This is a genomic window from Raskinella chloraquaticus (SeqCode) (assembly GCF_021731865.1).
Lineage (GTDB): Bacteria > Pseudomonadota > Alphaproteobacteria > Rhizobiales > UBA4765 > Raskinella > Raskinella chloraquaticus.
In genome coordinates, this window is sequence record NZ_JAKFWN010000016.1 from 57,672 (window position 1) to 111,993 (window position 54,322).

The window sequence follows — 54,322 nt, forward strand, 5'->3', positions numbered from 1 at the left end:
TCGTCTGATCGGGCGCCGTGACGGGCCGCGCCGCGCGGAGGCGCCGGCATGAATTTTTCCGCGCGCTCAAAACTCGGTGAAACAGATAGCGGCTCGGTCGTCGGGCAGGCGATTGCCCATGACAGCGCGCGCGGTCATGTCAGCGGCAAGGCGCTTTACATTGATGACCTGCCCGAGCCGGCAGTGACGTTTCATGTGGCGCCGATCATGGCGACGAGCGCGCGCGGGCGGCTGCTATCACTTGACGTGGAAGAGGTGCGGGCCAGTGAGGGCGTTGTCGCCGTATTGATGGCTGGCGATGTTCCTGGGTGCAATGATTGCTCGCCGGTTGATTTTGATGTCGATCCGATTTTTGCGAGCGAGACAATTTCGTTCCACGGGCAGGTGGTGGGCGCAGTGATCGCCACCAGCCATCTTCTGGCGCGGCAGGCGGCGCGACGCGCGCTGATCGACATCGCGTCTGAGGTGCCTCTTGTTGAGGCTGCGGCTGCTTTGGCTGCTGATGCGCGGCTGATGCCCGATTACGCCTTCCAGCGCGGCGATGTGACGGCCGGCTTTGCTGCGGCGGCGCATCGTCTCAACGGGCGCATCGCCATTGGCGGTCAGGAGCATTTCTATCTCGAAGGCCAGGCAGCTCTCGCCATTCCAGGCGAAGGCGGCGACATGCTGGTTCATTCCTCCACCCAGCACCCCAGCGAAGTGCAGCATATCGTCGCGCGTGCGCTTGGCGTTGCCTCGCATGCTGTGCAGTGTGAAGTCAGGCGCATGGGTGGCGGCTTTGGCGGCAAGGAAAGTCAGGCGAGCCAGTGGGCGGCGATTGCAGCCATCGCGGCGCGCCATATGGGCGCTGCCTGCAAGCTCAGGCTTGATCGCGACGATGACATGATGCTGACCGGCAAGCGCCATGACTGCCTCGTCGACTATGAGGTGGGTTTTGACGGCGAGGGACGGATCGGCGTGCTTGCCTCGCACTTTGCCATGCGTTGCGGCTATTCAGCCGACTTGTCGCTTGGCGTTTGCGATCGCACGCTTTTTCATGCCGACAACGCCTATTACCTGCCGGCTTGCGATCTTGTCTCGGCCAGGCTGCGTACCAATACGGTGTCCAATACGGCGTTCCGCGGTTTTGGTGGCCCGCAGGGCATGGTGGCAGTCGAACGTGTCATTGACGCGATTGCCTGGCATCTAGGCTGTGATCCGCTCGACATCCGCAAGCGCAATCTCTACGGCGTGATGGGGCTCACGACGCCCTATGGTATGGACATTGACGACAATATCCTGCCAGAGCTCGTGGAGGCACTCGAGCGCTCCAGCGATTACCGCCAGCGTCGTAGCGCGATCAGCGCCTACAATACGGCCTCGCCGGTGCTGAAGCGCGGGCTGGCGTTGACGCCGGTCAAATTCGGTATCTCGTTCACCCTCATTCACCTCAATCAGGCGGGCGCGCTGGTCCACATCTATGCCGACGGATCGGTGGCGCTTAATCATGGTGGCACCGAGATGGGGCAGGGCCTCTACATCAAGGTGGCGCAGGTGGTGGCAGATGAATTCGCGCTGCCGCTTGAGGCGATCAGGATAACGGCGACAACGACTGCGAAGGTGCCCAATACCGGGCCAACGGCTGCGTCTGCCGGCAGTGATCTCAACGCTATGGCTGCCCGTGAGGCGGCGCGCACCATCAAGGCGCGGCTGGTGGATTTTTGTAGCGAGCGCTACCAGGTGCCGGCCCCTGACATTCGCTTCGTTGACGGGCAGGTGGTGATCGGCACTGAGCGCCTGTCCTTTGGCGACGTGGTGAGGGAAGCGGTCCGGGCGCGTATTTCCCTGTCATCGACCGGCTTTTACCGGACGCCGGACATTCATTGGGATCGTGCCGCCAAAAGCGGCCGGCCGTTCTATTACTTCGCCTATGGGGCTGCCTGCAGCGAGGTTGAAATAGATACCACCACGGGCGAGATGCAAGTGAGGCGCATCGATATTCTGCATGATGTTGGCGCTTCGCTTAACCCCGCCATCGATATCGGCCAGATCGAGGGCGGCTTCGTGCAGGGCATGGGCTGGCTGACGACCGAGGAGCTGGTGTTCGACGAGGCGGGGCGCCTGCGCACCCATGCACCATCGACCTACAAGATACCGGTGGCATCCGATGTGCCGGAGGATTTTCGTGTCGCCCTGTGGCAAAGCCCCAACCGGCGGGAGACGATCTATCGCTCCAAGGCAGTTGGCGAACCGCCGCTCATGCTGGCGATTTCCGTGTGGTCGGCAATTGCCGATGCCATTCACGCGGTAGCGCCGGGCGAGCAGGTGGGGCTGCACGCCCCGGCAACCCCCGAGGCTATTCTGGCGGCCATCAAGGCGATCAGGCATCCGGGCGGTGAGCGGCCATGACACCCTGGGCAGCCTGCGGCGCGTTCATCGACAGTCATGGCCGGGCGGCGATGGTGGAAATCGTCCGGGTCGAAGGATCGGCTCCGCGCGAGGTTGGCACAGTGATGGCGGTCCGCGAAGACGGTGTGTTCAGCGGCACGATCGGCGGCGGTGCGCTCGAGTGGCAGGTGCTGGCTGACGCGCATCGACTTCTGGCCAGTGAGCAAAGGCTGGGCGAGAGCGACTATGTACTGGGGCCTGATCTCGGGCAGTGTTGCGGCGGGCGCGTGAGGGTGCGGATCGCCATCTTCGACCAACATGATCAGGCGACGATACAACAGCGTGCGGCCGCAGCGAGCGCAAGGCATGGTCAGGTGGCGGTGTTCGGGGCTGGCCATATCGGGCGAGCATTGGTTCTGGCGCTGGCGCCGCTGCCGTTTCACGTGCGCTGGGTGGACGGGCGCGACGGAGCGTTTCCAAGTCATGTTCCGGAACATACGGTTTGCAGCCGGTTGGGCGATATCGACACGGCTGTTGCGGCGATTGCGCCGGGCGGCCTCGTTGTCGTCATGACGCATGACCACGCGCTTGATCTGCGTATCGTGCACCGGGCGCTGTCGCGGCATGATCTTGCATTTGTCGGTCTCATCGGCTCGGCGAGCAAGCGGGCGCGCTTTTGCCACAGGCTGACAGCCGCCGGGCTTTCGCCATCGCAGATCGGTGCGCTCACCTGTCCGATCGGTGTTGGCGGCCTGCGCAGCAAGTCCCCGGCGGTTATCGCAGCCGGCATCGCCTTGCAGCTTCTGCAGCAGCACGAGGCCCGGCAAGCCGCCGTTGGTGATGACGGTGCTGCCTCCCGGACGCTGCCCGATTTTACCCTCCAAGTGGAACATCAGTCATGAGCCTCGATGACCGGACTTTCCTGCTGCGTGCGGTGGATCTCAGCCGCACGCGGATGCTTGCCAATGCCGGCGGACCGTTTGGCGCGCTGGTGGTGCGCGAGGGAAAAGTTCTGGCGGAAGGCTGGAACGAGGTGACCTCAAGCAATGATCCGACCGCGCATGCCGAGGTGCGGGCCATTCGCAAGGCGTGCGAAGCGGTGTCATCGTTCCAGCTCCAGGGCGCAACCCTTTATTCAAGCTGTGAGCCCTGCCCGATGTGTCTGGCGGCAGCTTATTGGGCGCGGGTGGGGCGGATTGTTTTTGCCGCCGACCGGGTCGATGCGGCGAAGGTTGGATTTGACGATGCCTATCTCTATGATGAAATCCCCAAGCCTGTTGCGGCACGCGCGCTACCGACCCTCCACCTGCCGTTGCAGGAAGCGGTCGATGTGTTTGCTGCCTGGCACGCCAAACCGGACCGGGTCGACTATTGATGACGGGCGTGGGCACACAAGACTCGGGTGATCAGCCGCTTCTGGCGGCAAGCGCCATCTCCAAGCGCTACGGCAGCCTGCTTGCCAATGATGCCATCGATCTGGCGATCAGGCCGGGTGAAATTCATGCGCTGCTGGGCGAGAACGGAGCCGGCAAATCAACGCTGGTCAAGATTCTCTACGGGTTGATCGCGCCTGACAGCGGCCAGATCATCTGGCAGGGCGCACCGCTTGTTCTTTCCGGCCCGGCCGAGGCACGCCACCATGGCATTGCCATGGTGTTTCAGCATTTCTCGCTGTTTGACACGTTGTCGGTTGTCGAGAACGTGGCGCTGGCGTTGCCACCTGAACCAGTGGCGGCGCTGAGCGAGCGGGTCTATCGTGTATCACGTGAATATGGGCTTGATCTTGAGCCGGGGCGCGAGGTGTGGCGTCTATCGGTTGGCGAGCGCCAGCGCATCGAGATCGTGCGCTGCCTGATGCAAAATCCGAAACTGCTGATCCTTGATGAGCCGACATCGGTGTTGAGCCCCACCGAAACAAGCGGACTCTTCCGCACACTTGAAGCCATCCGTGGCGAAGGACGCTCTGTCCTTTATATTTCCCACAAGCTTGAGGAAGTCCGCGTGTTGTGCCGCAGCGCCACCGTCCTTCGCCATGGGCGCAAGGTGGCGAGCTGTGATCCATCGCGGGAAAGCGCGGCTTCGCTGGCGCGGATGATGGTGGGGGAAGACATCCACGATGTGCAGGTAAAGCCGCATCGCGGGGATGGCGCGGAGCGTCTGGGTGTGAGGCAGTTGAACCTTGCGTCGCCTGACCCTCATGGCACGAGCCTTGTCGATGTCAGTTTCAGCGTGCGCGCGGGTGAGATCGTGGGCATAGCCGGTGTTGCCGGCAATGGGCAGGACGAACTTTTTTCAGCCCTCAGTGGCGAGGTATCAAGCCTGCCCGAGACCGTCTGCATCGATGGGCAGGCAGTGGGCGCGAAAGGTATTGTCGCGAGGCGAGAACTTGGGGCGGCCTTTATCCCCGAGGAGCGCTTGGGGCATGGCGCAGCCCCTGGCTTCACCTTGTCCGAAAATGTCCTTGTCTCGCAACATGGCAAACAAGGATTTGTCCGCAGGGGTGTTCTCGACCGCGCTGCGCTGCGCGATTGCCTCGCGGCGATCCGCCAACGCTTCGATGTCCGTGCTGGTGAAATCGATCCGCCGGCGCGCGCCTTGTCGGGAGGAAATCTGCAGAAATTCATCGTCGGCCGCGATATCATGGGAGCACCCCGGCTGGTGATCGTTGCACAACCCACCTGGGGTGTGGATGCGGGTGCAGCGGCGTTTCTGCGGCAATCCCTGGTTGATCTTGCCGAGCAAAGCGGCGCAGTCCTCGTCATCAGTCAGGACCTTGATGAACTCTTCGAACTCAGTGACCGGATCGCCGTGTTGTCACGCGGGCGTCTGAGCCCTGCCCTGCCGCGTGGCCAGCAGACACGCGAAAGCATTGGCCTGATGATGGGTGAAGCGATGCGGGAGGTAGCCCATGCGCCTCACGCTTGAGCGCCGGACGCAGGCCGGGATGTGGGCGAGCCTGGCTTCGCCGATCCTTGCGGTGGTGCTGACGCTCGTCTTTGGCGCCCTCCTTTTCTCGCTGATCGGCATACCCCCGCTTGCCGCACTCACTGTCTATTTCCTGTCGCCGCTTGCCGATCTGTGGGCACTCGAGGAACTGACCGTCAAAGCAGCCCCGCTCATCCTCATCGCCCTTGGGCTTGCGCCCTGCTATCTCTCCAACAATTGGAATATCGGCGCCGAAGGCCAGCTTGTCATGGGTGCAGTGGCGGGGAGTGCGGTGGCTATTGCCACCCACGGACAAGGACATGGCAGTTATATCGTCTGGCTGATGCTTGCGGCGGGTGTGCTTGGGGGCGCTGCCTACGGGCTTATACCGGCGGTCTTGAAGGCGCGCTTCGGAGTGTCGGAAATCTTGACCAGTCTGATGCTGGTCTATGTGGCCGATCTGCTGCTCGACTATCTGGTCCGCGGGCCGTGGCGCGATCCCAAGGGTTTCAATTTTCCGACCTCCGTCAGTTTCGGTCTTGAAGCGCGATTGCCGGGCCTCAGTGAGACAGGGCGGCTCCATCCCGGTTTTTTTCTTATGCTGCTTGCCGTTGCGCTGCTTGCCTTCATGCTGGCACGCACGCTCAAGGGCTTTGAAATCCGCCTCGTCGGTGAAGCGCCGCGCGCTGCCCGCTTCGGCGGCTTTGACGACAAGCGCCTGACGCTTTTTGTCTTTGCGCTGTCGGGTGCTCTTGCCGGGCTCGCCGGCATCATCGAAGTGGCGGGACCGATCGGAAATCTCCAGCCTACCATCTCGCCCGGCTATGGCTTCACTGCCATCATCGTCGCCTTCCTCGGGAGGCTTAATCCGTTCGGCATTCTCATCGCCGGCTTCTTTCTGGCGCTCACCTTCATTGGTGGCGAGAACGCACAGATTGCGCTGCGCCTGCCGCTTGATGTGACGCGCGTGTTTCAGGGCTTGCTGCTGTTTTTCGTGCTTGCCTGCGATACGCTCATTCTCTACCGGCTCAGGGTCACGCGTGAAGGGGCTCCCGCATGATGATCTTTGAAGCGATCCTGCTCACCATCATCACCGCCGCCACGCCGCTATTGCTGGCTGCCATCGGCGAAGTGGTGGTCGAGCGCTCCGGCGTCCTCAATCTCGGGGTCGAGGGGATGATGATCATGGGGGCGGCGACCGGTTTTGCCGTGGCGATCCTCACCGGTTCATCCCTCCTTGGCGTCATGGCCGGGCTCTTCGCCGGCATGGCGATGTCGCTGCTGTTTGCCGCGCTCGTGCTGGGGCTTGCTGCCAATCAGGTGGCATCCGGGCTGGCATTGACGATTTTCGGGCTGGGATTATCCGGCCTCGTCGGCTTTCCGTTTGTCGGCGCCAAGCGCGAGGCGATGGCGCATCTTTATCTTCCCTATCTCAGCGATCTGCCGTTTTTCGGCCGCGTGATCTTTGGCCAGGACCCTCTGGTTTACATCGCCTTCGCGCTGGCCTTGGCGGTTGCGCTCATCATTGGCCGAACGCGCGCCGGCCTTGTCCTGCGGGCGGTTGGCGAGAACCATCATTCGGCCCATGCGCTTGGCCACAATGTGCGCCAGGTGAGGCTGCTGGCCATTCTTTTCGGCGGCGCCTGTGCCGGGCTTGCCGGCGCCTACCTGTCGCTCGTCTACACCCCGTTCTGGACGCCCGGAATGACGGCGGGGCGAGGGTGGATTGCGCTGGCCATTGTCGTCTTTGCGTCCTGGCGTGCCGGGCGTGCGGTGATCGGCGCCTATCTTTTCGGCGGCGTCAGCATCCTGCAACTTCACGCGCAGGGCTTCGGCCTCGGCGTGCCGGCGCAGGCGCTGGCGGCGCTGCCTTATCTGACGACGATCATCGTCCTGTTCGCCCTGTCCCGACTGCCGCGCGGATCGTCGCGGGCGCCGGCCTGTCTCGGTCAGCCCTTTCTGCCGGCGCGCTGAGGGATCAGCCTTTCGGCAGGCGGGGCGGGGCGATACCCGCCTGCTGGCACAGATGGTCGAGCACGGCTGAAAAATCCTTCGTGCCAAAACCCGCCGCGCGCGCCAGATTGAACGTTTCGCGTGCGGCAACACCGACCGACAGTGGCAGTTTCAGCTCGTGAGCCGACTGGACTGCAAGACCCAGATCCTTATGAGCCAGATCAATCGAGAAGCCCGGCACGGTATCATCGCGCAATACTTTGCGCGCAAGATTGAGATTAAGCTGGCCGTTATTGGCAGTCGTGCCGTTCAGCACATCCATGGTGGTGGTAAGATCGAGACCAAAACGCTGCATGAGCATCAGCGCCTCGCTGTTGAGCAGGCACAGGCTGATCGTCACGTAATTGTTGACGATCTTGGTGCGGATGCCGGTGCCGACATCGCCGCAGTGGATGACAGTCGTGCCCATCGCGTCCAGCATGGGCTTGACGCGGGCGAAATCGGTCGGTCTGGCGCCGACCATGAACAGGCATTCGCCGCGGTCGGCATGTTCAGCAAGGCGACCGACCGGCGCATCAACGAAACCGATGCCTTTCTCCGCCAGAAGGGCCGCCACCTGATCAGACGCCGCCGGGTCGATGGTCGACATGTCGATGACCAGGCTGCCGGGCTTCATCGTGCCGGCCAAGGCCTCGGCCACGTCGTGAACCTGGGGCGAATTGGGCAGCATGGTGAAGACGAGCGAAGATATCTCGCCGATATCCGCAACCGAGGTGGCTGCTTTGGCGCCCAGCTGCGTCACCGGCACGAGAGCATGAGGCATGACGTCATAGACTGTCAGCGCGAAGCCCTTGCGGTGCATGTTGGTTGCCATGCCGCGGCCCATGCGGCCCAATCCGATAAATCCGTATGTGTCGCGCATCACGCTCCCCCTTGTTTCCAGGAGGCAGAGTTTCGTGTGGCGCACGGTTTGGCAAGGGGTGATGCGCTTGTCAGCCCGATGAGCCCTGCGCGATCAGAAGGCAGAGGCGAATTTGACGCGCAGCTGATGGCGCTCGAAGTTTATCAGATCAAGCCTGCCGCCGACGCCATTGGCATCACCGGAAATTTGTGGCGTCCAGGCAATATTGAGCGCAGTTTTTTCGCTGAATTTCACCGTCAGATTAGGCCCGACAAAAAGGGCGGTGCCCAAGGTACGGTTGAGGTAGGCGCCGTCAAAAACTCCGAGATAGCGCACTTCAGCGCCCACGAAGAGCGAAGGCGTGATCTGCCACGTCAGACCCGCCGAGACGTTGGTGGCGCTGCCCGATACCCATGGGCTGCCGGCGGCAAAGGCCTGCTGGGCGCCAGGCTGATAGTTGAGGTTCAAGGCGGCGAACAGCTGATCGGGGATGATCACCTGATCGATATAGAACTTGAATTCCGCTGACAGGGCGTTGACGCCAAGTCCGCTCACGCCATCAAGCTGCGCCCAGCGCGGTTCAACCGAAAAACTGGCGGCAAGCCCATAAGGTGTGCGTGGCAGAAAGCGCCAGATCAGCTCGCTTGACAGGCCATCGAAGCGGGTGCGGCTCAGATTGTCGATACCGGCGACGTCGCGGATGCGGTAATTTGTGACGAAGGGCGACAGGGCGACCCAGACATTTTCGGCAATCGCATAACCAAATTCGATCTTGACCGACGGCGTCACGTAAAGACCGTTGCCCTTGCCAAAGCGCGTGGTGCTTTCAAGCGAAAAGCTTTTTTCGCCGACATTGCCGGTATCTGACGGGCTGGTGAACCCGAAGATGTCATCTCCTGGCGCTTGCGGTTGTTCGGCCAGCGTCGCCTCGCCGGGGGCCGGCGTGGCGATGTCGGCAGCAAAGGCAGGGGACAGCGACAGGGCGCCGAACGCCAGCGCATAACGGAGACGGAGTTTCATTCAGGCACCGGGTTTATTGCCAAGAAGCGATGAATTCGTTTGGTTAATTTTTGGATAAGATGCAATGCCTCCTGTGTCTACATATCTGGCAGTCATGACAGGTGGTTTAACGTCGGCCTGGAGCGATGGTTGCTGGCAAAAAACGCGCTGGTGCTGCATTATTCCCCCTGTTCCAGGCGTGCCGTCTGAGATATCCAGTCATTTCATGAAGCGTTCGCAACTGCTCGACAGTCGAAGAAATTTACTGCCAACACGCCGCGCGCTGATCGGGTGCCTGGCGGGTGGCGGCTTTCTGTTCTCGCAGCGTGCCTCGCCGGCGGCTGATGGCGTACCGCAGGTGCTCAATTTTTTTGTGCCCGGCCCGCCCGGTGGCGGGCTTGATCGTGCCGCCCAGGGGTTGGCGCGTGCCTGCAAGACGGTCAGCGATGCGCCAACGCCCCGGCTCGAATTCTCGCCGGGGGAAAGCGGGTTGACCGGGCTCGCGCGCTTTCTCGCGCGGCGTGGCCAGGCGGGTCAGATTCTGATCGCCAGCTTGTCGATCATGGGGACGGGTCTGGCGTCAAAGCCGCTTTTGCGATTGGGCGAAGCGCTGCCGCTTGCCCACATTGCCAATGAATCATTGCTGCTGGTTGTTCCCGCGTCCTCGCCCTTCAAAACCTATCGGGAACTGATCGGCGCGATAGCGAATGACATTACCAAGATTGTTTTTGCCGGCGGCGCCATCGGCTCAGCAGACCATCTGATGGCGGCCGCGATCACCGCCCGCCACGGTATTGACCTGCGCAAGCTGCCGTTCATGCCGGTTGTGCCGGCGGGGCTCACGCGGGTGAGCGCACTTGAAGCACGTGCTTCCTGTGCAATTGGCACGTTGCGTGACTTCGAAACCGCGATGGGCACGGGCGAGATCAGGGTTCTGGCTGCCAGCGATATCAAAAGTCCCGGGATCAACGCGGTTGACCTGTCGCAGGGCGAATTTGCCATCGACTTCGCACCTTGGCGCGGTATCTTCGCGCCGCCCGGTCTCGCCGATGAACAGCTTGCAGGTTTGACGGCGCTCATTGATCGTTTTGTCGCCTCGGCGGAATGGGAAGCTGAGATCAGCAAGAACAAATGGGCGCCGGCGCGGGAGACAAGAGACAATTTCCGCACGTTTGTGATGACCGAAGAAGACAAGGCCATTCGTCGGCTGAACGCCATGGGCGTGATTTGAAGGATTTGAGGGATACGACATGAGACAGGCAAACGAAGCCGCCAATCTGCGCATATCAGGTCCGCGTCTGTTGTCCAGACTGGAGGTGCTCGGCCGGATCGGTGATACGGGTGATGGCGGGGTATGCCGGCTGGCATTGAGCGATGAAGACCGGCTTGGCCGTGACCAGCTTGTCGCCTGGATGCGCGAGCTTGATCTTGAGGTGCATATTGATCCGATCGGCAACATCGTCGGCGTGATGGCGGGCGAGACTGACGGGCCTGCGGTAATGCTGGGCTCACATATCGACACGGTCGGCACGGGTGGGCGTTATGATGGCGCGCTTGGCGTGATGGCGGGGCTTGAGGTGATCGCCACGTTGCGGGAAGCGGGCTTTCGGCCACGCCGGCCGATTGCCATCATGGCCTTTACCGGCGAAGAGGGAGCGCGTTTTGCGCCCGATCTTCTCGGCTCCTGCGTGTGGACCGGCGATATGAGCGTCGAGGAGGCTTACGCCATCAAGGATCAGGCGGGCCTCATGGTCGGCGACGAGGTGCGGCGCATCGGTTACGCCGGATCGGCGGCGCCGGGTTGCGTCAAGACCCATGCCTATGTCGAGCTTCATATCGAGCAGGGGCCGGTTCTCGATCATTCGGGTGGCGGCGTTGCGGCCGTGACCGGCGTGCAGGCGATCACCTGGCTGGAGGCGACCGTCAGTGGTGAGCCCAACCACGCCGGTACCACCCCGATGGACGTCAGACGTGACGCGAATTATGCAGCTGCGCGGCTCATGGTGGCCGCTCGCGACCTGACAAAAACGATCTCCGGCCTGCGGGTTAACAGCGGGCGGTTCCGAACCGAACCCGGCAACGTCAACGTCGTGGCGCGTCAGGCGGTTTTCAGTCTCGATATGCGCCATCCCGATGATGCGCCACTGACGCACGCCGAAGCGCAGATGCGCGAAGCTGCCGCGCAGATTGCCGCCAGTGAGAATGTGACGATCACGTTCAGTGATCTTGCGCGTTTTCCTGCCACGCCTTTTGATGAGCGGATTGTGTCCAAGGTCGAGGCAGCCGCCAAGCGGCTGGGCTATCCGGTGCGTCGCATGCCCTCTGGCGCCGGACATGATGCGCAGATGATGGCGGGCTTTGTACCAACCGCCATGATTTTTGTCCCCAGCATCAACGGGCGCTCGCATACGCCGGATGAAGAAACCCGTTCCGAGGATGTGATTGCCGGCGCGAATGTGCTCCTGTCGGTCGCGCTCGATCTCGCGCAAGGCGATATGCCGGGTAGATAGATGCGCTTATTGGCAAGTGCCGGCGAAGCAGCCAAGATAGGGTATCGCTCGTAGCAGGGGAATGGGCATCATGTTGTCTGAACAGCGCCTGGTCAACATGGGCCTCGTCCTTCCAGCCATTCCCACACCCATCGCCAATTATGTGCCTTTCAAGCGTGATGGTTCGACGGTCTACCTCTCAGGCCAGGGCGCGCGACGCCCCGATGGCAGCGTGTTTTCCGGCAAGGTCGGCGACACGGTGACGCCGGAGGCTGCCTATGAGTTTGCCAGACTCATCGGCCTGCAGCTTCTGGCGGTGGCGAAGATGGTGGCGGGTGATCTTGATCGCGTCGAAATCCTGAAAGTTCTTGGCATGGTCAACGCCATTCCGCTTTTCTCCGATCAGCCGAAAGTGATCAATGGCTGCTCGGACCTGTTTGTCGAGGTGCTGGGCGAGCGTGGCCGCCATGCCCGCTCAGCGGTCGGCATGGCATCTCTTCCGCATAACATGCCCGTCGAAATCGAAGCGATCGTCAAAATCCATGAGCACTGATACAGCGATTGTCCCCGGAATTTCGTGGCGAGCGGCGCAGACGATTGCGCGCGAGATCGGCACGCCGGCGGTCGCTGTCGACCTTGACCGGGTTGAGCGCAATATCGCCCGGGTACAGGCTGCCTGCGACGCGGCGGGGCTTGCCAACCGGCCGCATATCAAGACCCACAAGAGCCCCTTCTTCGCCAAGATGCAGTTGGCGGCGGGGGCGCATGGCATCACTTGCCAGAAGCTTGGTGAAGCCGAGATCATGGTGGCGGCCGGCATTGACGATATTCTCATCACCTACAATGTGATGGGCGAGGCGACGCTTGAGCGGCTGCGCGCCCTGTTGCGCCGGGGACCAAAGCTGACGTTGGCGGTCGACAGCGTGCATACCATCGATGGTCTGGCGATGGCGGCGCGCCAGGCCGGGCGGGTTCTTGATGTGGTGATCGAATGCGATACGGGACGTGAGCGGGCTGGCGTCGCGACGGCCGCCGAGGCGGTGGCGCTGGCGGATCATATATCCCGCGCGTCGGCGCTGCGCTTTGCCGGCTTCATGCTCTATCCACCGGAAACGAAATGGGCTGAGACGCAGCTCTTCTATGACGAGGCCCTTGCAGGCGTGCGGGCGCTCGGTCTTGATGCGGGGATGGTGTCGACTGGCGGCACGCCCAATCTGACCAATCTGGGCAAATTGCGGGGTGCGAGCGAGCATCGCGCCGGTACCTATATTTTCAACGATCGCATGATGATGGGCTGTGGAGCGGCGGTGGCGGGCGATGTGGCGCTGACGGTCGTGTCCCGCGTGGTCAGTCGTGGCGGCGCTGATCGTGGCATTCTTGATGCGGGCTCGAAGACATTGACGGCTGATCCTGGCGGTGGGCTGGAGGGCTATGGTCACATCATCGAGCATCCGCAGGCGCGGATCGCCCGCTTTGCCGAAGAGCATGGCTTTCTTGATCTGTCGCGCTGCAATGATCGCCCCGATGTTGGCGGTGTGGTGCGTGTCGTCCCCAATCATGTGTGTGTCGTGGTGAATATGGTCGACGAACTGATTGCCGTTCGCGGCGACGAGATTGTTGCAACCATTCCGGTGGCGGCGCGCGGACGCTTGCGCTGAACAGAGAAAGTCATGGCGATGAAGCATATCGGGGTCATCGGGCTGGGGGCCATGGGGCTGGGTATGGCAAAGATCCTGGTTGAGCGCGGCTTTACGGTTCGTGGCTGCGATCTGTCCTCGGAACGCCAGAGGCTGGCGCAGCAGGCGGGCGTGACGATCGCCGCCGAGCCTTCGAGCCTTTATGCCGTGTGCGAACTGGTGGTGGCGTCGCTTCCGAAGGCAGCGGACGTTGCCGGTGTCGTCGAAGGCCCGGCAGGTTTTGTTGCGCGAGGCCGGCCTGACGCTATTTTTGTCGACACGTCGACATCCGAGCCCCGGGTCTCGCGCAAGCTTGCGGCTGCCTGCGGGACCAGACTTGGCTTTCTCGATGCGCCGGTGTCCGGCGGGCCGCAAGGTGCGAAAACAGGCACGCTCACCTTCATGGTGGGTGGCGACAAAGAGGTGATGGAGCGGGCGCGCCCGGTGCTGACGGCGCTTGGCAACAAGATCATCCATGTAGGAGCGAGCGGGGCAGGCAATGTCGCCAAACTGGTCAATAATCTCCTCGTTGCCGCCAATCTGGCGAGCGTTCGCGAGGCGGTGGCGCTTGCCGCCGCAGCAGGCGTTCCCGCAGAGGATGTGCTGACCGCCATCAACGCGGCATCTGGCCGCTCAGCCGTCACAGAGGTGAACTACACGCGCTGGATTTTGTCCGAGCGTTTTGATTCAGGCTTCACCATGGGTTTGATGCGCAAGGATGTGCAGCTTGCAGCAAAGCTCGGGCAGGATGTCGGTTCATTTGGTGCTGTCAGTGCGCTCGTCAGTGACTTATGGGACGCCTCGGCGCAAGGTCTTGGCGACGGCGAGGACTTCAATAAATTCGTGATTGCCCCGGGAAGTAGCGAATGATGATCGCCGCCAGCGAGCGTTCGCTGCGGTTGGCGGCATTGCTGACAACCATCCTCAAAACGGCCGAGATCGGCAGTTTTGTCGGCGATGGATTGATCGGTGGCGCGGGGGCATCAATCCCCTTGATCGATCCTGCGACGGGTATGGTGCTGCTTGGCTATCGTGATGGCGGGGCGGGGGCAGCCGATGCGGCGATGGCGTCGGCAGGTGATGGGCTGGCTGCCTGGCGGCGACTGAGCGCGTCGGCGCGCGGGCGCATCGTCTGGGCCATCGGCCAGGAAGTGCGTGCGCATGCAGCGCTGATTGCCGAGATCGAGGCGATCAACGTCGGCAAACCGATCCGCGATGCGCGCGCCGAAGTCGGCCGCGTCGCCGAGATGTTTGAGTATTACGCCGGCTGGGCTGACAAACTCAGCGGTGATGTCATTCCAGTCCCGACCTCCCACCTGAACTATACGCGCCGCGAGCCTCTGGGCATCGTCGTGCAGATCACGCCGTGGAATGCGCCGTTTTTTACCGCCGGCTGGCAGGTGGCGCCGGCGATTGCGGCTGGTAATGCCGTGGTGCTCAAGCCTTCGGAGCTGACGCCGCTCACCTCGCTCATCCTCGCGCATCTGGCGCTCAAGGCGGGCGCGCCGGCCGGGCTTGTCAATGTCGTGGCGGGGCTTGGGCCAACTTGCGGCGCGGCAGCAGTAGCGCATGTGAAAACCAGCCTTGTGGTCTTTGTCGGCTCGCGCCGGACCGGTGCGGAAATTGCCCGGCTTGCGGCCGAGAATGTGGTGCCGACGATCCTCGAACTTGGTGGCAAATCGGCCAATATCGTCTTCGCCGATGCCGATATGGATCAAGCCATCATGGGTGCGCAGGCGGCTATTTTCTCCGGCGCCGGGCAATCCTGTGTCGCGGGATCGCGGCTGATCGTCGAGCGGAACATTCACGGGGCGTTTGTGCAGCGCCTCGTTGGCGCCGCCCAGCGCATCGCCATCGGTGACCCGCTCGATGAGGCAACCCATCTTGGCCCGATCCAGAATGCGCGCCAGTTCGAACGCGTCTCATCCATGGTCCGCGATGGCGTCAGCGAGGGGGCACGATTGGTGAGCGGGGGGAGTGCGCCGGCGGCGCTCGCGCAGGCCGGTTATTTCTTTGCTCCCACCATTCTTGATCAGGTGTCGCCGGGAATGGAGATTGCGCGCGAGGAGGTATTTGGTCCCGTCCTCTCTGTTCTTCCGTTCGACCATGAAGAGGAAGCGGTGCAGCTTGCCAATGACCAGCCCTACGGGCTTGCCGGCGCGGTATGGACCCGCGATGTGGCGCGCGCCCACCGCATGGCGGCAGAGGTGCGCGCCGGCACGTTCTGGATCAATGGCTACAAGACAATTTCGGTGATGTCGCCTTTCGGCGGTTTTGGCCAGTCAGGTTATGGCCGCTCGTCCGGCATCGAGGCGCTGCACGCCTATACGACGACAAAGTCAGTCTGGGTGGAAACCTCGGCTGCGCCAGTATCGGCTTTTGGCTATTCCGGCGAGCGCTGAGGCTCACGCCCATGGCTCGCCGGCAATAAGCCTCGTTGCGAGCGCTGCTGCGGCAGCGGCCATCAACGTTTCACCTTTTGCTGGCGTTGCGCGCCGCGCATCGCCGATGACGCCGGAATCGGTGATCTCCTTGAAGCTGCGCCAATGATTGAGCGGGCGGTTCAAGGGTGACGTGCCATCAAGCGCAAAGGGTCCATGCGCGTCGTTCAGCTGGTCGTTGAGAACGAGGTCGGGTCTGATCGCCATCATCATTGATGTCTCGGCTTCGCAGGCGTGATGAACCGCCTTCTGGTCCTCAAGGGTTGCAGCGAAGCTCTCTGTTGCCAGCGTGAAATAGGTGGTGACACCCAGGGCGATATCCAACTCGCGCGTGAGGTCGGTCGTCAGCGCCTGAAGCGCGGCGATGTTGCCGCCATGGCCGTTGACGATGATCATGCGCTTAAATCCGGCACGCTTGATTGATGCCAGCAGGTCCGCAAGCAAAGCGTGATAGGTACGAAGGCCAAGAGTGAAGGTGCCGCCGAACGAAACATGATGCTCGGCCAGGCCGACCCATAGTGTCGGCGCCACAACAACGTGCTTTCCTTGATCCTGCATGAGACGGCCGGCGCGTTCGCAGACGGCAGCGCACAGATAGGTGTCGACACCGGTTGGCAGATGCGGGCCATGCTGCTCGGTCGAGGCCACCGGCAAAATCACCAGAGCGTCGGCCTCGGCCTTGCTCCGCAGATGTGCGGCTGAAAGCTCGCTCCACAAAACGCTCATCGTGCGCTCCTCATGTGATGGCGTTGTCGCGCCGCGTGCAACACCGCTGATTGCCGAGGCCTGCCTGTTCGCATCGCCTCATCGCTCTAGGCCCGCGAGTTTGGCAGAGTGGTGTTGCCACGTTCAAGTGTGACGATCTCGCCGTCCTTGTTGATGGCGCGCCGCTCATAGCTCCAGGCAAACCCGTCAGCGCCTTTATCCTCGATACGATGCAGGGCATAGCCGGCCCCATGCGTGCCCTGGCGTGGATCAGCCGAGGCGGAGGGAACGGAAAAGACGTGGATCGGCGACCTGGGACCGGCAATGGTGACGAGATCGGGCACATGCATATGGCCGTTGAGGACTAGCTCGGCGCCGGCTGTTGTCAGAACCGTGCGCACGGTTCCTCCGTTCTCCAGGCGCTTGTGCCAGTGCTTGCGGGTCACATCCATCGGGTGATGCATGAGCACGATACGAAACAGCCCTTCGCGGCTCAGCGTCACGAGATCATCGGCAAGGCGGACGATCTGGCGGCCATCCACGCGACCAGCTGCTGAAAAAGGCCGTGTCGGCACGGCAGTCGACAGGCCGATGAGCGCCACCGGCCCGCGGCGGCGAATGAAAGGAAATTGCGCGCCCGCATGATCGCCAGGCGCTGTGTCGCTTGAAGCATAGTCGCGCCAGCACGTCATCGCCTCTTCAAGGGCGCCGGGGACGTAGGCATCGTGATTGCCTGGCACGATCGTCAAACGGTCCGGCGGAGCAATCGATTCGAGCCAGTCGCGCGCGGCGATGATTTCGCCCGGCAGAGCCAGGTTAGTGAGATCCCCGGTCACCACGATGTGGTCGGGGGAATGCGCCTTGGCGTCGGCGATCAGGCGCGACAGGATGTCGTGACGATGGATAAGGCGGCGGCTGCGCAGCCAGTTTGCATAGCCCAGCATACGTTTCGATGCGAGGTCGCCCCAGCTGGGGCGCGCAACGGGCCCGAGATGGGGGTCAGAGAAATGAGCAAGGACAAAAACCATCAGCTGCGCGCAAACACCTCAAGGAAACAACGCTTCCTTAAAGCATTTTACGCGCCAAGGGCTATGGCCGGATCAAAGAAAAGTGGCGGGTAAGGATGCCCAAGGCTGATTGCCTGCTCAGAGGAGATCAGCCAAAGTGCAGCAATGTCGACAGCCCGCTGCCCGTCGGTGCGGCGAGCGCTGGCAGCCAAACATAGGTGATGCGGGGCGCAAGAAGACGCGACAGGGCACGAGCAAACATGACAATCTCCCTAAAATCGGCGTGAGGCAGGACGCTCCCGGGTGCCGATTTGATGGTCAGACCATATATGTTGCATTGCACAAAAAGAAGTGTTGATTGAAAAGATCAGCTATGCATAAACAGGCTTTGAACTTAGTAATTTGTTCATATTTTCCGTAAAATGGCATGGTTTGCGGCTTAAATATGGCAAATTTCACCTGTTCTGATGAAGGGCTCATCATTGCGCCGCGTTGCAACAAATTTGAGCAGATGAGGGCAAGACGAAGGTGATCGCACCGCTGCGCAAATTGTTGTTTTCGTGGTGGCTCCTGCGCAGGGGGATGACGCTTGGGGTGCGGGCTGTGGTTGTCGACGCTTCTGACCGGATTTTTCTGGTCAAACATTCCTATATCAGTGGCTGGCATTTTCCCGGCGGCGGGGTTGAGCGCGGCGAAACCATGGGATTATCGCTGGAGCGCGAATTGCACGAAGAAGCTGGTATTATCTGTAGCGGGTCGGCGGTGCTGCATGGTATTTTTCATAATGGCGAGGCGTTCGCCGGCGATCATGTGGCGGTCTTCATTGTCCGCGATTTTGTCGAAGGGCCGGCGAGCGGCGCCCAGCTTGAAATCGTCGCGCGTGGTTTCTTTGATCGCCACGCGCTGCCCGACGGCACGAGCAGAGCCACACGCCAGCGCCTGGCGGAAATCTTCGAGGGGCATGCCATCTCGGCGCAATGGTGAGGTTTGCAATCAGCTCAACCCCGTGCTAATCGCGCCATCATGATGATCAAAAACGTGACAATCTTCCGGTCTCTGCGACGACGACACCTGGTTCGTCGCGCCTTGGCGCGTGCCGTCGCTGCCTGACCATCCTTTGTGGCCCGCAAGGTCCGATGTGGTCGGGTCCTGATCGCCCGACCGGAATTTCATCATGATATCGCTCTCCACGACGGCGCCTGGCGCCGATAGGCTCGCAAACGCAGCCTTCACTATCGTTGCCGACAGCCCTGCTTTTCATATCGCGACGGAAGATTTGCACGCCCTTGTTTTCGGGCCGGGCCGTTTTGCCCGCACCGCCTATCGGGTGCGCGGGCGTCAAGGGCATGAGCGCAGCCTGTCCCTTGCGGCTTTTGCTGATGGGCGGCTGATTGCGTCCGTGTGGCAAACCTATGTTCATGTCGGTGCCATGCCGGCGATTTTGCTGGGACCGCTGGCTGTTCATCCTGATTTCGCAGGCAAAGGTTACGGTCAGGCCCTGCTGGCGTCAGCGCTCACATCTGCCCGCACAACGCCAGCCGAGGCCGTCATCCTCATTGGTGATGCGCCATATTATGCGCGTGCCGGCTTCAGGCCCCTTGGTCACCAGCGCATCGGCTGGCCGGGGCCGGTTGATCCGGCGCGGGTGCTGGCTGTCGAACTGGTGAGCGGCGCGGTGGATCGTCTGGCGGGGCCCATTCGCGTTGCTCTTTTGCCGCCTGGGGACGAAGCGCCGGATCACTGACATTATCGTTCAGCGACCCTCGCGGTACCAGGCAAATCCGAGAGCGCCGATCAACAGCCCAAGACCGGCAAGCCCGTTGAACAGCGCAATCGCGTCGATGCCCTTGAGGATGCTGGCCTCGCTTGCCTTGATCGCGATCCAGCCCGGCCCCGAATAATTGGCGCCGCTGCGCTGGGCAACGACGCGGGGAAGATCAAAGCCGCTGGCGTTGGCAAAGCGGCGCACGCTGCCGCCGCTTGCCTCGGCAATGGCGGCCAGCGGCTCGGTCGAGGAGCGACCATCGGCGAATTCTCGCGGATTGAGCGGCCCGACATGGGCAAGGACGGTTTTATCGCCTTGCTCGATACGGTAAATTCCCGGCTCCGAGACCGAAGAGCGGCCGCGATAAAGACCTGGCTGCTCGTTCTTCAGATCAAGCGTGGTGCGATTGCCGGTCGGGGACGTAATATTTGCCGGAGGTGTGGTCTCGGCCAGCGTCTGGCGCGTCACCACAAGATCGCGCCCCGTCCGGACTGCCCGCAAGGCTTCCTCCTCGAGATCAGGCTCCTTCATCAGCCAATGCGCCAGGCGGCGCAGCAGATCGACGTGAGGGCCACCGCCTTCATAGCCGCGCGCCCACAGCCACACCTGATCGGAGAGGAACAGCGCGACGCGTCCCTCCTCAGGCCGGTCGAGAATAAGCAGCGGGCGCTTTTCCGGTCCTTGCAGGAGTGAACGGCCGCTGCGCTTTTCGGCCTCCAGCATGCGAAACCAGCGGCTCCACTTCGGCGGATCGCTGGCGCTTCCCGCCAGTCCGCGGGTGACGGGATGGCGCTTGCCGTCATCGCTCACGGTGGCACGAAACGGCCTCTCCAGCAGGCTGCCAGCCGGTTCGGCCGGCAGGATCGGGGCAAGCGGCGTCTGATAGAGGCTGTCGAAGCCCGCATCTTCAGGGCCTGAGGCGATCAGCAGGGCGCCGCCATTGCGCACATAACGCGCGATGTTTTCAAAATAAATGAGCGGCAGGATGCCACGCCGTTCATAGCGGTCGAAGATGATGAGATCGAAATCGTTGATCTTCTCCTGGAACAGTTCGCGCACAGGAAACGCAATCAGCGACAATTCGCGAAAGGGCGTTGCGTCGATGGCTTTGTCTGGCGGGCGCAGAATGGTGAAATGGATGAGATCGACTGCGGCATCGGCTTTCAGCAGATTGCGCCAGGTGCGCTCGCCCGCATGCGGTTCGCCAGAGACCAGAAGCACGCGCAGATTTTCGCGAATGCCCTTCACCGTCACCGCCACCTGGTTGTTGGCCGATGTCACTTCGCCTTGCAGGGGATCAACTTCAATCTCGACGATATGGTCACCGGCATGAACGATCTCGATCTCGGCCTGGGCCACATCGCCGGCGCGCACGCTCAGCCGGTTGACCAGTTCGCCATCAACCTTGACGCGGACATTGACCCTGGCACCGCTGGGAACGCCCAGATCATCAATGCGGAAGGTGAAGGTCTGGCGGTGACCGACCAAGCCGAAGCGCGGCGCGGTGAGGAGGGCGATGCGACGGTCGATTTCATTGTTGCGACCGGTGACCAGGGCATGCAGGGGGGCGCGCAAGCCAAGGCCTGCAAGGTCGGCTGGAATATCGTGCACCTGCCCATCGGTAATGAAAATCGCGCCAGCCACCTGCTCAGGCGGGACATCGCCCAGACCTTCAGCAAGACCGCGGAAGAGTTCGGTCCCGTCGGTTTCATCATTTACCGTATCGCCAACGCGAATGGTGCGCACGTCGATGTCTGGCAACTGCTTGAGCTGCGCTTCGATGTGTTTACGCGCTTCCTCGGTCTCGGCGCGGCGATTGCCGATCGACTGACTGGCGGTTTCATCAATCACCAGCGCCACTACGCCGGGCACGCGTTCGCGCTGTTCGCGCAGGAATTGCGGGTTGAGGAGCGAGGCGAGCAGCAAGGCCATCGCCAGCGCCCGCAGCAGCGCTCCGCGCCGGCGAGCGGCCAGGGCGATGATTGTCAGCACGAGCGCCACCCCCGCCAGCACGAAGACAAGCGGCAGCGGCACGAGCGGGACCAGCGCGAAATTATAATTCATGTTGGCTGCCTCGCGCCCGTCCCGGCATTTGTCTCACGGGATCTTTGCGTCATTGGCCGAGCCTTTGCAGAATATCATCGACATGAACCTGATCCGATTTGTAATTGCCGGTCAGCAGGTACATGACGATATTGATGCCGGATCGTAACGCCATTTCGCGCTGGCGCGGGCTCTCCCCATAAGTCGGCAGAAGCGGGTTGCCGCGCGCATCCACCGCCCAGGCGCCGGCGACGTCATTGGTGGTGATGAGGAGCGGGCTCACGCCATCGGCGATACGGACCGGACGCTTGGCGCCGGTCGGATTTGGCGCTGTCTTTTCAGTCCATAAAGGACCGTCATCGAAGCGACCGGGAAAAGCTGTCAGCAGATAAAAGGATTTGGTCAGGACGTGGTCGGCTGGAACGACTTCGAGCTCAGGGACATCGACGCCTTTGAGAATCTCCCGCAGCTTGACGAGGCCTGGCGTGTCGATACCGCCGCGCGCTGCCGGGCGCGAGGCACTTTGGTCGCGGGTATCGAACAGGATCGTCCCGCCGTTTTTCATGAATTGATCGGCGCGGGAGATGGCTGCGGGCGATGGCTTGTCGACGCGCGCGTCAATCGGCCAGTAAAGCAGCGGGAAGAATGCGAGTTCATCGCGGGCAAGATCGACGCCGACCGGCTCGGCCGGTTCGAGCGAGGTGCGCTCGGCCAGTGTGCGCGACAGGCCGGTCAATCCCTGACGCGAGATATCGTCGATTTCGGTGATGCCGGTGATGACATAGGCAAGGCGCGTGCGGTTGGCGGCATTGAGCGCGAAAGTGTCCTCAGGTGTCGCAGCGCTCAGCGGTGGTTGTGGCGCGCGCTGCCCTCGCTGCCGGCTGATCTGGGCGCTTGCCGGTTCGATGCTGGCGAGCAGGAGTGGCACGATCCCTAAAGCAATGAGAGCGGTCGCAGCGGCAAGTGGCCGGCGACCTCGCCACAAGCCACTCATCATGAGGACAAGCAGGGCGTCGACGAGAAAGAGTGCGGCGGCGGCAACCAGAAACCAGGAGGCAAGCGGGGTCTCGCGATGGCCGCCGTAATCGCGACGGAAAACGCCTGGCGGCAGGAGGTCGCCAGGCAGCGAGGTAAACTGATCGCCCGCCTGAACCGCGTTGAGCGCGCGGAATGCTTCCTCGCGACCATAGATACCCGGCGGATTGTCACGCGAGACCAGCGTCTTGCCGATCGCAGCGGCGGGAATGGGCTTGGCAAGCGGGGTTGCGCCCACCGAGCGCCCGCTTGCGTCCAGCAGGCGCAGGGGCGCCAGCAGCGTCTCGCCCTGTGTGAGGCGGTCCTGAGCGCCGCTGTTTGACGACAGAACAATCATCCGCCGCAGCATTTCAAGGAATGTTCCCGACAGCGGCAGGTTCGACCAATTGGGGTCAGCCGTCACGTGAACGAGCACGATATGACCCGCATTGCGGGTTTCGGCGGTAACGAGCGGCGTGCCGTCAGTGAGTTCGACCCATGTCTTGCCGGGAAGATCGGGGTCAGGTTCGGCCAGAATCTGGCGATTGATGGTAACATCGTCTGGGATCGCCATTCCGGCAAACGGGCTTGCCGGCGTAAAGCGGCCCAGTGATTGCGGCTGCTCCCATGACAGGGTACCGCCAAGAACGCGGGTTGTCTGGCGCAGCTTTACCGGCATGAACGGGTCGCCACGCTGGTTGGCCAGGCGCGTGCCGGCAAACCGCACCAGGACGCCGCCATTTTTGATCCAACGGTCCAGGCGCGGCTGGATATCGGTTGGAATGGCGGAGACGTCGGCCATGACAATCACCGCGACATTCTGGTCAAGAAATTCACCAATCGACGGACCAGTCCCGTTGGCGTTGGTCAGTCGCGTATCGGCAAAGGGCCGCAGGGCGTGCGACAGGACAAAGAGTGGCGAGAGTAACGGATTGTCGAAGTCAGCCGCGCCGGCCAGCAGACCCACGGTGCGCCGCCGCCAGCGATCATCAAGCAGTTGCACACTTCCAGCCGTTCGCGACTGGTCGATTTCGATACGGAAGATGTCGTTTCTCAGTTCAACCGGCAGGGCAAAGCGCGCCGTCGTCTTGTCGCTGCGCGCCTCAACGGTGAAGGGGGCGGCTGCAATCGAGCGACCGCGGACATCGAAGGCGCGCAGCGAACCCGATACAGGCGCTATCGTGCCGGCGCGCATGACAGGAACTTCAAGCGCTTCGGCACCATTGGCGGCCGTGCCCAGAATAAGAGGCGTGAGCGACGGGTCCTCGACGAGGGTGAGGCGTCGGGCGGGCAGCGCACCGGCAAGCATGTTTGCAAAGGCGCGCGCCTCGCCGTTCGCCAGCCCGTCGCTGTACCAGATGAGGTTGGCATCAGGGATGTCCTGGAGGGCGCGCATCAGAGGGGCGGCGATATCGCGACGGTCAGGAATGAAGGCTTCGGGAGCAAGCCCGCGCAGGCGCTCACGCGCTTCGGTGGCCGCTTGTGGTCGAAACGATTGATCGCTGCCCAGGCTGGTTGCGACCAGCAGCACCGGCAGGTTTGCCTCGATGGCAGCCTCAATATCGCGATCAATCGCTGCCTTGCGCAGATCGAATGACTGGGCCGACGGCCAGCCATTATCAACCACCAGTACCAGCGGACCGCGGGAGCGTTCAGGCCGCGATTGCGGGTCATAGGCAGGGCCTGACAACGCCAGGATCACGCAGGCCGCGATCGCCAGCCGCAGCGCTGTCAGCCACCACGGGCTGGTTTGCGGCTTTTCGTCCTCGCGGCGCAGGGCCAGAAGCAGGCGCAAAGGCGGGAACGCGACTTCGCGGGGGCGCGGGGGGATGAAGCGCAGCAGCCACCAGATTGCCGGCAGGATGACAAGGGCTGCCAGCATCAGTGGCGTGGCAAAGGAAAGGGAGAGAAAACTCATGACGATCCGCCCTCGTAAGCGACCATCCGCTCGCGCAGACAGGTGCCCAGCGCCAGCAAGGGCTCGTTTGCGGTGCGGTCGGTGTGATGGCGCAGGAGGCGGTGACCGTTGCGCACCAGATAGGCCTGCAATTCGCCGCGATGGCTCTCGAGGGCTGCCTGATAGTCGAGGCGATAGGCTTCTGCCCGGCCGGCGGTGAAGCGGGCGCCGGTTTCAGGATCGACGAATTCAGTGCGCCCCGCAAAGGGGAACGTCTCCTCCACCGGATCGAGGATCTGAACGATGTGAGCGCGCGCGCCAGCACCCGTGATCGAGGTCAGGCGGGTGATGATGTCTGACGCGGTATCGAGCATGTCTCCAAAGAGCACGACCTCGCTGAAGCGGGCCACCGGATTGGCCGGTGGAAGGCTTTCGGCTGGGCGTCGTTCAGCGGCAATCAGCGCTTCGGCGAAACGATCAACAACGAAACGGCTGGCCATGGGCCGTGTGAGACCAAGGATGCCGACCCGCTCGCCCGCTCGCACCAGCGTTTCGGCCAGCGCCAGCATGAGAATGATGGCGCGATCACGCTTCGAGGTGGTGGCAAGGTCTGATCGCACAGCCATTGAGGGTGAGCGGTCGGCCCACAACCAGATCGTATGGGCTGATTCCCATTCCTGCTCGCGGACATAAAGGTGGTCATCGCGGCCGGAGCGGCGCCAGTCGATGGCAGCAGCGTTTTCACCGGACGAATAACGCCGATACTGCCAGAAATTTTCGCCTGGTCCGGCGCGCCGGCGTCCATGAAGGCCGTGCAGCGCGGTCATGGCCACGCGTCGTGCCGCAACCACGAGGTCGGGCAGGCGCGCGGCCAAGGTAACGGAATCAGCGATAAGGCGCGGTCCACCTGCGGCATCAAGACGTGGCGTCAGGGCAACGCGCACCGCCGTCAGCCTAACCGGGTGGCCAGTTTGGCGATCACCTGACCGATCGAGAGACCATCGGCGCGGGCCGAGAAGGTGAGCGTCATGCGATGCTTGAGGATCGGTTCGGCAAGAGCTGCCACATCATCGAGCGAGGGCGCAAGGCGCCCTGACAGCAAGGCGCGCGCGCGGATCGCCAGCATCAGCGACTGGCTGGCACGCGGTCCCGGCCCCCAGGCGATCGCCGCTGTTTCGGCCGTGCCATCGGGGCGGGCAGAGCGCACCAGCGTGAGAATTGCCTCGACCACATTTTCGCCAACCGGCAAGCGGCGAACCAGGCGTTGGGCGGCCATCAGCTCATCGCCCGTCAGTGCTGCCCTGGCTTTCGTTTCCTCGATACCGGTGGTCTCGAACAGCATGCGCTTTTCAGCCCCGTGATCGGGATAGCCGACGTCGATTTCCATCAGGAAGCGGTCAAGCTGGGCCTCGGGAAGCGGGTAGGTACCTTCCTGCTCCAGTGGATTCTGGGTCGCCAAAACGTGAAAGGGACGGGGCAGATCGTAGCGCTTGCCGGCAATCGTCACATGGCCTTCCTGCATTGACTGCAGCAGGGCTGACTGGGTGCGGGGTGAAGCGCGGTTGATCTCGTCTGCCATCAGAAGCTGGGCAAAAACCGGGCCGGGCAGAAAGCGAAAATGGCGTTTACCCGTCTGGTCTTCTTCCAGCACCTCACTGCCGATGATGTCGGAGGGCATAAGGTCGGGGGTAAACTGGACGCGGCGGGCGTCAAGGCCAAGTACCAGCCCCATGGTATCGACGAGCTTGGTCTTGGCAAGGCCGGGCACACCGACAAGGAGGGCGTGCCCGCCGGACAGGATCGTGATGAGAGCGTTCTCGATCACCGTCTCCTGCCCGTAGATGACAGCAGCGATCGCCTGGCGGGCGCGACCGACCTTGTCAGTGACGGAGGCAGCGAGCTTTTCGAGATCGGCAATGTCACCGGTCGACAGATTTTGCGTGCTCATGGGTTCCAAACTCGTCATGCTTGTCAGCCGAGACAGTTGGCGCGGCAGGGAAAACAGGTCACTATCTGACCACGTCGCTGCGCCAAGGAACAGTACAAATCTTTGGCATCGACGGGCAGTCCATTATGCAGTGAGAAGCCGGCATGATGGCAAATTCGAGATGGAGCAGAAGGCGTTGGCTGCAAGCCCGACAGCAATTGCAGGACTTGAAGGGCAGTTGCGCCAGGCGCGCGGGGGTCCTGATAGCTGGAATCCGCCCTTCTGCGGCGATATCGACATGCGAATCGCTGTCGATGGCACCTGGTATTATCTTGGGACGCCGATTGGCCGGCGGCCATTGGTCAAGCTCTTCTCGTCCGTCCTGCGCCGCGAGGAGGACGGGCGCTATTATCTGGTGACACCGATCGAGAAAGTCGGGATCAAGGTCGATGATGCGCCCCTCCATGCGGTTGAAATGGCGGTTGAGGGCGCGGGCGCGGCTCAGGTTTTGCGCTTTCGCTGCCTGACGGATGAATGGGTTGAAGCAGGAAGCCCTCATCCGTTGCGCTTTTCACGCAGCGCACCCGGCACCTTGCGCCCCTATGTTCATGTGCGCCACCGGCTGGAGGCGCTGATTGCAAGGGCCGTCTATTACGATCTCGTCGCTCTTGGCTGCGAGGAGGATGTCGCCGGCGAACAGATGTTCGGTGTTTGGTCGGCGGGACGCTTTTTCCCGATGGCGAAGGCCAGCGAAATCGTGGCTGCATCATGAGAGCGGCTGGCTTTGCCCTGGACGATTTCATCGATCGGGCGCGAGGACGCCTCGACCCGTCACCGCATTTTGGCGAAGAGACGGCTGATAGCGGTGATCACGAGCTTGATCCGACGCTGATAAGTTTGCGTGCGCCTGGCCCTCGAAAGCTTGCAGCTGTGCTTGTGGGTATCATCAAACGTGACGAGCCCAGCCTGTTACTGACGCAGCGCACCAGCCATTTGCCATCGCATGCCGGCCAAATAGCCTTTCCCGGCGGCAAGATCGATGCGGATGACGCGTCACCGCTGATCGCGGCGCTGCGCGAAGCGGAAGAGGAGGTGGGGCTTCATCGCGGGCATGTTGACTGCCTGGGCTATCTTGACCCTTATCAGACGACGACGGGCTTTCGAATCATGCCGGTGGTGGCACTCGTTGATCCCGGGCATCGATTGACGCTGAATGAAAATGAGGTGGCAGATGCCTTCGAAGTGCCGCTCGCTTTCCTCATGGATCCTGCCAACCATCACGAGCATAGCCGCGAATTTCGTGGCCGTGACCGCCATTATTATGCCATGCCTTTTGGCGAGCGCTATATCTGGGGAGCAACGGCGGGCATGATCCGCCGCCTCTACCAGCGGCTCTACACGGATCAGACATGAGCAGTGTTGTTCTTTTCAATGTCGTTCTTTTTCTGATCCCCTTTGTGCTGTACGCCGTTTATCTCTTTGTCGCCGAGCGCAACCCCTTCCACCTGTCGTCGTGGGACAAGAAGCGCCTGGTCTGGCTTGGCGTGGCGGGTGTGCTGATCATCGCCTTGATGGTCGGTGTCATCGGCCCCAATGTCGGTCGCCAACTGTTCGGGCGCAATGAGGCCGGTGAAGCGGCCAGCCAACGCCCATGATGCCGGCTGTGTCGCTGGCTGGTTCGGCGTTCCTGCAAGCGCCCCGGACTGCCCGCCTCCTTGCGGTTCTTGATCCGGGTGGTGATGGCGCGGTGACCCGGATCGTCGGCGGGGCAGTCCGCAATGCGCTGATGGGCGAGCCGGCGGGCGACATTGATTGCGCCACCACGCTGACGCCTGATGCTGTGGTTGAGCTTGCAAGCGCAAGGAACCTGCGCACGGTTCCAACCGGCATCCGGTTTGGCACGGTGACGGTGCTTGTCGACGGCACCCCCTTCGAAGTGACGACGCTGCGCCGCGATGTCACGAGCGACGGGCGGTGGGCTGAAGTAGCGTTTGGCAATGACTGGCTGGAAGATGCGCAGCGGCGCGATTTCACGATCAATGCGCTTTACTGCGATGCTCAAGGGCGGATCCATGACCCTTTAGGGGGTTATGATGATGTGATTGCCCGGCGTGTGCGGTTCATCGGTGATGCGCACCAACGCATCGCTGAGGATTATCTGCGCGTGCTGCGGTTTTTTCGCTTTCACGCCTGGTATGGCAGGGGTGCCCCCGATGCTGCGGGCTTTCACGCCTGCGCCACGGCGCGCCGCCACATGGGACAGCTTTCTGCCGAGCGCCTGCGCCAGGAAATGCTCAAATTCCTGTCTGCTCCTGAGTGCGTCGGCGCTCTTCGTGCATTCGCCGACACCGGGGTGCTGATCGATCTGGTCGGCGTACCGGCCGTCGGGTGCCTTGAGCGGCTGGTGGCGCTTGAAAAGGCTCACGCGCGCGCGCCTTTTCCCGTGCTGAGGCTTGCTGCGTTAGCGGTCAGGATCGAAGAGGATGCGGAGCGTCTCACCGCGAGATTGCGCTTGTCGCGGGCCGAAAGCCGGTTTCTTGCAGATATGGGACGCTGGGGCCGGAGGCTCGCCGGCGACACAAGCCAGCATGGCCATCGTCTGGCGCAGGAAGCGCTTGGCCAAGACTACGCCCACGCCCATCTCTTTGGCTGGGCGCTCTCGCGCGACGAGGCAACAGATCCGCGCCGGCATGAGCTTGCTGATCTCGCCACGCGTGATCCGGTGCCGGTCTTTCCACTCAAAGGGGAGGATATGCTGTCGCTCGGGATCGCCGCCGGGAAGGCGATTGGCGATGGGCTGGCGACAGCCCGCGCGCTTTGGATTGCCAGTGATTTCCGCCTTGGGCGCGAGGCCTTGCTGGCGCATATGACAACAGACATAAAGCGCGCTGGCGTTTGCGCCCTTGAGCCTTCCGCCAGGGTGTTGTCGATTGGCGGCGGGGGAATTTCAGGCAAGGAGACCTCATGACGAGCGAACTCACGCACATCTCCCGCCTTGCCCTGGTCGGTTGTGGAAAGATGGGCGGCGCGCTGCTGGAGGGATGGCTGCGTCTTGGCCTGGCGGCCAGTGCGGTTGCGGTCATCGACCCTCATCTGCCGGATGGCACGGGCGCCGACCTGCGCAAACGCGGCGTATCGGTCAACATGGCGCTGCAGCCTGCCGAGATTGTTGTCATTGCCGTCAAGCCGCAGGCGCTTGATGCTGTTCTGCCGTCCTTGCGGCCTTTGCTTCGCCCATCAACGCTGGTGATTTCAGTCGTCGCGGGAAAAACCATGGCGCAGTTTGCCGCGAGGCTTGGCGAGGCTGTGGCAATCATCCGCACCATCCCCAACACGCCGGCAGCGGTTGGGCGCGGCATCACGGTCGGGGTTGCCAATGAAAGGGTGACGATTGAACAGCGGGCGCTTGCTGCGATGCTTCTGGGCGCTGTTGGTCAGTTTGAGTGGATGGAGGACGAAGCGTTGATGAACGCGGTGACGGCGGTGTCGGGCTCGGGCCCCGCCTATGTCTTTCATCTGGTGGAAGCGTTGGCGGCGGCGGGCGTGGCGCAGGGACTGCCGGCGGATCTGGCCGCAAAGCTCGCGCGGGTGACGGTCGAGGGGGCGGGTGAACTCCTCCATCAATCGGCCCTCGACCCGGCAATCCTGCGTCAGAACGTCACGTCGCCCGGCGGCACGACGGCTGCAGCGCTATATCACCTGATGGATGGCGATAGCGGCTTTCCGCCCCTGCTCGCCAAAGCAATTGCAGCGGCAACCGCACGTGGCCGCGAACTGGCGGGATAGACGGCTGCCGCGTCGCGTTGCCTTTGTGCGGGATTGGTCTAAGACACGGACGATCGGAGAGTTGGCACCATGACTGATGAACGAAAGAATGACCCCGTCGTCGATGCGCTGTTCGCCCTTCTCAGCGATTATGCCTATCGCGATGTGACGCTGGCGATGGTGGCGGAAAAGGCCGGTGTCAGCCTGGCGGTGCTGCGTGGCACGACGGGCAGCAAGTTTGCGATCCTGGAGCGGTTTGCCGCCGCAATTGATGCAGAGGTGCTCGCCGGTCTTGACCCTGAGCTTGATCAGGAAGGTGCCCATGAGCGGCTGTTCGATATTCTGATGCGCCGGCTTGACGTGCTGCTGCCCCATCGCGAGGCGATCCGCTCGCTGCGCGACGGCGCGCGCGAGGACCCGGCGCTGGCGCTTGGCCTGTGGAGGCTCGCCACGCGCTCGCAACGCTGGATGCTGGCTGGCGCGGATCTGGCAAGTGAGGGCGCGCGCGGTCACATCGCTGCTCGCGGCCTGGCGCTGAGCTTTGCGCGGCTCATTGATGTCTGGCTTGATGATGAAGACCCCGGCCTGGCGCCCACCATGGCAGCGCTCGACGCCAGCCTGCGGCGCGGCGAGCGGGCGATGCGCGCCCTCGACACGCTCCATCGTTTGACGGCGCCACTGCGCCTTCTTGTCGGGCGGGCGATTGACGGCAGGCGCCGCAGGGCCAGCGGCGCGCGTCATGCGGCTGATGATGAGGCCGGCATTTCCACCCGCCATTGACAGGATCGCGATGCGATGAGCGCGCAGTCGACCAATCATTCCCCGGCGTTGATCACCTATGGCGATTTTGAGCAGGTGGATATCCGCGTCGGGACGATTATCGCGGTCGATCCCTTCCCGGAAGCGCGCAAACCGGCATGGAAACTGACGATTGATTTCGGGGCTGAACTGGGAACGCGCCGCTCCTCGGCGCAGATCACCCGGCATTACCAGCCCGACGATCTCGTCGGGCGCCAGGTGGCAGCGGTGGTGAATTTTCCGCCGCGACAGATAGGCAAATTCATGTCGCAGGTGCTGACGCTCGGCTTTCCCGATGCCGATGGCGAGGTCGTCCTCATCAGCCCTGAGCGTCAGGTTCCCAATGGCGGCCGGCTGTTCTGAAGCCGGCCGGCAGCGATGTCCTCAATGGGATTGCAGCGTGCCGTGCGGGCTCATCTTGTCGATAATGGCTGGCAGGTATTGCGACATCGCCTGTGACACCATGTCGGGCGAAATGCCGAATTTCGCTGCCAGTTCGCCCAGTTGCGAGGAGCCGAGCGCGCTGGTGATCTGGCTTGCCTCAACCGGCATGTTCTGGCCGCTGCCGAGCCAGGATTGTACGTGCTGTCCCAGGCCCGCCTGTTCCAGTTGCTGCAACAAGCCGCCGGCGCCACCCGAAACACCATTCTGCAGCATCTGGGTGACAATATTTGACAGCATGTCGCCGCCGCCCTGCTGACCCTGGCCGCCCATGGCGCCCTTGATCAGATTGAAAACCATGTCCATCAATGACATATGTACCTCCTGTGCTCGTCCGTTCTTCAATGCCCCGGAAATGCGACGAGCGTACGAACGGGCACGCCGAGCGCCTCAATCTTCGCCCTGCCACCCAGATCGGGCAGATCAATGATGAAGCAGCAGGCTATCACGTCAGCGCCGAGCGACAGAAGGAGTTTGGTTGCCGCTTCCGCTGTTCCGCCAGTTGCCACCAGATCGTCGACAATAACGACTTTTTCTCCCTGCAGCACGGCATCCTTGTGGACCTCCATGCTGTCGACGCCGTATTCGAGTGAATAGGCAATCGATATCGTCTCATGAGGCAATTTGCCCTTTTTGCGGATCGGTACGAAGCCAGCCGACAGCTGATGGGCAACCGCGCCGCCAAGAATGAAACCGCGCGCCTCGATCCCGGCGACCTTGTCGATCTTGAGACCGGCATAGGGCTGTACCAGCTCATCGACGGCGCGGCGGAACGCCTGGGCGTTGCCGAGAAGCGTGGTGATGTCCCGAAACAGAATGCCTGGTTTCGGGTAATCGGGAATGGTGCGGATACTGTCGATGAGGGTCATGTCGGGCCTTATCTGCGGGTCAGTACGCGCCCGGCGACGGCGTCGAGCTTGGCGAGAAGGGCGGGGTCGCGCGCCTCCGGTGCGGTGATGATGGCATATTCCAGCGCCCGGTCGCTGCCGGCCGGGCAGGGCTGGTTGTCGCGAGGAAAATCGCGGGCAAGGCGCAGGACGAGGCGCTGGGCCGACGAGACATTGGCATGCATCTGGGCGATGATCGACTGGATATCCACTTCGCCGTGATGAGGATGCCAGCTGTCGAAATCGGTCACCATGGCAACCGTGCAATACTTGAGCTCGGCCTCGCGGGCGAGTTTGGCTTCCGGCATGTTGGTCATGCCTATGACGTCGCAATTCCATATCTCGCGATAGAGCTTGGATTCAGCAAGCGTTGAAAATTGCGGACCTTCCATTGCCAGATAGGTGCCACCGAGGGTGTGGGGTATGGCCTCTGCCTTGAGCGCGGCGCCGACCGCGGCCTGCAGGCCGGGGGCGACCGGCTGGGCAAGCGAGACATGGGCCACGCAGCCCTGGCCAAAAAAGCTCTTGGCGCGCGCAATTGTCCGGTCAATGAACTGATCGACAAGAACGAATGTACCGGGCGGCATGGTTTCTCGAAACGAGCCGCAGGCGGACAGGGAGACGACATCGGTCACACCGGCACGCTTCAGAATATCGATATTGGCGCGGTAATTGATTTCTGACGGGCTGTAGCGATGGCCGCGCCCATGACGGGGCAGAAAGACAATCTTCAGATCGTCGATGGTGCCGATGCGCAGCGCGTCCGATGGTTCTCCCCACGGGGATGAGATGGGCTGCCAGTGCGCATCTTTCAACTCGGGCAGATCATAGACACCTGATCCGCCGATAATTCCCAGCACTGATGCCGACATCGCTGTTACCCCGGTCCGTCAAGAAAGCACTATACGTGAAAAAGGGGCCTCGCAGCCCCCTCGTCAACCCTGGCGCGGCCGCCTCAGCCGCCGCACGCGCAATGTCAAATCTGCTTAATGCGGCAGATCGCTCCACACCTTCTTTTTGGTGAAATAGAGCAGTCCGGCGAAAATAACGAGGAAAATAATCGCCTGGAAGCCAATGCGCTTGCGCTCTTCAAGCTTCGGCTCCGCCGCCCACATGAGAAAGGCGGTCACATCGCGCGCGTAATTTTCAATCGTTGCCGGCGTCCCGTCCTGGTAGGTGACCTGCCCGTCAGCGGCGAGCATGTTTGGCATGGCGATATTGTTGCCGGGGAAATATTTGTTGAAATACGAGCCCTGCGGCGGCTCGCTGCCGGCGGGTGCGTCGGCGTAACCGACCAATAAGCCGTAAAGATAGTCAGGTCCGGTCTCGATGTTGCGCCCGGTCACGGCATCAAACACGAAGAGCGGGAAGCCGCGCGGCGAGGTGCGGGCTTTCGCCATCACTGACAGATCGGGCGGGACCTTGCCATAGGTGTCTTCGGCGAGTTTCTTGTTGGGGAACGGGTTGGCGAAGCGGTCTTTCAACTCGGCCGGGCGCATCACCGGTTCGCCCTTGTCGTCCTTGTCGGCGACCTTGAATTCGGCGGCGATCGCTTTGGCTTGCGCCTCGGGGAATTGTGGTCCGCCGGTCTGCGTCAGATTGCGGTAAGAGAGGAGGTCAAGGCCATGACAGGCGGAACAGACTTCCTTGTAGATCTGGAAACCGCGTTGCAGCTGCGCCCGGTCGAAGGTGCCGAAGGGGCCGGAGAACGACCATTTCTGGACGGGCGGCAATTCCTGTTCATGTCCATGGCCATCCTGGGCGATGGCGGCATGGATTGACATGCCAAGCGACAGGCCAAGGAAGGCAGCGAGCAGAGGCGATGTTCTGGTCATTAGATTGGTCATAGGTCTCAGCCCTTGCGCTCTGGCATAGCGGTGGCACCGGCGGGTGTTCCCGATCCGCCCATTCCACCTGCACCGAGCACGGATTCGGTGATCGACATCGGCAGGGGCTTTGTCTTTTCCACAAATCCCAGGAGCGGAAGAATGACGAAGAAATGCATGAAGTAGTAGACCGTACAGATCCGTCCGGCGACCACGTACAGGCCTTCCGGCGGCTTCGAGCCGAGATAGCCCAGAATCACGCAGACAACGGCGAAGATCCAGAAGAACTGGCGGTAGAGCGGGCGGTAGCGGGCGGAGCGCACCTTCGACGTATCAAGCCAGGGCAGCAGGAACAGGACGGCAATCGACCCGAACATCGCCAGCACACCGCCAAGCTTGTCGGGGATGGCGCGCAGGATGGCGTAGAAGGGCAGGAAGTACCATTCAGGAACGATATGAGCCGGCGTCACCAGCGGGTTGGCCGGGATGTAATTGTCCGGATGGCCGAGATAGTTCGGGTTAAAAAACACGAACCAGAAGAAAAGGATGAGGAACACCACCATGGCAAAACCATCCTTCACCGTCGCATAGGGGGTGAAGGGCACGACATCGCTGTTCTGCTTGACCTCGACGCCGGTCGGATTGTTCTGCCCCGTTACATGGAGCGCCCAGAGATGAAGAGCGACGACGCCGGCGATCATGAAGGGCAGCAGGAAGTGCAGCGAAAAGAAGCGGTTCAGGGTGGGATTATCGACGGCAAAGCCGCCCCACAGCCAGGTGACAATCGATTCGCCAACGAGAGGGAGGGCGGAAAAAAGATTGGTGATGACGGTTGCGCCCCAAAACGACATCTGTCCCCAGGGCAGCACATAGCCCATGAAGGCGGTCGCCATCATCAGCAGGAAGATGATGACACCGAGGATCCACAGCACTTCGCGCGGTTCCTTGTAAGAGCCGTAATAAAGGCCGCGGAAAATGTGGATGTAGACGGCGATGAAGAACATCGAGGCGCCGTTGGTGTGCAGGTAGCGGATCATCCAGCCATAATTGACGTCGCGCATGATGTGCTCGACGCTGTTGAAGGCCAGATCGACATGGGGCGTGTAATGCATCGCCAGCACGATGCCGGTCAGGATCTGCGCGCCCAGGCAAAGCGTGAGAATACCGCCGAAGGTCCAGAAATAGTTCAGATTGCGCGGCACTGGAAAACCGACGAACTGGTCATACATCATCCGCGGCAGCGGCAGACGCTTGTCGAGCCAGCGCTCGAAACCGGTTTTGGGCTGATAGGTCGAAGCGTGTCCGGACATCGAAGGCTCCGTGGGTTGTTGGTTCAGCCGATGCGAACGAGGCTATCGGAAGCGAAAGTATAGGCGGGGACCTCGAGGTTCTTTTGCGCTGGACCTTTGCGCACGCGCCCCGAAGTGTCGTAAAGTGACCCATGGCAGGGGCAGAACCAGCCATTATAGGCGCCCTGATAGCCAAGCGGCACGCAACCAAGATGGGTGCACACGCCAATCAGGATCAACCATTCCGGTTTCTGTACGCGCTTCTGGTCAGTCTCGGGGTCGCTGAGATCGGCAAGCTTCGCATCGGTCGCCGCCTTGATCTCGGCTTCGGTGCGGCGGCGGATGAAAACCGGCTTGCCGCGCCACAGAACCGTAATCATCTGGCCCTGCTTGACCGACGCGATATTCACCTCAACCGACGCAAGCGCCAATGTTGATGCATCAGGGTTCATCTGGGCGATGAACGGCCAGACCGCGCCGGCGCCGCCGACGGCTGCGGCCGCCCCGGTTGCCAGATAAATAAAGTCGCGGCGGGTGGTACCACTATGCGCTGACATGGTTTCAACCATCGTCGACGATCCTCTCAAGCCCCACAGCCGGGTGTCCCGGCCCTAAATTCTGTCTGTTCAATCATTCATTGGAGCGAACAGATCACACCTTTCGCACCCAATAGCCCGACAGATCCAGCGGCGGTTTCTTGCACGCAAGCCGCCACCATGTCCAGACTACGATTGGCGCAATTGCGCAACAATAGAAGGCAATCAAGGAATTACCAGATATTTCGTGCGTTTATGACGCAGCAATCGGCGCGCTCAGGCGGCCGCCAATCCCAGAAATCCACCTGATTGTCGCGCCCACAGGCGCGCATAGAGGCCGCCGCGGTGAATGAGATCGGCGTGCGTCCCTTCCTCGACGATTCGCCCGTCATCCATGACGACCAGACGATCAAGCGCGGCAATGGTTGACAGGCGGTGGGCGATCACCATCGCCGTTTTACCGTGCATGAGGTCGGCAAGACTGCTCTGGATGGCTGCTTCAATCTCCGAATCAAGGGCTGAAGTGGCTTCATCCAGCACGAGGATTGGTGCATTCTTGAGCAGAATGCGGGCGATGGCGATGCGCTGGCGTTGACCGCCAGACAATTTCACACCGCGCTCACCCACACGGGCGGCGTAGCCGGCATTGCCATCCTTGTCACCCAGTCCAAGGATGAAATCATGCGCCTGAGCCGCCTTGGCGGCGGCAATGATCTCATGTTCGCCCGCTTCGGTGCGACCATAGCGGATATTCTCCTCGATCGAACGATGGAGGAGGGCGTTGTCCTGGGTGACGACGCCGATCGAGCGGCGCAGGCTCTCTTGGCGCACGCCAGCGATATCCTGTCCGTCGATGCGGATGGCGCCTCCCTCGACCTCGTGGAGGCGCAACATCAGCGAGACAATGGTCGATTTTCCAGCTCCCGACGGGCCGACAATGCCGACTTTCTCGCCTGGCGCGATGCGCAGATTGAGATGATCGATGATGCCTTTGCCCTTGCCGTAATGGAAGGTGACATTATCGAAGACGATCTCGCCGCGGGGTACTGCAAGTTCGCCGGCGGCTGGCGCATCAACCAGCGTGTGCGGCTTGGCGATGGTGTCCATGCTCTCCTGAACAGTGCCCACATTCTCGAAGATCGAGCGCACGAGATGCATCACCCAGCGCGACATGTCGTTGAGGCGCATCACCATGGCAAGTGCTGCGCCCGCCTCGCCGACACTCATCGCTCCTTCACGCCACAGCGACAGCGAGAGAGTGCCCGTTGACAGCAGCAGCAGCGTGTTGAGCAAGATGAGCACGGATACAGCAATGGTCAGCAGGCGCAGCGTATCAAGGCCAAGCCGTGTATGGCGCTCGATTGCCGCCTTGACTGCCGAGCGCTCCTGATGGTCGCGGGCAAACAGCTTGACGGTCAGGATGTTGGTGTAGGAATCGACGATGCGGCCAAGAAGCGCCGAGCGAGCTTCCGACTGCTTGGCCGACAGCGCCACGGCGCGCGGCACGAAATGACGCAGCAGCAAGCTATAGGCAATCGCCCAGGCAAGAATCGGCAGACCGAAGACCATGTTGATGTTGGTGAACGCCACGAAGGCGACGACGACGTAAATGACCACATAGGCCATGTTGTCGAGGGTCTCCAGGGTCACGGCCTGGATCGCCGGGCCCGACTGCATGACGCGGTTGGCGAGCCTGCCGGCGAAATCGCTCTGAAAATAATTGAGCGAATGGCCGAGCGTGTAGAGATGGGTGCGCCAGCGCACGCGGCTGTAGATCGGTGTCACAAGCGCCTGATTGAGGACGACCTCGCCCAGGATCATCAGCGCCGGACGGACAATGGCGACAAACAGCGCCAGCCCGGCCAGGATCGCGCCATGGGTGATGAGAATATCGGCCGGCTGACTTGAAACCAGAAGATCAACAAAGCGCCCGGCCAGCAAGATCATGCCCGATTCCATCACGCCTATGGCCAGCGCGAAGGCAAAATTCACCGCCACCAGGCCACGGAAAGGGGCGATGTAATGCCAGATGAACGCGCCGACGCGGGCAGGCGGCGTTACTTTGTCATCAAAAGGCGCGAAAGGATCGATGCGCTGCTCGAACCAGGCGAAGAAGCGTGACAACATGGGAATGACTTTGCAAAAAGGCCGAAGGGCGCGGGGTTTGACACCCCTTTCGTGGCACTATCGTGACGTGGGGAAGGGCGGTCAAGCGAGATGGACGCGGTGCAACGACCTGAACTTGCGCTTTATCAGCCGGACATTGCTCAGAATACCGGAACATTGCTGCGTCTGTGCGCCTGTCTCGGGGTGAGCGCCCATATCATCGAACCGGCAGGGTTCCCGGCAAGCGATCACGCCTTCCGGCGCGCTGGCCTCGATTATCTTGATCAGGTTGTGATCAGGCGACATATCCATTTCATAGCGTTTCGCGACATGGTGCGCCGAGAGGGTCGGCGGCTGGTTCTGGTGGAAACGACCGGCGCGACCACCTACGAACGATTTTCGTTCAGTGATCGCGATATCCTGATGCTGGGGCGCGAGAGCGCCGGCGTGCCGGACGAGGTGGCGCAGATATGCGATGCGAGTGTCGCGATACCGATGCGCTCAGGTTTGCGCTCGCTCAATGTGGCGATGGCGGGTGCGATGGTATTGGGAGAGGCGATGCGCCAGACAGGCCGCTTTCCTCAACCGGTGGAGGACGACGAGACGTGACGATGACATCCCCTTCGAATGACGAACTGGCGCTGCGCCAGCAGCAGGCAATGGCGTGGTTCAGCGCCTTGCGCGAGCGCATCTGTAAGGCCCTTGAAGTGATCGAGGAGGGTGCGCCGCCCGATCTCTATACCGGCCAGCCGGGGCGTTTCCTGCGCACTCCCTGGACGCGCACCGATCACAGGGGTCAAGCCGGTGGTGGCGGCGAGATGGCGATGCTGAAGGGGCGCGTCATCGAGAAGGGAGGCGTGCATGTATCGACGGTATTTGGCGAGTTTGCGCCTGAATTTCGCAAGGAAATTCCCGGTGCTGCTGACGATCCCCGCTTCTGGGCCTCAGGCCTGTCGCTCATCATCCATCCGCTGAGCCCGCATGTGCCGACGGTTCATATGAACACACGCATGGTGGTGACGACGAAACGCTGGTTTGGTGGCGGTGCTGATCTGACGCCAATGCTCGATCGCCGCCGCCAGCAGGATGATCCTGATACGCTTGCCTTCCATGCCGCCATGAAGGTGCCCTGCGAGGCGCATCCGGGGCCTGGCGATTACCCGCGCTACAAGGCGTGGTGCGACGAGTATTTTCATTTGCGCCATCGCAACGAGCCGCGTGGAATCGGCGGCATCTTTTACGATTATCTCGACAGCGGCGACTGGGCGGCTGACTTTGCCTTCACCAAAAGCGTCGGTCAGGCGTTTCTTGATGTCTATCCGCGGATCGTTGCTGCCAATATCGCCACGCCGTGGAGCGAGGCGGAGCGTGAGGAACAACTGATCCGTCGCGGGCGCTATGTCGAATTCAACCTGCTTTATGATCGCGGCACGATTTTCGGCCTGAAGACCGGCGGTAATGTCGCCTCGATCCTCTCCTCGATGCCACCCGTGGTGAAATGGCCGTAGAGCTCGCTGCTCAGGCGGCTTTCGTCAGGTAGGGCGGGTTGAGCCCGAGAAGGCGGTGCAGGACGCCGTCGACGTCGGCAGGATAAAAAGGCTTCTTGAGAAAGGCGTCCGCGCCGGCTTCAAAAGCCTCGTTCAGCTTATCGCCGCTCTGCTCGGATGACATGAGAACGACGCGGGGGGGTGTGGCGTTTTCCTTCAGGCGCTTCAGCGTGGCGATGCCGTCAAGTCCCGGCATGTTGATGTCAAGAAAGACGATCTCGGGTGCGCTGTCAGCGTTCATCCTGAGCGCCGTCTCGCCGTCAGCCGCGTCGCTGATGCGAAAACCGAAATGGCTGCTTTCGAGGACTTTGCCAACGACGCGGCGAACGGTCGAACTGTCGTCGACGATCAGCGCGCCGATACCTTGGCGCAGGCGCAGGTAATTGTTGATGATGTTGGCAAGATCGATGGGCGTGAAGGGTTTGCGCAGGAAATCATAGGCACGCAGTTTCTTCGCCAGTTGCATGACTTCGTCGGTGACGTTGGTCGACATCAGAACGGAAAAGGTCTTCACGCCGGCGGAGCGGGCCTGCGCCAACGCGTCGATGCCGCTCATTCCCGGCATGATGACGTCGATGAAGGCGAGATCGAATTGTGAATTGCGAAATTTCTCGGCGAAATCCATGCCGTCATGGGCTTCAGTCACGCTCAGCGGTACGGGGCTGTGCCCACAGGCGCGCGCAAAGGCCATGCGCACAGCTGACGAATCATCAGCAACGATAATGTTAAGCCCTTCAGAATCAAAAGAAATATCGTCAGACATTACAATCTCTTCCATCAGATCAATCGTCGGTAAGACAATTGGTGATGAGAGAGTATGCATCAACACTTATGTAAGCATGAAGAAACTGCGGCTCATATGTTTATGCGTATTTATGCCTATGCTTCTCCCATTGTCTCAAGCAGGACGGCGTCCAGCGCCTCCTTCGCGCTCTTGCCAGCCCAGACGACAAACTGGAAGGCCGGGTAATAGCGCTGGCAGGTGTCGATGGCGGTACGCAGCATCAGTTCGACCTGGCTGCGGCTGATATCGCCGCCCTCGGGGAGCATCAGGGTCTGGCGGAACATGATGACGCTCTGCTTTGCCCAGATATCGAGATGGCCAATCCACAACTGCTCATTGATGGCAGCCAGAAGCTCAAGGATTTCGCTGCGCTGGCGGTCGGCCACCTTGAAATCGAAGGCACAGGCGACATGAAGCCCGTCGATCTCTTCCATCCACGTGAAAGAGACATGGTAATCGCAATGATGGCCGTCGACCGAAATCGTGATCTCATCGTCGCTGGAACGGTCGAAAATCCAATCATTGCTCTCGGCAAGATGCTCGATGGTGTCGACTGGATTGGCAGCGATATCGGAGGGCAGATCAAGCAGGGTCATGGTCTGGTCTCGCGCGATGAGGGGAGGGCACGGCGCCATGCAGCGTCGTGTGGTGAGGGTAGCGACTGGGAACAAAGCCTCTTTTGGCAGGGCGTGGTGAACGCGACGATCAGGCGGGGCAGAAAACATCCTGCCCGGGGGCCTGCCGGTGTCTCGAGCGGTGGATGTGCCAAGGCTCTCGATTCCGTGACGTCGAATCGCGTCTTCGGCTAGTTTAAGAGCAGGGCGGAAGAGAATGGTTAATGTTTTTTTGCAATTGCCGACGCTTATCCCCGGCTGTGTGTCGCATCGGCAACGCTCAAGGCGGCAAGCTGCGCCTCGATCTTCGCCAGGCGCGTGGTGAGCGTGTCCAAATCCTCACGCGTCGTCTGAGCCAATTGACGCATCGCCTCGAAATCCTCGCGGTGCACGAGGTCCATCTGCTCGATCAGGCGCTCTGCCCGGCTGCGCATCATCGCCTCGACCTCGCGGCGCACGCCTTGTGTGGCGCCTACAGCGTCGGTCATGAGCCGCGCCAGCTCATCAAGCAGTCGATTGCTGGTCTGCGTCATGGTTGTCTCCACTCGGGTCAGGGACGGGATGTCAGGGTAGGAGGGGCAGTGACCTGTTCTCAATCACCGGGCTGTGGTCGATCTTGCAGGCGTGACAATGGTGACTCAGCCATGTCATTTCAAGCGTCCGATACGAATCCAGCATTTTGAGAATCGAGATCGCCATGCCGCCGCTTCTGGCTTTGCCGTTTCCTGCCATTGATCCCGTCCTCATCGAATTGGGGCCGTTCCCCGTCCGCTGGTATGCGCTTGCCTATCTCGCAGGACTTCTGCTTGGCTGGTGGCTCGCCCAAAGGCTGATTGCCCGCAACGATCTTTTTGCAGCCTCCGGCCCGCCGAAATTGGCCCAGCTTGATGATTTTCTGCTGTGGGCGGCAATCGGCATTGTGTGCGGCGGGCGGCTTGGTTTCGTGCTCTTCTACAATCTCGATTACTACCTTGAAAATCCGCTGGAGATCATCCAGCCATGGCGGGGCGGTATGTCGTTTCATGGCGGCGCGGCCGGACTTATGGTTGCGACCTATCTTTTCGCACGCCGACAGGCTTTGCCTTTTCTTACCCTGATGGATGTTGTGACCGCTGTGGCACCCGTCGGCCTCTTCTTTGGGAGGATCGCCAATTTCATCAATGGCGAATTATACGGGCGGGTCAGCGATGTGCCCTGGGCGATTCTGTTTCCGCGCGGTGGCTTTCTGCCGCGTCACCCCAGCCAGCTTTATGAGGCAGGGCTTGAGGGGCTTGTCCTGTTCATTGTGCTCATGGTGCTGGTCTTTCGTGTCCGGGCTTTGCGATGGCCAGGCGTTATCGCGGGAGTGTTTCTTGCCGGCTACGGGGTGGCGCGCAGCATCGTTGAATTCTATCGTGAGCCCGACGCCCAGCTTGGCTATCTGGCGGGCGGCCTCACCATGGGGCAAGTCCTGTCGCTGCCGATGATCCTGTGTGGCGTCATCATCGTCATCTGGGCGGCACGGCGGCAGGCTCGCCCGTGAGCCTGCCGAGCGGCGAGGAATGGGCCTTGCGCGATCTTCTGATCGAGCACATCCGCGCTGACGGGCCGATGACGATCAGCGAGTACATGTCCGCCTGCCTCACTCATCCGCAGCACGGCTATTATCCCCGTCGCGACCCGTTCGGGCGGCGGGGTGATTTCATCACGGCGCCCGACATATCGCAGATGTTTGGCGAGATGCTTGGATTATGGGCGCTTGCATGCTGGCGGGAGATGGCGTTTGCAGGGGCTCCGCGTCTGGTTGAACTGGGGGCGGGGCGAGGCACAATGATGGCCGATGCGGTGCGCGCGATAGCCAAGGTCGCTGGCGGCATCGATGCTATCGTGATCGATATTGTCGAGATCAGCCCTCTCCTGCGGGAGCGTCAGCAGCAATCACTCGCGAACCTTCCCGTCAACCCGCGCTGGCATGAGGCGTTCGATGATGTGTCGGCTGGCCCGTTCGTCCTGCTTGCCAATGAATTTCTTGATTGCCTGCCTGTCCGCCAATGGCAGCGGCGTGCGGGGCAGTGGTATGAGCGGCTGGTAGGTGTTGATCGCGAGGGGCAACTGGCGATGGGGCAGGCACCTGTTCCGGTTTCCGTCTTGCCGCTCGATGTTGGTCATCTGGATATGCAGGATGGCATGATCATCGAGCATTCGCAGGCGGCGCACCGGCTGATCGAAAAGGTAGCTGCGCGGACATTGACCGGGCCGGGAGTGGCGCTTTTTATCGATTATGGCTCGCTGCGCAGCGGCTTTGGCGACACGTTGCAGGCGGTGAGCGCCCATCGCTTCGTCGATCCTCTGGCTGAACCTGGCCTGGCCGATTTGACGGTGCATGTGGATTTCGACGCCCTTGGCGCAACCGCGCGGCGGGCTGGGGCGTCCATTGGCGGGCCGGTGACGCAGGGAACGTTTCTGTCAGCCCTCGGCATCACCGAGCGTGCCGCACGTCTGGCGGCAGGCAAACCTGCGGCGATGGCTCAGGAGATTTTCTCTCAACTTGACCGGCTGATAGCGCCGGCGCAAATGGGGGACCTCTTCAAGGTGATGGGTATCAGCGCAGGCGCTGTCGCATTGCCGCCTTTTGCAGGATCGGGAGACGGCTGATGATCACATCTCCTTTGCTCAGCGCCTGGCCTGGCGTTCGCCATGCCTTCTTTACCCGCCAGGGTGGCGTGTCGCAGGGGATTTACGCTGGCCTCAATTGCGGTCTCGGCTCGCACGATGAGCGCGTGCGCGTACTGCAGAACAGGGCATATGTTGCCGGTTCGCTGGGTGTTGCGGCCGATCGTTTGGTCGCGCTCTATCAGGTCCACTCGGCTCATTGTGTCGTGGTCCAGACGCCCTTCACCCATGGCGAGGCGCAACGCGCCGATGCGATGGTGACACAGGTCGCGAACCTCGCCCTTGCCGTGTCGTCGGCTGACTGTTCGCCGGTTCTGTTTGCCAGCGCGGGGGTGATCGGGGCGGCGCATGCGGGCTGGCGCGGGGCGCTGGGCGGGGTGATAGAAGCAACAATTGCGGCGATGATCGCTCTGGGGGCGCGCCGCGAGGATATCCGCGCCAGCATCGGGCCGACGATATCGCAGAAAAACTACGAGGTCGGCCCCGAAGTGCGGGCTGCCTTTATCGACAAGAACGCCGCCTATGGTCATTTTTTTTCACCGTCCCCGCGGGATGGTTTTTTCCTCTTCGATCTGCCGGGCGTGATCGCCCATCGCCTGCGCGCAGCCGGCATCGCTGCGCTCGACGATGTGGGTTTGTGCACCTATGGCGATGAGGAGCGCTTCTTCAGTTATCGCCGCATGACGCACCGCGGCGAGAGCGATTATGGCCGCCATATCCACGGCATCGTGTTGGTTCAGTCATGATCGCCATCTGACCAGGCTCATCAGTCGATAAAAATCACAGGCGCACTCGTATCGATCCCGGCCGCAGTCTCAAGGATGCGGCGTGACGCAGCAAGCACATTCACCATTTGGTGCGATCAGTGGACATGACGGTATTTCCGGATGGCTCAAGGCCGATTTCCGCCATGGCCGTATCAAGCTTCGAACTGCCAAGCCCGGCCATTGACCAGGTCGCGAATTCCCGCCCGAGCAACAGGCCGCTGCCAAGTATGGACAGGCTGTCATGAAGCTTACTGTTGAGGATACGCTGATACGCCTTCTCAATATTGTTTTCGTGCCCCTCCAGATGCTGGAGGAACCAATGACGACCGCAGACCAGAAGCCCGGTCAACGCGTGGCGGTCATTGAAAGACTGGGCGCCGACGAGCATGTGCGCAATATCATCGTTGCTTGTCGAAGCGCGACGCCGTGAGAGATAGAGAATATAGCTGAGCATTGACTGCAAGCCACGTCACTTTGGATTGTTATCTGATATCAGCGTTCTGATTGTATTGTCAAATGTTATTCATATAAATCAACATTTTCGAGCAAAAATACACAGGCTCCTCGACGCCACGCGCAAAGCCGGTTAAGTCTGGTGCGAGCGATCCGGCAAGAGATCGCTGGCGGAGCGTCGATATGGACTGCGGATGGGCGGCTTTTCACTCTCGCGCGATACGCGCCCTGAGCGCCATCGGCGTGTCGGTGGCAGTGGCTGCCTGTCAGACAACGTTGCAAAGCAGCGCCGTGCCGGCGCCTGAGACCCCAGCGGCCGCAACGCTTGCCTTTGAGGGGTTTGTCGGTGTTCCCAAGCAGGCGGGCGATGAAGTCATTTCAGCCCTTGTCAGTGCTGGAGCGGTAAAGCAATTTGCCATTGTGCAGGCGGGTGACCCGCGTGCCGCTTATGTTTTGCGCGGCTATCTTGCCCAACAGGCTGAGGGCGGCACGACGGCGATCAATTATGTCTGGGATGTGTTTGATCGTGCAGGCAATCGTCTCCAGCGGCTGATGGGTGAAACCCGGCTGCCGGCGGCGGTCGCTGATGGCTGGACGCTGGTTCAAGGCAGCGGCGCCCGGGATATTGCCGAGGCAAGTGCGGTGGATATTGCCCGCTTTCTCGCCGGCGGTCATCCGACGACGGTAGCGGCTGGCCCGGCCCTTGCGGCGACACCGGCCGGATCGCTCAAGGTGCCTGCACCTGAACCTGCGGTCTCGACGGGGAGCAATGCGCCCGCGCGGCAGGCGCGGCTGCGCTCGATCAGCGTTGGCGATGTCGGCGGTATCGAGAGTACGGCTGCCCTGCGATTGAAGTCGGCTGCCGAAAAAGCGCTGGGCGAGGCCGGCTACACGATTGTCGCGCCTGGTGCGCCGAGTGATGTCAGGTTGTCGGCGGAGGCAACCGTCAATCCGGGATCGGCTGGAACGCGCCTGGCGGCCATGGTGTGGCGCGTTGCTAACGGGCAAGGACAGGAACTGGGTGAAGTGCGCCAGCTGGCAAGCCTCGGGGTTTCGGGTGTCGAAGCCCAGCCGGCCGTGAACAAGGCCATCGACGGCATGCTCTCCGGCGTGGTTGCTCTGGCGCCGCCGCGCCCCTGATTATTATCTGAACGGTCAATTGCGTCTGCCGGTTGCCATTGCTAATAGGCTGCCGGGCTTGGTCTTTTGGTGATAGTTTACGGGGTTGAGGCAGATATGAAGCTCGTTGCGGGCAATTCCAACGGTTCGCTGGCTGACGCGATCGCGCGGTATATGCGTCAACCCCTGACCAATTGCAGCGTTCGACGATTCGCGGACATGGAAATCTTCGTCGAGATCCATGAAAACGTTCGTGGCGAAGACGTCTTCATCCTGCAATCGACGTCGTTTCCCGCCAATGACCATCTCATGGAATTGCTGATACTCATCGATGCGCTGAAGCGCGCCTCGGCGCGCCGCATCACGGCGGTCATTCCCTATTTCGGCTATGCCCGCCAGGACCGGAAAGCCGGTCCGCGCACGCCGATTTCCGCCAAGCTTGTTGCCAACCTCATCGACCGGGCAGGGGCTGACCGGGTGCTGACGCTTGATCTCCATGCCGGGCAGATCCAGGGATTCTTCGATATTCCGACCGACAATCTGATCGCAGCGCCCGTCATGGTGCGCGACATCAGGGAGCATTATGAGCTGTCCAACATCACTGTTGTGTCGCCTGATGTCGGCGGCGTGGTGCGGGCGCGCAACATCGCCAAGCGCATTGATGCTCCCCTGGCGATCGTCGACAAGCGCCGCGAGCGGCCGGGCGAATCGGAAGTGATGAACATCATCGGCAGCGTCGATGGACGCGATTGCCTGCTGGTGGATGACATCATCGATTCCGGCGGCACGCTGTGCAACGCCGCCGATGCGCTTCTGGCGCAGGGCGCGCGCTCGGTGGTGGCCTATATCACCCACGGCGTTCTCTCAGGCGGCGCGGTGGCGCGCATCACCTCGTCGAAACTCAAGGCGCTGGTCATCACCGATTCGATCATGCCGACGGAAGCTGTGCGGGTGTCGGGTAATATCCGGGTGTTACCGATCGCCAGCCTGATCGGCGAATCGATCAGCCGCATCGCCACCGAGACGTCGGTGTCGAGCCTGTTTGACTGACCGGTTGCGGCTGCAACATGGACAGGCCGGTCAGTTTGGATTAAAAGCTCAGCCGCTCGCAGCCACACCCCTGGAGGAAGGCGAGCCCCGGGCCGCGGGATGCGGCCGTTTTCTTTTATTGCCACACAGGAGAGCCAAATGGCTGGCGTTATTGAAGTCAAGGCGATGCAACGCTCGCGGGCAGGCAAGGGGGCCGCGCGTGCCGTTCGTCGTGAAGGCCGGGTTCCGGCCGTCGTTTATGGGGGCAAGGAAGCCCCCACTGTCATCTCCCTTAGCCAGACTGACATCAGCAAGCGGATCTTTGCGGGTCATTTTCTGTCGACATTGCTGATGCTCGACATCGACGGCAAAAAGGTTCGTGTCATTCCGCGCGATTATCAGCTCGATATCCTCAAGGATACGCCCCTCCACGTCGATTTTCTGCGTATCACGGAAGGCTCGCGCATCCGGGTTGAAGTGCCGGTGCACTTCATCAACCAGGATCAGTCGCCGGGCCTCAAGGCGGGTGGCGTGATCAATATCGTGCTGCATGGCGTCGAAGTTCTGTGCCCGCCCGACAGCATTCCGCAGTCGATCGATATCGATCTGTCCGGCAAGGCGATTGGCGATACAGTGCACATCAACGACATCACTTTGCCGAAGGATGTTGTGGCCGTGAACAAGAGCAATTTCACCATTGCCTCCATCGCTCCGCCGACCAAGGTTGAAACGGTGGTGGCAGCGCCGCTTGCAGCTGACGCAGCGGCCCCGGCCGCTGACGCTGACAGCAGGTCCTAGCGCCTCGGGCGTTGCCGGCGATGCTGGCTGTGGTCGGTCTGGGCAATCCCGGCGAGGCTTATGCCGGGCATCGTCACAATATCGGCTTCATGGCGGTCGATGCGATCCATGCGCGCCACGGGTTCTCCCCGTGGCGCCATCGCTTTCAGGGTCTTGCCAGCGAAGGCAAGCTTGAAGGCGAGCGAGTGACCCTCCTCAAGCCCGAGACGTTCATGAACGAAAGCGGTCGGGCGGTCGGCGAGGCAATGCGTTTTCACAAGATGGCGCTCGGCGATATTGTCGTCATTCATGATGAGCTGGACCTGAAGGCGGGCGAGGTGCGCGTGAAGAGCGGCGGCGGCAATGCCGGCCATAACGGGCTGCGCTCGATCAGCGCGCATTGCGGCAATGACTACCGACGCGTGCGGCTGGGGATCGGTCATCCCGGCGACAAGGCGCTGGTGCATGCCTATGTGCTCAGTCATTTTGCCAAGGACGAACGAGCCTTCGTCGCAGGGTTATGCGATCTGGTGGGGGCTGAGGCAGGGCGGCTGGCCAGATATGACGACCGGGGTTTCCAGAGCGAGATCAATCGCGCTATGGCAGCGCGCGGGCTGGTCGTCGGTGCCCCGCCCGGCTGAGGCAGGCGGAGTGCGGCGACGTCACGATTTTCAGCAGTTTTCCAACTGCTGGTACAATGAGCGGGATCATTATGGGCTTCAAATGCGGTATCGTCGGCCTGCCGAATGTCGGCAAGTCCACCCTTTTCAACGCGCTGACGCAGACGGCGGCAGCGCAGGCGGCCAATTATCCTTTCTGCACCATTGAGCCCAATGTGGGCGATGTTGCGGTCCCCGATGAAAGGCTCGATCAACTGGCCAGGATCGGCGGATCGGCGCAAATCATCCCGACGCGCCTCACCTTTGTCGACATCGCCGGCCTGGTGCGGGGTGCGGCCACCGGTGAAGGGCTTGGCAACCAGTTCCTCGGCAACATCCGCGAAGTCGATGCGATCGCCCATGTGGTGCGCTGTTTCGAGGATGGCGACGTGACCCATGTTGAAGGACGCATTGATCCGATTGCTGATATCGAGACGATCGAGACCGAGCTGATGCTGGCTGATCTCGACAGCCTTGAGCGACGCGTCGCGGCGCTGGAGAAAAAGGCGCGCGGCGCCGACAAGGAGGCGAAAGAAACGCTTGAACTGGTCCAGCGCGCGCTGGTGCTGCTGCGCGAGGGCAAGCCGGCCCGCCTGACCGATGTGTCGGCGGACGAAGCCAAACGCTTTGGCATGCTGCAATTGCTGACCGCCAAGCCGGTTCTTTATGTGTGCAACGTCGAGGAAGCATCCGCTGGGGCGGGCAATGGCTATTCCACCAAAGTGATGGAGCGTGCCCGGCAGGAAGGCGCGGTGGCGGTCGTGGTATCAGCCAAGATCGAAAGTGAAATCGCTGTGCTGCCGGCCGTCGAACAAAAGGATTATCTTGAGGCGATCGAGCTTTCCGAGCCAGGGCTCAACCGCATTATCCGCGCCGGCTATCAGCTTCTCGATCTTGTGACCTATTTCACGGTCGGGCCGAAGGAGGCGCGGGCCTGGACGATCACCCGCAACACACGCGCGCCGCAGGCCGCGGGCGTCATTCACAGCGATTTCGAGAAGGGGTTCATCCGTTCCGAAACCATCGCCTTTGCCGATTACGTCGCCTATGCAGGCGAAGCGGGTGCGAGAGACGCCGGCAAGCTGAGGCTTGAAGGCAAGGAGTATGTGGTAGCCGATGGCGACGTCCTGCATTTCCGCTTCGCCAATTGAGGAGGATGCCTTGCTCTACTTCGAGGATTTCGTTGTCGGGACAAGGCAGGTTTTCGGCTCGGTCGGCGTCAGCGCCGCTGATATTATCGCGTTCGCTGAAGAGTATGACGCGCAACCGATGCATGTTGATCCGCAAGCTGCCGGGCAATCGATGTTTGGCGGTCTGGTGGCGTCGGGATGGCATAGTTGCTGTCTGATGACCCGGCTGATGTGCGACGGGTTTCTGCTGGGGTCGGCCGCGCTTGGTGCGCCGGGCATTCAGGAGGTGAAATTCCTGCAGCCGGTGCGCCCCGGCGATATCCTCAGGCTTGAGACCGTGGTGCGCGATGGGCGTATCTCGCAATCACGCCCGCACATAGGACTTGTTGGTCTCCATTTTGAACTGATCAATCAGCGTGGCGCGTGTGTGCTGACGATGGATAATTTCATGATGATCAGGCGCCGGCCGCAAGGCGAGGTCGGGTGATGCATTATTTCGAAGACGTCAAGATCGGGGAGCGCGTCAGTCTTGGTAGTTTCAGCTTCACGGCGGAAACAATCATTGCTTTTGCCCGGCAGTTTGATCCGCAGCCGTTTCACCTGAGCGAGGAGGGTGGCCGCAGCTCCCTCTTCGGCGGGCTGGCGGCCTCGGGCTGGCAGACGGCATCAGTATGGATGAAAATGTGGGTCGAGCATACCAGGGCTCAGATCGCCGCTGGCAAGACGCCGGCTGATGCCATGGGTCCGTCGCCGGGTTTTCATGATCTCAAATGGCTGAAGCCGGTGCTCGCCGGCGATACGATTTCCTACACGGCGCTCACGGGTAAAAAACGCCCCCTTGCCAGCAAGCCTGAATGGGGGCTGGTATCGGGCATCGGTGAGGGCTTCAATCAACGCGACGAGGCGGTTTTTTCCTTCACTTACCACGTTTTCGTGCGCCGGCGCCCGCCTGTCTGACAGGGAGGCTCAGGCCGGGATTTCCACCTGTGCCCTGAGGCCGCCGAGCGGGCTTTGATCCAGAATGATGTTGCCACCATGACTGGTGGCGACCTCGCGGGCGATGGCCAGGCCAAGGCCGGTGCCGCCCGTATCCTGATTGCGTGATTCATCGATGCGGAAGAAAGGGCGGAAGACGTCATCACGCAGATCAGGGGGAATACCAGGGCCGTTATCGTCGATGATGATCGTGAGCTTGCCATCTTCATGACGAGCAATGACGTTGATGATCGTCGCGTAATGCGCGGCATTCACCAGCAGGTTCAGCAGGCAGCGTTTGAAAGCGTGAGGACGAACCGTGATCTGCGGATCGCCGCTGAATTCAAGATGCGTCGCGATATTGTCCTTTCCGATTTCGGCCACTAGCTGGCCAAGGAGGCTCGCGATGTCGACGGTCTCGCTACTCTCGTCAGCATCGCAGCGGGCAAAGGCAAGATAGGTTTCCAGCATACGCTGCATGTCATCGGTGTCGCGCTGCAACTCTTCGATTTCGGGCGACTGCTTCATGACGGCAAGCTGCAGTTTGAAGCGTGTGAGCATGGTGCGAAGATCGTGACTGACTCCGTTCAGCATGGTGGTGCGTTGTTCGATCTGGCGCTCGATGCGCCGTTTCATCAGCAGGAAAGCAATCGCTGCCCGTCTTACTTCACGCGCGCCGCGCGGGGTGAAATCAGCCACCTCGCGGCCCTTGCCGAATTCCTCCGCCGCGTAGGCAAGGCGCTGGATGGGGCGGATCTGGTTGCGCAGGAACAGGATGGCGGCGGCGATGAGGACAAATGACGTCCCCACCATCCACAGGATGAAGATGTGGCTGTTGGAGGCGTAGGCGCGGTTGCGGTCGACAAAGAACCGTATAACGCCGCGATTTTCCTCTAGATTGATGCGGATCTCGATGAGGTTGGATCGCCCGACCGTGTCGATCCAGAATTCGCGTCCGATCTGCCGGCGCAACTCGCGCGACAAGGCCCAGTCAAGCGTCAGGAAGAAAGGGCGGTCGGTGGTGACCGGCAATGAGCTTGGCGGCAGAATATCAACCTGCAGTTCCAGGCGATCACGCGCAATGGTGCGCACGATATCAAAGGCCGCCGGCGCGGGCTGTGCTTCATAAAGCTCGATGATGGCAGCGATATTCGAGGTCACCATTGACGACAGGCGCCGGGTGACGGCCTGCCAATGGCGATCCATGAAGGCAATCGTTACCACACACTGCAAGATGACCATCGGCAGGATGATGATCAGCAAGGAGCGGCCATAGAGGCCCTTCGGCGTGACGCGATAGAGCCATTGCCGCCACACTCGCCACAGCGAAGAGAGGCGATCGGCGCCGTGAAAGGGGAGGGCGGATGCGACGCGTGCGATCGCCTCGGCGGCGATCAGTCTGAACACTTTCACATAGGCCGAAAATCCGTTGCGCAAGCTGGTCATGCCATCGCCAAGCCTTGCCAGCATGCGCTTGTCAGACGGCAGTGGTGATGCCCTGCTATCGCTCATGTGGTGACCAGCCGGTAGCCAATGCCACGCACCGTTTGCAGATAGGTCGGGTTTGCAGGGTCGCGTTCGATCTTGCGGCGCAGGCGATTGATCTGCACGTCGACCGCGCGTTCCGAGGTTGCGCCCTCGCTGCCGGCCAGATCGAAGCGCGAAACGGTGACGCCCGGCTCCTCGGCCAGCATACCCATCAGCACGCGTTCGCGCTCGGTGAGGCGGATCGGCTCGTCGCCGCGGAACAAATCGCCGCGTTCGACGAAAAACAGGAAAGGCCCGAAGCGGATGACGGGCGCCTTGTCGGGCACCGAAGGTGGCGCGGTTCGCTTCAGGATGTTGTTGATGCGCAATAATAATTCGCGTGGTTCGAAAGGCTTCGAGAGGTAATCGTCGGCGCCAAGTTCGAGCCCCTCGATACGCTCGGGCGATTCAGCGCGCGCAGTCAGCATCAGCACGGGCACGGTGTCATTTTCGCGCAACGTGCGCAAAAAGTCGAAACCGGTTTCGCCTGGCATCATCACGTCAAGGATCAGCAGATCAAAGACGAGGCCAGCCAGCTTCTTGCGCGCTTCCCCCGCTGAGGCTGCGCTTGACACACGAAAGCCATGGCCGGTGAGAAAGCGCCCGAGCAGGCTGCGGATGCGCCGGTCGTCATCAACAACCAGGAGATGAAGCTGCGGTTCACCGGGCGGTTCGGTCAGCCCGGCCATGGCGATTTCGTTCATCTGACGTGCACGCTCATCGTGCCTCCCGGTTGTGGCGATGATGGCTCGCCGATGAAGCGTTTCACCATCGCGCTTTCGTTTGCGTCCACCATCGAGAGCAGAAAGGCCTCGATCGCCGGGCGGTGATGAGTGCCGGCCGCCTCCAGCGCGCGGCCCAGATGATCGGCCTGAAGGTCGGCCAGTTTTACAGCGAGTTCACGGCCTTTGCGTGTCGTGTGCAACAGGCGCTGGCGGCGATCTTTCAATCCGGGTATCTGCTCGATAAAACCGGCCTTGACCAAATCCTTGAGGACGCGCGCCAGGCTTTGCTTGGTTATGCGCAACACCTTCAGAAGATCAGCCACCGGCAGGCCGGGATTGCGGTTGACGAAGTGCAGAACGCGGTGATGGGCGCGGCCGAATTTGAGCCGTTCAAGGATCACGTCGGGCGCAGCAACGAAGTCGCGATAGGCAAAGAAAACGAGTTCGATCAGGCGCAGCATGTCACGCTGCCGATCATCGGTATCGGGGACCGGCAGGTGAGGTTGCGTGGAATTTATGTCAGTATTATTGACATATTTCATGTCGTTTGTTACACCTTACAGCGGCTTGGCGCAGCTTTGTTGCGCCAAGTGCTCGTTGCACGCAATCGAATCGTCGGGCACTTGCCGCGCCGACAATGTGTGGTGCATTTGTAGCTGTGTGGACCAAGGGATGCAAAAAGTCCTGCCCTATGGGCGCTGGATGGAAGAGGGGAGACAAAGATGGCTGGACCAGCATTCGACGATCGCGACGGCGTGATCTGGTTTGACGGGCACATGGTCGACTGGCGCGAAGCCAAGGTTCATGTTCTCACGCATGCCATGCATTATGCATCAGCCGTGTTTGAGGGCGAGCGCGCTTATGGCGGTGATATCTTCAAATCAACCGCGCATTCCGAGCGGCTGAAGCAGTCGGCCCGGCTGCTTGATTTCGACATACCGTATTCGGTCGCCGAGATCGATGCCGCCAAGCAAATGGTTCTGGCCAGAAGCGGCCTGAAGGACGCCTATATCCGCCCGCTCGCCTGGCGCGGATCGGAGATGATGGGCGTGTCGGCGCAGGCCAACAAGATCCATCTGGCGATCGCGGTATGGGAATGGCCGAGCTATTTCAACCCGGCTGAGCGCCTGAAGGGCATCCGCCTTGACATGGCGCGCTATCGCCGGCCCGATCCCGCGACCGCGCCGTGCACGTCGAAGGCCGCCGGGCTTTACATGATCTGCACCATTTCCAAGCATGAGGCGGAGCGTAAAGGCTATGCCGATGCGCTGATGCTCGACTGGCAGGGGCGGGTGGCCGAGTGCACCGGCGCCAATGTCTTCTTCACCAAGGATGGCGCCATTCATACGCCGACCGCCGATTGCTTCCTTGATGGCATCACCCGCAAAACAGTGATTGATCTGGCGCGGGCGCGCGGCTTTGAGGTGATCGAGCGGCGCATCATGCCTGATGAAATGGAAGGCTTCGTCGAATGCTTCATCACCGGCACAGCAGCCGAGGTGACGCCGGTTGCCGAAATTGGCCCCTATAAATTCACCGTCGGCAACATGACCAAAACGCTGATGGAGGATTACATGGAGGCCGTCACGCCGAAGAAGAACGCGGCGTGAGCTTTCCATCCCGGCTCTTGACTACATATGACGTTATGCGTTATTTGTAATCATGATCCGCTCCTTCGGTGATCCTGAGACAGAGCGAGTCTGGTCCGGGCAGATCAGCCGCAAGCTGCCGCCGGATATCCAGATCGTCGCCTTGCGCAAGTTGCGTATGATAAATCAGGCACGCGTTTTGAACGACCTCGGGGTTC

The 54,322-nt window shown here is 61.5% G+C and carries 59 protein-coding genes (2 of these 59 only partly in view); 36 read left to right on the forward strand and 23 right to left on the reverse strand.

Annotation, left to right across the window (positions count from 1 at the left end):
• The 7 genes in view from xdhA to ACINK1_RS05950 are tightly spaced (each overlapping or abutting the next) and all read left to right on the forward strand, a layout consistent with a single transcriptional unit that may run on beyond the window.
• Positions 1 to 52, forward strand: the 3' end of a protein-coding gene (gene xdhA, locus ACINK1_RS05920) for a xanthine dehydrogenase small subunit (protein ID WP_376802764.1). It extends 1,445 nt beyond the left edge of the window; the window shows 52 of its 1,497 coding nt (coding positions 1,446-1,497); its start codon lies off the left edge, out of view; its stop codon occupies positions 50 to 52.
• Entirely contained in the window at positions 49 to 2,388 is a 2,340-nt protein-coding gene (gene xdhB, locus ACINK1_RS05925; RefSeq protein ID WP_376802765.1) for a xanthine dehydrogenase molybdopterin binding subunit, read from the forward strand. Before xdhA ends, xdhB begins: the two co-directional genes overlap by 4 nt.
• Positions 2,385 to 3,269, forward strand: a complete 885-nt coding sequence (gene xdhC / locus ACINK1_RS05930) for a xanthine dehydrogenase accessory protein XdhC (protein WP_376802766.1) — start codon at positions 2,385 to 2,387, stop codon at positions 3,267 to 3,269. The genes xdhB and xdhC overlap by 4 nt, the downstream gene beginning before the upstream one ends.
• On the forward strand, positions 3,266 to 3,742 hold the full coding sequence (locus ACINK1_RS05935) for a nucleoside deaminase (protein ID WP_376802767.1): 477 nt from the start codon (positions 3,266 to 3,268) through the stop codon (positions 3,740 to 3,742). The genes xdhC and ACINK1_RS05935 overlap by 4 nt, the downstream gene beginning before the upstream one ends.
• Positions 3,742 to 5,292 (forward strand): ABC transporter ATP-binding protein, encoded by a 1,551-nt coding sequence (locus tag ACINK1_RS05940; protein ID WP_376802768.1) that lies wholly within the window; start codon positions 3,742 to 3,744, stop codon positions 5,290 to 5,292. The genes ACINK1_RS05935 and ACINK1_RS05940 overlap by 1 nt, the downstream gene beginning before the upstream one ends.
• Entirely contained in the window at positions 5,276 to 6,352 is a 1,077-nt protein-coding gene (locus ACINK1_RS05945; protein ID WP_376802769.1) for an ABC transporter permease, read from the forward strand. Before ACINK1_RS05940 ends, ACINK1_RS05945 begins: the two co-directional genes overlap by 17 nt.
• Positions 6,349 to 7,266, forward strand: coding sequence for an ABC transporter permease (locus ACINK1_RS05950; RefSeq protein ID WP_376802770.1), 918 nt, complete (start codon positions 6,349 to 6,351; stop codon positions 7,264 to 7,266). The genes ACINK1_RS05945 and ACINK1_RS05950 overlap by 4 nt, the downstream gene beginning before the upstream one ends.
• Positions 7,267 to 7,270: 4 nt before the next feature.
• On the opposite strand, the gene ACINK1_RS05955 is transcribed toward ACINK1_RS05950, so the two are convergent.
• Positions 7,271 to 8,167: an NAD(P)-dependent oxidoreductase gene (locus tag ACINK1_RS05955; protein ID WP_376802771.1), complete on the reverse strand. Its 897-nt coding sequence runs from the start codon at positions 8,165 to 8,167 to the stop codon at positions 7,271 to 7,273.
• Positions 8,168 to 8,260: 93 nt separating this feature from the next.
• A complete protein-coding gene (locus ACINK1_RS05960; protein ID WP_376803720.1) occupies positions 8,261 to 9,166 on the reverse strand; it encodes a hypothetical protein in 906 nt (301 codons plus the stop codon).
• 205 nt (positions 9,167 to 9,371) lie between these two features.
• On the opposite strand from ACINK1_RS05960, the gene ACINK1_RS05965 reads away from it, so the two are divergent.
• From ACINK1_RS05965 to ACINK1_RS05990, 6 genes are all read left to right on the forward strand, one after another.
• Positions 9,372 to 10,376 carry a tripartite tricarboxylate transporter substrate binding protein gene (locus ACINK1_RS05965; protein WP_376801518.1) on the forward strand — a complete coding sequence of 335 codons (1,005 nt, stop codon included), beginning with the start codon at positions 9,372 to 9,374 and terminating at the stop codon, positions 10,374 to 10,376.
• Between the two features lie 19 nt (positions 10,377 to 10,395).
• Positions 10,396 to 11,655, forward strand: coding sequence for a Zn-dependent hydrolase (locus tag ACINK1_RS05970; RefSeq protein WP_376801517.1), 1,260 nt, complete (start codon positions 10,396 to 10,398; stop codon positions 11,653 to 11,655).
• A gap of 70 nt (positions 11,656 to 11,725) precedes the next feature.
• A complete protein-coding gene (locus tag ACINK1_RS05975) occupies positions 11,726 to 12,187 on the forward strand; it encodes a RidA family protein (RefSeq protein ID WP_376801516.1) in 462 nt (153 codons plus the stop codon).
• Positions 12,188 to 12,206: 19 nt separating this feature from the next.
• Positions 12,207 to 13,292, forward strand: coding sequence for an alanine racemase (locus ACINK1_RS05980; protein ID WP_376801535.1), 1,086 nt, complete (start codon positions 12,207 to 12,209; stop codon positions 13,290 to 13,292).
• A gap of 12 nt (positions 13,293 to 13,304) precedes the next feature.
• Entirely contained in the window at positions 13,305 to 14,180 is an 876-nt protein-coding gene (locus ACINK1_RS05985; RefSeq protein ID WP_376801515.1) for an NAD(P)-dependent oxidoreductase, read from the forward strand.
• On the forward strand, positions 14,177 to 15,712 hold the full coding sequence (locus tag ACINK1_RS05990) for an aldehyde dehydrogenase family protein (RefSeq protein WP_376801514.1): 1,536 nt from the start codon (positions 14,177 to 14,179) through the stop codon (positions 15,710 to 15,712). The genes ACINK1_RS05985 and ACINK1_RS05990 overlap by 4 nt, the downstream gene beginning before the upstream one ends.
• Before the next feature lie 3 nt (positions 15,713 to 15,715).
• On the opposite strand, the gene ACINK1_RS05995 is transcribed toward ACINK1_RS05990, so the two are convergent.
• Both ACINK1_RS05995 and ACINK1_RS06000 read right to left on the reverse strand, forming a co-directional pair.
• A complete protein-coding gene (locus tag ACINK1_RS05995) occupies positions 15,716 to 16,477 on the reverse strand; it encodes a creatininase family protein (protein WP_376801513.1) in 762 nt (253 codons plus the stop codon).
• Between the two features lie 86 nt (positions 16,478 to 16,563).
• Positions 16,564 to 17,484 carry a metallophosphoesterase gene (locus ACINK1_RS06000; RefSeq protein WP_376801512.1) on the reverse strand — a complete coding sequence of 307 codons (921 nt, stop codon included), beginning with the start codon at positions 17,482 to 17,484 and terminating at the stop codon, positions 16,564 to 16,566.
• 561 nt (positions 17,485 to 18,045) lie between these two features.
• Here ACINK1_RS06000 and ACINK1_RS06005 point away from each other — a divergent pair.
• Together ACINK1_RS06005 and ACINK1_RS06010 are read left to right on the forward strand one after the other, a co-directional pair.
• On the forward strand, positions 18,046 to 18,447 hold the full coding sequence (locus tag ACINK1_RS06005) for an NUDIX domain-containing protein (RefSeq protein ID WP_376801511.1): 402 nt from the start codon (positions 18,046 to 18,048) through the stop codon (positions 18,445 to 18,447).
• A 190-nt stretch (positions 18,448 to 18,637) separates the two neighbouring features.
• Positions 18,638 to 19,207 carry a GNAT family N-acetyltransferase gene (locus ACINK1_RS06010; RefSeq protein ID WP_376801510.1) on the forward strand — a complete coding sequence of 190 codons (570 nt, stop codon included), beginning with the start codon at positions 18,638 to 18,640 and terminating at the stop codon, positions 19,205 to 19,207.
• A 9-nt stretch (positions 19,208 to 19,216) separates the two neighbouring features.
• Here ACINK1_RS06010 and ACINK1_RS06015 read toward each other — a convergent pair whose 3' ends face one another.
• Genes ACINK1_RS06015 through ACINK1_RS06030 form a run of 4 tightly spaced genes read right to left on the reverse strand, consistent with a single transcriptional unit; the run spans position 19,217 to position 26,148 of the window.
• Positions 19,217 to 21,292: a hypothetical protein gene (locus ACINK1_RS06015; protein WP_376801509.1), complete on the reverse strand. Its 2,076-nt coding sequence runs from the start codon at positions 21,290 to 21,292 to the stop codon at positions 19,217 to 19,219.
• A 49-nt stretch (positions 21,293 to 21,341) separates the two neighbouring features.
• Positions 21,342 to 24,203, reverse strand: a complete 2,862-nt coding sequence (locus tag ACINK1_RS06020; protein ID WP_376801508.1) for a DUF4159 domain-containing protein — start codon at positions 24,201 to 24,203, stop codon at positions 21,342 to 21,344.
• A complete protein-coding gene (locus ACINK1_RS06025) occupies positions 24,200 to 25,126 on the reverse strand; it encodes a DUF58 domain-containing protein (protein ID WP_376801507.1) in 927 nt (308 codons plus the stop codon). Before ACINK1_RS06025 ends, ACINK1_RS06020 begins: the two co-directional genes overlap by 4 nt.
• Positions 25,127 to 25,131: 5 nt before the next feature.
• Entirely contained in the window at positions 25,132 to 26,148 is a 1,017-nt protein-coding gene (locus ACINK1_RS06030; RefSeq protein WP_376801506.1) for a MoxR family ATPase, read from the reverse strand.
• A 142-nt stretch (positions 26,149 to 26,290) separates the two neighbouring features.
• Here ACINK1_RS06030 and ACINK1_RS06035 point away from each other — a divergent pair, with 142 nt between their 5' ends.
• From ACINK1_RS06035 to ACINK1_RS06065, 7 genes are all read left to right on the forward strand, one after another.
• Entirely contained in the window at positions 26,291 to 26,881 is a 591-nt protein-coding gene (locus tag ACINK1_RS06035; protein WP_376801534.1) for a DUF1285 domain-containing protein, read from the forward strand.
• Positions 26,878 to 27,522, forward strand: a complete 645-nt coding sequence (locus ACINK1_RS06040; protein WP_376801505.1) for a CoA pyrophosphatase — start codon at positions 26,878 to 26,880, stop codon at positions 27,520 to 27,522. Before ACINK1_RS06035 ends, ACINK1_RS06040 begins: the two co-directional genes overlap by 4 nt.
• Complete coding sequence (locus tag ACINK1_RS06045) at positions 27,519 to 27,764, forward strand: DUF6111 family protein (protein WP_376801504.1); 246 nt, start codon at positions 27,519 to 27,521, stop codon at positions 27,762 to 27,764. The genes ACINK1_RS06040 and ACINK1_RS06045 overlap by 4 nt, the downstream gene beginning before the upstream one ends.
• Positions 27,761 to 29,077: a CCA tRNA nucleotidyltransferase gene (locus ACINK1_RS06050; RefSeq protein WP_376801503.1), complete on the forward strand. Its 1,317-nt coding sequence runs from the start codon at positions 27,761 to 27,763 to the stop codon at positions 29,075 to 29,077. Before ACINK1_RS06045 ends, ACINK1_RS06050 begins: the two co-directional genes overlap by 4 nt.
• Positions 29,074 to 29,895: a pyrroline-5-carboxylate reductase gene (proC, locus tag ACINK1_RS06055; protein ID WP_376801502.1), complete on the forward strand. Its 822-nt coding sequence runs from the start codon at positions 29,074 to 29,076 to the stop codon at positions 29,893 to 29,895. The genes ACINK1_RS06050 and proC overlap by 4 nt, the downstream gene beginning before the upstream one ends.
• Positions 29,896 to 29,964: 69 nt before the next feature.
• Positions 29,965 to 30,654 (forward strand): TetR/AcrR family transcriptional regulator, encoded by a 690-nt coding sequence (locus ACINK1_RS06060; RefSeq protein ID WP_376801501.1) that lies wholly within the window; start codon positions 29,965 to 29,967, stop codon positions 30,652 to 30,654.
• Between the two features lie 15 nt (positions 30,655 to 30,669).
• Positions 30,670 to 31,035 carry a tRNA-binding protein gene (locus tag ACINK1_RS06065; protein WP_376801500.1) on the forward strand — a complete coding sequence of 122 codons (366 nt, stop codon included), beginning with the start codon at positions 30,670 to 30,672 and terminating at the stop codon, positions 31,033 to 31,035.
• A 21-nt stretch (positions 31,036 to 31,056) separates the two neighbouring features.
• Here ACINK1_RS06065 and ACINK1_RS06070 read toward each other — a convergent pair whose 3' ends face one another.
• From ACINK1_RS06070 to ACINK1_RS06100, 7 genes are all read right to left on the reverse strand, one after another.
• On the reverse strand, positions 31,057 to 31,428 hold the full coding sequence (locus tag ACINK1_RS06070) for a YidB family protein (RefSeq protein ID WP_376801499.1): 372 nt from the start codon (positions 31,426 to 31,428) through the stop codon (positions 31,057 to 31,059).
• Positions 31,429 to 31,454: 26 nt separating this feature from the next.
• Positions 31,455 to 31,982, reverse strand: a complete 528-nt coding sequence (locus ACINK1_RS06075; RefSeq protein ID WP_376801498.1) for an adenine phosphoribosyltransferase — start codon at positions 31,980 to 31,982, stop codon at positions 31,455 to 31,457.
• Positions 31,983 to 31,990: 8 nt separating this feature from the next.
• The gene (locus ACINK1_RS06080) at positions 31,991 to 32,872 is read right to left on the reverse strand and encodes an S-methyl-5'-thioadenosine phosphorylase (RefSeq protein ID WP_376801497.1); all 882 of its coding nucleotides are present in this window, start codon (positions 32,870 to 32,872) and stop codon (positions 31,991 to 31,993) included.
• 114 nt (positions 32,873 to 32,986) lie between these two features.
• Positions 32,987 to 33,847: a cytochrome c1 gene (locus ACINK1_RS06085; protein ID WP_376801496.1), complete on the reverse strand. Its 861-nt coding sequence runs from the start codon at positions 33,845 to 33,847 to the stop codon at positions 32,987 to 32,989.
• Positions 33,848 to 33,852: 5 nt separating this feature from the next.
• The gene (locus ACINK1_RS06090) at positions 33,853 to 35,136 is read right to left on the reverse strand and encodes a cytochrome bc complex cytochrome b subunit (protein WP_376801495.1); all 1,284 of its coding nucleotides are present in this window, start codon (positions 35,134 to 35,136) and stop codon (positions 33,853 to 33,855) included.
• Positions 35,137 to 35,159: 23 nt separating this feature from the next.
• Complete coding sequence (gene petA, locus ACINK1_RS06095) at positions 35,160 to 35,684, reverse strand: ubiquinol-cytochrome c reductase iron-sulfur subunit (RefSeq protein ID WP_376801494.1); 525 nt, start codon at positions 35,682 to 35,684, stop codon at positions 35,160 to 35,162.
• Between the two features lie 243 nt (positions 35,685 to 35,927).
• Positions 35,928 to 37,778: an ABC transporter ATP-binding protein gene (locus tag ACINK1_RS06100; protein WP_376801493.1), complete on the reverse strand. Its 1,851-nt coding sequence runs from the start codon at positions 37,776 to 37,778 to the stop codon at positions 35,928 to 35,930.
• Positions 37,779 to 37,868: 90 nt separating this feature from the next.
• Between ACINK1_RS06100 and ACINK1_RS06105 the strand changes: the two genes are divergently transcribed.
• Both ACINK1_RS06105 and hemF read left to right on the forward strand, forming a co-directional pair.
• Positions 37,869 to 38,366 carry a tRNA (cytidine(34)-2'-O)-methyltransferase gene (locus tag ACINK1_RS06105; protein ID WP_376801492.1) on the forward strand — a complete coding sequence of 166 codons (498 nt, stop codon included), beginning with the start codon at positions 37,869 to 37,871 and terminating at the stop codon, positions 38,364 to 38,366.
• Positions 38,367 to 38,368: 2 nt separating this feature from the next.
• The gene (gene hemF, locus ACINK1_RS06110) at positions 38,369 to 39,265 is read left to right on the forward strand and encodes an oxygen-dependent coproporphyrinogen oxidase (RefSeq protein WP_376801491.1); all 897 of its coding nucleotides are present in this window, start codon (positions 38,369 to 38,371) and stop codon (positions 39,263 to 39,265) included.
• A gap of 10 nt (positions 39,266 to 39,275) precedes the next feature.
• Here hemF and ACINK1_RS06115 read toward each other — a convergent pair whose 3' ends face one another.
• From ACINK1_RS06115 to ACINK1_RS06125, 3 genes are all read right to left on the reverse strand, one after another.
• A complete protein-coding gene (locus tag ACINK1_RS06115) occupies positions 39,276 to 40,067 on the reverse strand; it encodes a response regulator (protein ID WP_376801490.1) in 792 nt (263 codons plus the stop codon).
• A 116-nt stretch (positions 40,068 to 40,183) separates the two neighbouring features.
• Positions 40,184 to 40,684 carry a YbjN domain-containing protein gene (locus ACINK1_RS06120; protein ID WP_376801533.1) on the reverse strand — a complete coding sequence of 167 codons (501 nt, stop codon included), beginning with the start codon at positions 40,682 to 40,684 and terminating at the stop codon, positions 40,184 to 40,186.
• 266 nt (positions 40,685 to 40,950) lie between these two features.
• Complete coding sequence (locus ACINK1_RS06125) at positions 40,951 to 41,235, reverse strand: accessory factor UbiK family protein (RefSeq protein WP_376801489.1); 285 nt, start codon at positions 41,233 to 41,235, stop codon at positions 40,951 to 40,953.
• A gap of 152 nt (positions 41,236 to 41,387) precedes the next feature.
• On the opposite strand from ACINK1_RS06125, the gene lgt reads away from it, so the two are divergent.
• From lgt to pgeF, 3 genes are read left to right on the forward strand one after another with little or no spacing between them, the layout of a single operon-like run.
• A complete protein-coding gene (gene lgt / locus ACINK1_RS06130; RefSeq protein WP_376801532.1) occupies positions 41,388 to 42,224 on the forward strand; it encodes a prolipoprotein diacylglyceryl transferase in 837 nt (278 codons plus the stop codon).
• Complete coding sequence (locus ACINK1_RS06135) at positions 42,221 to 43,336, forward strand: class I SAM-dependent methyltransferase (RefSeq protein WP_376801488.1); 1,116 nt, start codon at positions 42,221 to 42,223, stop codon at positions 43,334 to 43,336. Before lgt ends, ACINK1_RS06135 begins: the two co-directional genes overlap by 4 nt.
• Positions 43,336 to 44,100: a peptidoglycan editing factor PgeF gene (pgeF, locus tag ACINK1_RS06140; RefSeq protein WP_376801487.1), complete on the forward strand. Its 765-nt coding sequence runs from the start codon at positions 43,336 to 43,338 to the stop codon at positions 44,098 to 44,100. Before ACINK1_RS06135 ends, pgeF begins: the two co-directional genes overlap by 1 nt.
• Positions 44,101 to 44,200: 100 nt before the next feature.
• Here the strand turns inward: pgeF and ACINK1_RS06145 are convergent, their stop codons facing one another.
• Complete coding sequence (locus ACINK1_RS06145; protein WP_395760032.1) at positions 44,201 to 44,575, reverse strand: BLUF domain-containing protein; 375 nt, start codon at positions 44,573 to 44,575, stop codon at positions 44,201 to 44,203.
• A gap of 182 nt (positions 44,576 to 44,757) precedes the next feature.
• Here ACINK1_RS06145 and ACINK1_RS06150 point away from each other — a divergent pair, with 182 nt between their 5' ends.
• Positions 44,758 to 45,714: a hypothetical protein gene (locus tag ACINK1_RS06150; RefSeq protein WP_376801485.1), complete on the forward strand. Its 957-nt coding sequence runs from the start codon at positions 44,758 to 44,760 to the stop codon at positions 45,712 to 45,714.
• Positions 45,715 to 45,729: 15 nt separating this feature from the next.
• Here the strand turns inward: ACINK1_RS06150 and ACINK1_RS06155 are convergent, their stop codons facing one another.
• Positions 45,730 to 45,936 carry a hypothetical protein gene (locus ACINK1_RS06155; RefSeq protein ID WP_376801536.1) on the reverse strand — a complete coding sequence of 69 codons (207 nt, stop codon included), beginning with the start codon at positions 45,934 to 45,936 and terminating at the stop codon, positions 45,730 to 45,732.
• On the opposite strand from ACINK1_RS06155, the gene ACINK1_RS06160 reads away from it, so the two are divergent.
• The 6 genes from ACINK1_RS06160 to ACINK1_RS06185 all read left to right on the forward strand — a co-directional run bounded on the left by ACINK1_RS06160 (position 45,856) and on the right by ACINK1_RS06185 (position 50,245).
• Positions 45,856 to 46,743: a ribose-phosphate pyrophosphokinase gene (locus ACINK1_RS06160; protein ID WP_376802969.1), complete on the forward strand. Its 888-nt coding sequence runs from the start codon at positions 45,856 to 45,858 to the stop codon at positions 46,741 to 46,743. The genes ACINK1_RS06155 and ACINK1_RS06160 overlap by 81 nt on opposite strands.
• Before the next feature lie 138 nt (positions 46,744 to 46,881).
• Entirely contained in the window at positions 46,882 to 47,520 is a 639-nt protein-coding gene (locus ACINK1_RS06165) for a 50S ribosomal protein L25/general stress protein Ctc (protein ID WP_376801484.1), read from the forward strand.
• Positions 47,521 to 47,540: 20 nt separating this feature from the next.
• Positions 47,541 to 48,140, forward strand: a complete 600-nt coding sequence (gene pth, locus ACINK1_RS06170) for an aminoacyl-tRNA hydrolase (protein WP_376801483.1) — start codon at positions 47,541 to 47,543, stop codon at positions 48,138 to 48,140.
• Between the two features lie 71 nt (positions 48,141 to 48,211).
• On the forward strand, positions 48,212 to 49,309 hold the full coding sequence (gene ychF, locus ACINK1_RS06175) for a redox-regulated ATPase YchF (RefSeq protein WP_376801530.1): 1,098 nt from the start codon (positions 48,212 to 48,214) through the stop codon (positions 49,307 to 49,309).
• A complete protein-coding gene (locus ACINK1_RS06180) occupies positions 49,275 to 49,775 on the forward strand; it encodes a MaoC family dehydratase (RefSeq protein WP_376801482.1) in 501 nt (166 codons plus the stop codon). The genes ychF and ACINK1_RS06180 overlap by 35 nt, the downstream gene beginning before the upstream one ends.
• A complete protein-coding gene (locus ACINK1_RS06185) occupies positions 49,775 to 50,245 on the forward strand; it encodes a MaoC family dehydratase (RefSeq protein WP_376801481.1) in 471 nt (156 codons plus the stop codon). The genes ACINK1_RS06180 and ACINK1_RS06185 overlap by 1 nt, the downstream gene beginning before the upstream one ends.
• 9 nt (positions 50,246 to 50,254) lie before the next feature.
• Here ACINK1_RS06185 and ACINK1_RS06190 read toward each other — a convergent pair whose 3' ends face one another.
• The 3 genes from ACINK1_RS06190 to ACINK1_RS06200 are packed head-to-tail and all read right to left on the reverse strand — an operon-like array spanning position 50,255 to position 53,057.
• Entirely contained in the window at positions 50,255 to 51,775 is a 1,521-nt protein-coding gene (locus ACINK1_RS06190; RefSeq protein WP_395760033.1) for an ATP-binding protein, read from the reverse strand.
• Entirely contained in the window at positions 51,772 to 52,494 is a 723-nt protein-coding gene (locus ACINK1_RS06195; protein WP_376801479.1) for a response regulator, read from the reverse strand. The genes ACINK1_RS06190 and ACINK1_RS06195 overlap by 4 nt, the downstream gene beginning before the upstream one ends.
• A complete protein-coding gene (locus tag ACINK1_RS06200) occupies positions 52,491 to 53,057 on the reverse strand; it encodes a MarR family winged helix-turn-helix transcriptional regulator (protein WP_376801478.1) in 567 nt (188 codons plus the stop codon). The genes ACINK1_RS06195 and ACINK1_RS06200 overlap by 4 nt, the downstream gene beginning before the upstream one ends.
• Before the next feature lie 180 nt (positions 53,058 to 53,237).
• On the opposite strand from ACINK1_RS06200, the gene ACINK1_RS06205 reads away from it, so the two are divergent.
• Both ACINK1_RS06205 and ACINK1_RS06210 read left to right on the forward strand, forming a co-directional pair.
• Complete coding sequence (locus ACINK1_RS06205; RefSeq protein WP_395760034.1) at positions 53,238 to 54,125, forward strand: branched-chain amino acid aminotransferase; 888 nt, start codon at positions 53,238 to 53,240, stop codon at positions 54,123 to 54,125.
• A gap of 52 nt (positions 54,126 to 54,177) precedes the next feature.
• Positions 54,178 to 54,322 carry the 5' portion of a type II toxin-antitoxin system RelE/ParE family toxin gene (locus ACINK1_RS06210; RefSeq protein WP_376801476.1) on the forward strand. The gene runs 140 nt beyond the window's last position, so the window shows 145 of its 285 coding nt (coding positions 1-145); it begins with the start codon at positions 54,178 to 54,180; its stop codon lies beyond the right edge, outside the window.

Coding starts and splice junctions, on each gene's coding strand:
- ACINK1_RS06195 (WP_376801479.1), bottom strand. CDS start 52,494: ATGAACGAAATCGCCATGGCCGGGCTGACCGAACCGCCCGGTGAACCG.
- ACINK1_RS06205 (WP_395760034.1), top strand. CDS start 53,238: ATGGCTGGACCAGCATTCGACGATCGCGACGGCGTGATCTGGTTTGAC.
- ACINK1_RS05945 (WP_376802769.1), top strand. CDS start 5,276: ATGCGCCTCACGCTTGAGCGCCGGACGCAGGCCGGGATGTGGGCGAGC.
- ACINK1_RS06015 (WP_376801509.1), bottom strand. CDS start 21,292: ATGAATTATAATTTCGCGCTGGTCCCGCTCGTGCCGCTGCCGCTTGTC.
- ACINK1_RS05965 (WP_376801518.1), top strand. CDS start 9,372: ATGAAGCGTTCGCAACTGCTCGACAGTCGAAGAAATTTACTGCCAACA.
- ACINK1_RS06050 (WP_376801503.1), top strand. CDS start 27,761: ATGATGCCGGCTGTGTCGCTGGCTGGTTCGGCGTTCCTGCAAGCGCCC.
- petA (WP_376801494.1), bottom strand. CDS start 35,684: ATGGTTGAAACCATGTCAGCGCATAGTGGTACCACCCGCCGCGACTTT.
- ACINK1_RS06155 (WP_376801536.1), bottom strand. CDS start 45,936: ATGGATCTCGACGAAGATTTCCATGTCCGCGAATCGTCGAACGCTGCA.
- ACINK1_RS06115 (WP_376801490.1), bottom strand. CDS start 40,067: ATGTCTGACGATATTTCTTTTGATTCTGAAGGGCTTAACATTATCGTT.
- ACINK1_RS06060 (WP_376801501.1), top strand. CDS start 29,965: ATGACTGATGAACGAAAGAATGACCCCGTCGTCGATGCGCTGTTCGCC.
- ACINK1_RS06125 (WP_376801489.1), bottom strand. CDS start 41,235: ATGACGCAGACCAGCAATCGACTGCTTGATGAGCTGGCGCGGCTCATG.
- ACINK1_RS06085 (WP_376801496.1), bottom strand. CDS start 33,847: ATGACCAATCTAATGACCAGAACATCGCCTCTGCTCGCTGCCTTCCTT.
- ACINK1_RS06065 (WP_376801500.1), top strand. CDS start 30,670: ATGAGCGCGCAGTCGACCAATCATTCCCCGGCGTTGATCACCTATGGC.
- ACINK1_RS06035 (WP_376801534.1), top strand. CDS start 26,291: ATGGAGCAGAAGGCGTTGGCTGCAAGCCCGACAGCAATTGCAGGACTT.
- ACINK1_RS05955 (WP_376802771.1), bottom strand. CDS start 8,167: ATGCGCGACACATACGGATTTATCGGATTGGGCCGCATGGGCCGCGGC.
- ACINK1_RS06150 (WP_376801485.1), top strand. CDS start 44,758: ATGGACTGCGGATGGGCGGCTTTTCACTCTCGCGCGATACGCGCCCTG.
- pgeF (WP_376801487.1), top strand. CDS start 43,336: ATGATCACATCTCCTTTGCTCAGCGCCTGGCCTGGCGTTCGCCATGCC.
- ACINK1_RS06030 (WP_376801506.1), bottom strand. CDS start 26,148: ATGACGAGTTTGGAACCCATGAGCACGCAAAATCTGTCGACCGGTGAC.
- ACINK1_RS06185 (WP_376801481.1), top strand. CDS start 49,775: ATGCATTATTTCGAAGACGTCAAGATCGGGGAGCGCGTCAGTCTTGGT.
- ychF (WP_376801530.1), top strand. CDS start 48,212: ATGGGCTTCAAATGCGGTATCGTCGGCCTGCCGAATGTCGGCAAGTCC.
- ACINK1_RS06200 (WP_376801478.1), bottom strand. CDS start 53,057: ATGAAATATGTCAATAATACTGACATAAATTCCACGCAACCTCACCTG.
- ACINK1_RS05990 (WP_376801514.1), top strand. CDS start 14,177: ATGATGATCGCCGCCAGCGAGCGTTCGCTGCGGTTGGCGGCATTGCTG.
- ACINK1_RS06090 (WP_376801495.1), bottom strand. CDS start 35,136: ATGTCCGGACACGCTTCGACCTATCAGCCCAAAACCGGTTTCGAGCGC.
- ACINK1_RS05975 (WP_376801516.1), top strand. CDS start 11,726: ATGTTGTCTGAACAGCGCCTGGTCAACATGGGCCTCGTCCTTCCAGCC.
- ACINK1_RS06005 (WP_376801511.1), top strand. CDS start 18,046: ATGACGCTTGGGGTGCGGGCTGTGGTTGTCGACGCTTCTGACCGGATT.
- xdhB (WP_376802765.1), top strand. CDS start 49: ATGAATTTTTCCGCGCGCTCAAAACTCGGTGAAACAGATAGCGGCTCG.
- ACINK1_RS06075 (WP_376801498.1), bottom strand. CDS start 31,982: ATGACCCTCATCGACAGTATCCGCACCATTCCCGATTACCCGAAACCA.
- ACINK1_RS05970 (WP_376801517.1), top strand. CDS start 10,396: ATGAGACAGGCAAACGAAGCCGCCAATCTGCGCATATCAGGTCCGCGT.
- ACINK1_RS06010 (WP_376801510.1), top strand. CDS start 18,638: ATGATATCGCTCTCCACGACGGCGCCTGGCGCCGATAGGCTCGCAAAC.
- ACINK1_RS06100 (WP_376801493.1), bottom strand. CDS start 37,778: ATGTTGTCACGCTTCTTCGCCTGGTTCGAGCAGCGCATCGATCCTTTC.
- pth (WP_376801483.1), top strand. CDS start 47,541: ATGCTGGCTGTGGTCGGTCTGGGCAATCCCGGCGAGGCTTATGCCGGG.
- ACINK1_RS06165 (WP_376801484.1), top strand. CDS start 46,882: ATGGCTGGCGTTATTGAAGTCAAGGCGATGCAACGCTCGCGGGCAGGC.
- ACINK1_RS05960 (WP_376803720.1), bottom strand. CDS start 9,166: ATGAAACTCCGTCTCCGTTATGCGCTGGCGTTCGGCGCCCTGTCGCTG.
- ACINK1_RS05985 (WP_376801515.1), top strand. CDS start 13,305: ATGGCGATGAAGCATATCGGGGTCATCGGGCTGGGGGCCATGGGGCTG.
- ACINK1_RS06000 (WP_376801512.1), bottom strand. CDS start 17,484: ATGGTTTTTGTCCTTGCTCATTTCTCTGACCCCCATCTCGGGCCCGTT.
- ACINK1_RS06070 (WP_376801499.1), bottom strand. CDS start 31,428: ATGTCATTGATGGACATGGTTTTCAATCTGATCAAGGGCGCCATGGGC.
- proC (WP_376801502.1), top strand. CDS start 29,074: ATGACGAGCGAACTCACGCACATCTCCCGCCTTGCCCTGGTCGGTTGT.
- hemF (WP_376801491.1), top strand. CDS start 38,369: ATGACATCCCCTTCGAATGACGAACTGGCGCTGCGCCAGCAGCAGGCA.
- ACINK1_RS06080 (WP_376801497.1), bottom strand. CDS start 32,872: ATGTCGGCATCAGTGCTGGGAATTATCGGCGGATCAGGTGTCTATGAT.
- ACINK1_RS06045 (WP_376801504.1), top strand. CDS start 27,519: ATGAGCAGTGTTGTTCTTTTCAATGTCGTTCTTTTTCTGATCCCCTTT.
- ACINK1_RS06145 (WP_395760032.1), bottom strand. CDS start 44,575: ATGCTCAGCTATATTCTCTATCTCTCACGGCGTCGCGCTTCGACAAGC.
- ACINK1_RS06020 (WP_376801508.1), bottom strand. CDS start 24,203: ATGAGTTTTCTCTCCCTTTCCTTTGCCACGCCACTGATGCTGGCAGCC.
- ACINK1_RS06190 (WP_395760033.1), bottom strand. CDS start 51,775: ATGAGCGATAGCAGGGCATCACCACTGCCGTCTGACAAGCGCATGCTG.
- ACINK1_RS06105 (WP_376801492.1), top strand. CDS start 37,869: ATGGACGCGGTGCAACGACCTGAACTTGCGCTTTATCAGCCGGACATT.
- ACINK1_RS05950 (WP_376802770.1), top strand. CDS start 6,349: ATGATGATCTTTGAAGCGATCCTGCTCACCATCATCACCGCCGCCACG.
- ACINK1_RS05935 (WP_376802767.1), top strand. CDS start 3,266: ATGAGCCTCGATGACCGGACTTTCCTGCTGCGTGCGGTGGATCTCAGC.
- ACINK1_RS05940 (WP_376802768.1), top strand. CDS start 3,742: ATGACGGGCGTGGGCACACAAGACTCGGGTGATCAGCCGCTTCTGGCG.
- ACINK1_RS05995 (WP_376801513.1), bottom strand. CDS start 16,477: ATGAGCGTTTTGTGGAGCGAGCTTTCAGCCGCACATCTGCGGAGCAAG.
- ACINK1_RS06120 (WP_376801533.1), bottom strand. CDS start 40,684: ATGACCCTGCTTGATCTGCCCTCCGATATCGCTGCCAATCCAGTCGAC.
- xdhC (WP_376802766.1), top strand. CDS start 2,385: ATGACACCCTGGGCAGCCTGCGGCGCGTTCATCGACAGTCATGGCCGG.
- ACINK1_RS06180 (WP_376801482.1), top strand. CDS start 49,275: ATGGCGACGTCCTGCATTTCCGCTTCGCCAATTGAGGAGGATGCCTTG.
- ACINK1_RS06040 (WP_376801505.1), top strand. CDS start 26,878: ATGAGAGCGGCTGGCTTTGCCCTGGACGATTTCATCGATCGGGCGCGA.